Source organism: Eikenella halliae, assembly GCF_001648475.1.
Classification (GTDB): domain Bacteria; phylum Pseudomonadota; class Gammaproteobacteria; order Burkholderiales; family Neisseriaceae; genus Eikenella; species Eikenella halliae.
In genome coordinates, this window is sequence record NZ_LXSQ01000030.1 from 55,741 (window position 1) to 111,907 (window position 56,167).

Here is a 56,167-nt window from a genome sequence, read left to right on the forward strand (position 1 = left end):
CCTAATATGCTAAAATAGGCCGGATTTAAAACGTGAACACACCCATGACCAAGCAATACTCAGAAAGCAGCATCAAAGTCCTCAAAGGCCTGGAGCCGGTGAAAGAACGCCCCGGCATGTACACCCGCACCGACAGCCCCACCCACATCTGCCAGGAAGCCATCGACAATGCTGCCGACGAAGCCCTCGGCGGCTTCGCCAGCCGCATCGATGTGGAAATCCACGAAGACAGCTCGCTTTCCGTATCCGACAACGGGCGCGGCATCCCCGTGGGGCTGCATCCCGAAGAAAACGTGCCCGTGGTCGAGCTGGTGTTCACCCGCCTGCATGCCGGCGGCAAATTCAACAAAACCAGCGGCGACGGCGCTTACGCCTTCTCCGGCGGCCTGCACGGCGTGGGCGTATCCGTAACCAACGCCCTCTCCCGCCGCCTCGAAGTGGCCGTGCGCCGCGAAGGGCGCGAATACCGCATCGCCTTTGCCGGCGGCGACGTGGTTGAGCCTTTGGCCGAAACCGGCAAATGCCCCGCCAAAGACAGCGGCACCACCCTGCGCATCTGGCCAGATGCCCGCTACTTCGAAAGCCCCGACTACGACATCGCCGAAATCGAACGCCTTCTGCGCGCCAAAGCCGTGCTGCTGCCCGGCGTAACCGTTACCCTCACCCGCCGGCGCAACGGCCTGCCCGAAACCCAAACCTGGCACTACCCCGACGGCCTGGAAGGCTACCTGAAAACTCTGCTGGCCGGGCAGGAAAACACCCTGCCCCTACTTACGTTGCAAAACCACGTTTCAGGTAGTCACCATGGCGATTTTGCCGATGGCGAAGGCGTATCCTGCGCCCTCACCTGGCTGGAAGAAGGCCGCATCGCCACCGAAAGCTATGTCAACCTCATCCCCACCCCCGCCGGCGGCACCCACGAAGCCGGGCTCAAACAAGCCCTGTTCAACGCCGTATCCAACTTCATCACCCACCACAACCTTTTGCCGCGCGGCGTGAAAATCCAAAGCGACGATGTATTCAACCGCGTCGCCTTCGTGCTTTCCGTGCGCATGCTCGACCCGCAATTCCAAGGCCAAACCAAAGACAAACTCACCAACCGCGACGCGCTCAAACTCGTAGCCGCCCTCGCCGGCGACCCCGTCGAACTGTGGCTCAACCAAAACCTCGAAGCCGGCAAGAAAATTGCCGAGCTCGCCATCAAACAAGCCCAAGAACGCATGCGTTCGGTGAAGAAAATCGAAAAACGCAAAGGCAGCGGTATTTCCGTGCTGCCCGGCAAGCTCACCGACTGTGAAAGCGAAGACATCCGTGAAAACGAGCTTTTCCTTGTGGAAGGCGATTCCGCCGGCGGCTCCGCCAAACTCGCCCGCGACCGCAACACCCAAGCCATCCTGCCCCTGCGCGGCAAAGTGCTCAACAGCTTCGAAGTGCACCGCGACCAACTCTTCGCCAACACCGAAATCCACGACATTTCCGTGGCCATCGGCGTCGACCCGCACGGCGAAGGCGACGGCCCCGACCTCTCCGGCCTGCGCTACGGCAAAATCGCCATCCTCTCCGATGCCGACGTCGACGGCTCGCACATCCAAGTGCTGCTGCTCACCCTCTTCTACCGCCACTTCCCCGAACTCATCCGGCGCGGCCACATCTACGTTGCCCAACCGCCGCTGTTCCGCGTGGACGTAGCCGCCCAAGGCAGGAAAAAAACCGCCCGCAAATTCTACGCCCTCGACCAAGCCGAGCTTGAAGGCATTCTAGAAAAACTGCGCAAAGAAGGCCTGCGCGACAACCAATATTCCATCAGCCGCTTCAAAGGCCTGGGCGAAATGAACCCCGACCAGCTCAAAGACACCACCATGCACCCCGACACCCGCCGCCTGCTGCGCGTGCATATCCCCGAGCACAGCAGCGAACCCACCCGTGAAGTGTTCGTCAAACTCATGGGCAAAGGCGAATCCGCCCAGCGCCGCAGCTGGATGGAAGCCGAAGGCGACAAAGCCGAGCTGGATATTTAGGCTACTTTCATTGAATTGAATCAGTCAGCCGAAACTGCCTACTCCCTTTACTCCAGGAATTGCGCAATGAAAACAAATGAAAAACCGCCGGTTACACAGATATTGCTGCCTATTCTGATTTTTGCCGTCCTAGGTATGGGTTTGTGGTTTGCCTTTCCTGATCTGCGGGCATCATCCGGCGGGCATGCTCAAGAAAACAATCCTCCTATTACCACCTCCGATGCCTCTGGTATCAACTTAGAAAAAGAGCCTGAATCCATTTCCGCTATCCCGCCCTTGGAAACCGAACCACCCGCCCCACCCCAAGACGACAAACAGCAGCCTGCTGCGCTCAGCAGCTATCCGCTTGCCGATCATAGCTGGGGAGATATCTTCAATCCGCAGAAGTCTACGCCTTCGCAAGGCTATTTTGCCTGGTATATCAACACCAACCAGCCTAAACAGGTCATTGGCCGGGAAACAGTAAACAGCATTGCCATCAACTATCCTTTCGACCAATTCCTCAAGATTCCGTCTGAAGACTTCGGCGCCTACTGGGCTGGCCGACTACATGTTCCACAACGCGGTGCCTACCGCATTTCAGCAGACATCAGCTGGGCAAAAATGCGCGTGATGCTGAATCGCCACATCATTGCCGAATCAGAAAACTCAAGTGAAAACCAAATGGTATGGCTCGAACCTGGCGACTACCTGCTCGAAGTGGAATACATCAATAATTGGCACACCACCGGCTTCCAGCTTACCGTTGCCCCGGTAATCGAAGAGATGGATAGCTCCAACCTACCTGCCGCCGTGGCCACTAGACAGCTGCCAGCGCAAACCGTGGCCTATGCAGTCAGTGTAAATGAGAGCAGCAACAGGAATAACAGCCTCATCCTGCAGGCACCGGCCGACAACACCCCATACATCCTGATCCTAAGTAGTTCTAATGCCGTGCAATGGGACATCCAAGGCCGTGCCCCGGAACTGGTTATCTACAACAACGCAAGCAGCGGCAGCACCGTGCACACGGCCGGCCAGGTGCCGAAAATTGCCTGGAAAAACAGGATACCTTACGACATCACCAACCAAGAAGTCTCCTCTTGCCATTGCACGGTACATGACTTCCACTGCAACAACAGCAGAACCAGCTTGAAGGACCTTGCTGCCGACATCCGGCAACTGACCGGTTTCCCGCTGCAAGGCTTCAGCGGCGAATACAGAACCAACTACCTGCCCATCCCGCAAACCATAGTTAATTCCGCCAGCATCGCAAACAATGCCCACCAACTGCAAGAAATCGAACAGGCCCGCCAAGCTTGTGCCAAACGAAACAATGCCGGCTTTGAAGATATGATGCAGCGCTGACCCACCGCATCCTATAGTGAATTAACAAAAACCAGTACAGCGTTAGCTCGCCTTGCCGTAACGTGTGTACTGTCTGCGGCTCGCCGCCTTGTCCTGATTTTTGTTAATCCACTATACAACAAAGGCTACCTGAAACATTGCTTGCTTTTCAGGTAGCCTTTCCTTTCATCTCAAATTTAAATTAATCATATAAACATCATTGAGTTACACCGATTTTCTAGCCATAAAACCACCGGCAGGCTATAATACGCGGCATGGTATATGCCGGCAGACTTGCCAAGCCGGCGACACTGTTTAGTTAGGGAGAATACAGTTATGATGGTTTTATACTCAGGCATTACCTGCCCCTTCAGCCACCGCTGCCGCTTCGTGCTATACGAAAAAGGCATGGATTTCGAAATCAAAGACGTCGACATCTTCAACAAACCCGAAGACCTCTCCGTGATGAACCCCTACAACCAAGTGCCCGTATTGGTTGAACGCGACCTCATCCTGTTTGAGTCCAACATCATCAACGAATACATCGACGAACGCTTCCCGCACCCGCAGCTCATGCCCGGCGACCCCGTGATGCGCGGCCGCGGCCGCCTGGTTTTGTTCCGGATGGAAAAAGAGCTGTTCAGCCATGTGCAGAAACTCGAAAGCCACGAAACTTCCGCCAAAGAGCAGGCCAAAGCACGCGAAGCCATCGGCCAAGGCCTCACCTTGCTCGCCCCCGCCTTCTCCAAAAACAAATACGTGCTGGGCGACGACTTCTCCATGATCGACGTAGCCATCGCCCCCCTCCTGTGGCGGCTCGACCACTACGGCATCAAACTGGGCAAATCCGCCGCCCCCATCCTGAAATACGCCGAGCGTATCTTCCAACGCGAATCCTTCATCGCCGCGCTCACCGCCGCCGAAAAAGCCATGCGCCGCTAAGCATATAGGCCGTTTGTTTGTAAACCGCATCCGCGTTTTCTAACAAGCGGCCTTTAGCTGAAAGCATGATTTTTTCATTCCAGGCAGCCAGCCAACGTGTTAAGAAGTAAATTATAGTGAATTAACAGAAATCAGGACAAGGCGGCGAGCCGCAGACAGTACACACGTTACGGCAAGGCGAGCCAACGCTGTACTGGTTTTTGTTAATTCACTATATTCCAGCGATATGTTTTTCAGGTAGCCTTTCCCCCCACAGGAATCTTGCCCATGAACCCCACCCTCAAACCCTACCTCATCCGCGCCTTGCACGAATGGTGCAGCGACCAAGGCCACACGCCCTATATCCAGGTATGGGTAAACGAACATACCCGCGTACCCGTGCAGTTTGTGAAAGACAACCAAATCATCCTCAATATCGGCGCCACCGCCTGCGCCGGCCTGAACATCGATAACGACTGGGTTAACTTCACCGCCCGCTTCGGCGGCGTGGCGCACGACATTTGGATTCCGGTCGGCCACATCGGCGCCATCTATGCCCGCGAAACCGGCGAAGGCATGAACTTCGACATCACGCCCTACGAACCCGGTACTCCGCCCCAACCCGAAGCGGGCAGCAGCAGCAAAGACAGCAAACCCGCCGGCAAACACAAAGGCCTGAAACTGGTGAAATAACCCTTGGTACGGCAAAAACAAAGGCTACCTGAAAAGCAGTTTATATGCTTTCAGGTAGCCTCTTAATATCTCTTTAATTACACATTATATCCGTGTAAAAACTGTGCTGCGCTGCCATTCCATCTGACCAAGTGGTCGCCTTTGCTGGTTAAATACTCTGCTCCGCCTTCGCCTAGAATCATGCGCGAAGAGCCGGGTTTGACAACGCGCAATGCAATCCGACTAGGCAAATTGGCAAGCAGTTTGGACGAGAATGTTTGCGAATTGGGTTCTTGCGTTACCAAAATCATATGAATGCCGGTTTTTGCACCTTCTTGGAGCATTTGGATAATCGGTTTTTCGGCATTTTTGTCCGTATCCAACAAGGCCGCCAATTCCTCCAGTAAAACAATGAGGAGTTTTGGCCGATATTCTTCGGGCAGATGCTGTATTTTTTCAGCATCGTATTCGCGCAAAAGTGCCAACCGCCCGTTCATTTCATCTACAAGGCTTTCCAGCAAAGGCAAAAACCGACTGCGTTCCCCATGTATTCCGCCCTGCCACAGGTTGGGTGCAGTTTTGAATACGGAATAGTTGGCAGCAGGATCAAATATCGCCACTTCAAAACTATCCTGACGGTTGAGTTCAAACAGGCTTTTCATGATGGATGAAACCAGCACGGATTTGCCCATCCTTGTCGTGCCGCCCACCAATATATGTGGTGCTTCATATAAATCGGCAAAAACCGCCTTGCCGCCCTCATCCGCACCGATACAGCACGGTATCAGAAAATCACCGTGATATTGTTTCAGTGCCGATTCAAAATCATTCTTCTCCAGTTTGTGCCATGTATCTTCATGGCGGAGTATTTTGATTTCATGGGCATGCGGCAGTCCCGCATACTGTTCCGTGCGTACGGTGCTGCTGTCTTTGGGAATCCCCATTGCCGAACAAAATCTATCGTATAGTTTGTCCCAGTCGGCATAATCGGCAAATTGGACGAGGTAGCTGTCGTAGCGTACCCCCTGCCCCAAAAATGTTATGGCTTTCACCCCTTTGCCCATACCCTGCAATGCGGCAATGATTTTCTCACCCATTTCCCGATTGGCGGCGGGGGAGGATTTTAAATCGATGCCGTCTGAAACAGGATTTGGTGAGTGCAGACTGCCTGAAACAGCTGGGACAGCACCGTCCGATCCACCGTCCCTGTGTTGCGCCGCCAGATCGGCCAGTTCGTCAAAGAATATCTTTTTGGCTTCCACGATACTGCCGTCGCAGTATTCTAAGGCTTTCTGGTAACGCCCTTCCAGCAGTTTCGCGCCATTGTGCCATGCCAGTTGGATGTAGACAAATAGATGTTTTTTGGTGAATTTTCGTGTCGCTGCTTCATCAAACATACGCTGGCTGATGTAGGCGAGCCAAAATTTTTCTTCGCCTTTTTTGCCGTTTTGGTTAAAACAGGTGTTGAACGATGCGATCTCCAACCCGCCGTCCATGCCGGGTTTTTGCTCCCAATCTTTGATATTTTTGGTTTTGGCAAAGCAGAAGGCAATACACAGCCTTGCCCATTCGTGGTTCTGCATTTTGGGCAGCACACCGTCGCTTTCGAGCCGTTTCAGGATTTTGGCCGCTTCGCCGCTGGATTTGATGTGGGTGTTTTCAGTCAGCGTTACCCAGTATTTGTCATTGCAGATTTTGTCGTCATCCAATTCGTACATGGCGTTTCCTTTTATTCAAAATAGGCGTGCGGGGTAACGGTGGCGCGTTTCCCGCCGCCTTGCAGGCTTTGCGAACGGATAAGGTAGCTTTTACCAATGCGCCCCTGTGCGTTGAGCTTTTGATAGGCTTCGGAACCGATTTCGGCACTCTGCACCAGAATAATCACTTGACGGTTCAAATTCATCCAGTATTGCACTAGGTTGTTGCAATGGCGCGTATCCAAAGATGTGAGCGGGGTATCGACCACGAAGGGGACTTGGTAGTCGGTGATTTCGGCCAGCGCGGCAATCAGGGTCAGCACCAGTATTTTCTTTTCTCCGTGCGAAAGTGGCTGGAAGTCGATGGCCGTGCCGTTTTGGCTGTATAACGACAGGCTGCCGTCTTCGCCGATTTCGATGTCGCCGATTTGTTTGTCATGGGCGATTTTCTTGTGCAGGCTGCTTACGGTTTTGCGGAATGCGTCCAGTTTGCTGCGGCGCAGTTGCACGGCCAAGTCGTCTATCAGACGGCACACGGCTTCAGCACGTTCGGCCTTTTGCTGTTTGGGCAGGCTGTCTATCAATGCCTGTTGCAGGGTTTCCCAGTCGGTTTTCAAGCGGTTGGCTTCGGTTTGGCTGCGCTCGATGCTATTTTTCGCGCCGCCGAGTTTTTGGTTGGCTTCGGCCAACTCTTTCTGAACGCGCTCCAATTCTTCGCGCAGGCGGTCGGAATCGGCAAGGCTGTCTTCTTGCTGTTCGTAGCGGCGTTTCAGCTCAGCCAGTTTGGTTTCCTGACGGTTTTTCTCTTTGTTCAGGCTGCCGAGGTCGTTGTCGGGCGATGTGATGCGGGCGATGTTTTCGGAGGCCGCCTGAAAGCCTGCATCGTCCAAGTAATTGTGCTGCATGGGGTCGGACGCATCTGGCGGCAGTTTGTCGAACAGAACGTTCCATGATTCGTTCAGAGCACGTTTGAGCAGTTCGTCTTTCAGGATTTTCGGCGTCAGTAGTTCCAGCGTATTGGGATTGGTGGAAAACGCCTGCCAGAATTCTTCCAACCGGTGCGCGTTCTGCTCTTTGCCCTGCTCGTGCAGCAGGCGGCGGTAATCACCGTGAAGCTGCGTTTTCAGGGCGGCGATATCGCTTTCAGGTAACAGGGCAAGCGGCAAGGCCAACAAGGCTGCCTGAATGCTTTGGTTCAGTCGGGCGGTTTCGGCTTCACACTGTTCGATTTGGGCAATCAGCTCTTTGGAATGCTGCGTGCTGCCCGCGCCCCGCAACCGCGTCTGCAAATTGTCCTGCCTGGCTTCAGCTTCCTGCTTCTGCCGCTGCCACTGTTGCAGGGTTTCGGTGTGGCGCGCCAATTCTTCGGAGGCCGTCTGAAAACGGCGTTCGGCTTCGGCAAGCTGCTCTTTCTGCCGGCCACCCGCCTTTTCGCTGTATAGTTCCTGCCCGTATTTCTTCACGTCTGCCTGCAAGGCTTTAAGCAGGTCGATACCCAAAAGTTTGTTTAGCGCACCGCTCATCCAGCCGCCTGCGCCGAACTGTTTGGCGATATTGACTAGCTGTTCCCCGTCAAAAAAGAAAAACGTGGAATATTCGGACGGCAGGCCGTAATCTTCTAAATAATCTTGGATTTCTTCGCCCGAAACGGGTTGCAGGCTGCCTTTGTCGGACGAATACAGCATCAGTTCGTTATGTTCTTCCCGATAACGGCCGTGATGGTCGAAATGCCATTTGCGGACGATGCGGATGCCCTGTTCGTCAAATGCGCCGGTTTTCATCAAATCCATTTCCAGCACCATTTCGTAGGATCTGGCCATTTGGGTGGCGGCCTCCTTGTACAGCGACTGGCTGATGAAGTCATGGTATTTAAATTTGCTGTCACCCAGTCCGGCGCGTTGGAAATTGGCAATCGCGTCTTTGTCGTACAGGCACAGGTAAATCGCTTCCAGCAGCGTGGTTTTGCCGTGCCCGTTTTCCGCCCCGACCAAAATCAGGTTTCGCCCTTTTTCAGGCGGGGGAAATTCAAATTCGGCTTCGGCGTAGGATTTGAAATTTTTCAGTTTTATCCGTTTGATATACACCTTATTTCCCCCATAAATCCTGTTGTTCGAAGATTTTGTCCAGCTTCTGCTTCATGCCGCCGTGTTTGTCACCCTTGCGCCGCACCTGGCGCGCCCAAGCAAGAAGTTCCGCCGCCGCTTCTATTTTGATATTGTGTTTTTTGGCGGCCGCTTCCAGCAAATAGCGCGCGTCGGGGTCGCGCCACAGCAGCAGGTCGGCAATTTGTGCTTCGGTTTCCGGGTTCATCGTCTGTCTCCTTGTTTCAAAATATCTTCCGTCCAAATCTGCTTGATTAGGTCGATTTCTTCCTGCGAAATCAGTTCTTCGCCGAAAGCAGCCTGCACGTCCAGCAGCTTCGCCAGCATTTCCTGCCGCGCCGTGATGGTGAACGGGCCGGGGATGTGTTTTCCGCCTTTGAACGTGAGTTTTCCGTTGCGCCGTTCGGCCTGGCGGTATTCGGGTTTGTTGCGGATGTCCACCAGCCAGTCGCGGTATTCGATTAACGGTGTGAATTCAGTTTTCCCCGCATCCACAAAACCTTGCAGGCTTTTGTCCTTATTGACCACCGTGCACGTCCAGCAGCCGAAGCGGCTGGAATTGGTGCCGCAACCGGGGGCTTCTTCCTGTGACAGCACAATCGGGCATTCGCCGCCAGCGGCTTCGCGGTAGAGCTTGATTAAATCGCTGTGTGTGCCTCCCCAGGGCGGGTCGTTGGCAGCAAGGAATTCCCACACGTCGTCGGTACTCAAATCGGCAATCGGTCGGTACACCAACGCGTTTTTCAGATCACTGTGCAGGGTCAGATTGCTGTTTTCCAAGTTTTGGTGGCTTTTGATACTTGCCTTGCGGGTGGCAGATTCGTCTTTGCGCACGCCCAGTACAATGATGGCTTTGCCGTTTTCGTTTACTTTTTGCAGGATGTAGCCGCTAGTAGGCTGGATTTTCAGGCGGTCGGTGCACCAGCGCATTGAGCGGTTGGGCGTGGGGTAGCCTTTGCCGATGAGCAACGTCCAAAAGGTGTCCTGCAATTTCGGCACGGTGATTTCGCCGCTGACGGGCAGCCTGAAAATTTCGGCGGCGCGCAGGATTTCCGCCAAAGATTGGCGCATGTGTTTCACCACCAGCGGGCTTTCCACCAGCGTGTCGTTGGAAACGAAGAACACCTGCCGCGTCCGCAGCATCGGCGGCAGCGAAAGCAGCATGTCAAACACCAAATGGGCGACAAGGGTGCTGTCCTTGCCGCCTGAAAAGGTAACAATCCAAGGGTAGTGCTGTGTTTCGCTCAAATATTCTTCAGTAATGTTTTGGCGTATAGCATCAAACGGATCGGCTGTGTTTATGGGGATAACCTTCATAAATTTTCTCATTTGCACCTAAAACAGGTGCATCCATGATTGTACCTAAAATCGGTGCAATGAAGAACATCCGGCTGTCGGTTCATTCCAAGGAACATACGAAATTGCGACAGCTCCTTATCCGGCGACGCCTGGATTTGGGGTTGTCGCAACGTGCGTTGGCAGAACGGATGGATGTGGTGCATTCGTTCGTAGGAAAAGTGGAAACAGTTGACAGGCGGATGGATATATTTGAATTTATCGAATACTGTCGGGCTTTGGATTGAGATGCATCGGAGGTGGTGCGGGGTTTCAGGAGGGCTCGGTATGATGGATTTACCGGTGCTGTTGAAATATGCAGAACAATTCCGAGGTTTGCATACCAGTTTTACTTATGCGCAAAATCAGTCACCACACAAATTTATTTTGCTGTACAGCCTGTGCCTTCTATATGCTTCAGGTAGCTTGAAAACAGAGCAGATTAAATTTTCTGACGAATTGTTAATTGAATGGCAGATGGTGTTTCGGAAACAATGGCAGCTGTGGGTAGCGAATGACTACCATCAGGGAAAATTCGGTATGCCGCTTTACCATATGAAGACCGAGCCGTTTTGGCATTTCCACATCAAACCCGATATGGCGGACATGTTTGAACAAAAGAATCGCATGAAGACTCTATCCAGCCTGCGCCAAACCGTTTCAGGTGTAGAGCTTGATTTGCCGCTCGCGCGGCTGCTGTTACAACCCGAAACGCGCCTAGTACTTCAGGATGTATTATTGGCAAGGTTGTTTAAGATTCTGTAGTAACACAGTAGAACGATAAACAAAAGAAAACAAAGGCTACCTGAAAAGCAGTTTGCATACTTTCAGGTAGCCTTTGGCATATATCGCCTATTTTCCCTTACGCCGTTCGGCCTGCCGCTCGGCGCGTTTGGCTTGCAAGCGGGCTTCCTCTTCGAGGGCGGCGGCGAGCCAGGCTTGCCATTGATCGGGGGTTTCGAGGGTGATGCGGCCGATTTGGCCGTCGCGGAAATCGGTGAGGGTGTTTTCGGCGGCTTTTTGGTAGTTGATGCGGCCGCCGCCAAGCAGGGCGCCGCGCCGGCGGCCGATCCATTCGAGCCAGTCGGTATCTTGCCAGCTTTGACTCTCTTCCGGGTCGGCTTGGTAACGCGCTTGCAGCTGGGGCAGGTAGTGCTGGCGCAGATAGTTGAGCAGCTCAAGGGCGACGGTTTCTTCGTCCAGCGCATTGCGGCCTACGGCGCCGCTGGCGGCGAGGTTGTAGCCGCTTTGGGGAACGATGATTTTCGGCCACAGCATGCCGGGGGTGTCGTAGAGCCAGAAGTCGTCGGCAAGCAGCAGGCATTGTTCGGTTTTGGTGATGCCGGGTTCGTTGCCGGTTTTGGCGGATTTTTTGCCGATCATGCCGTTGATCAGGGTGGACTTGCCCACGTTGGGGATGCCGCAAATGAGCACGCGCAGGGGGCGGTCGATGCCTTGCCGGTGCGGAACCAGCGCACGGCAGGCGGCAGTGATTTTTTGGGCGGCCTGGCGTTCGGAAGCATCAAGGGCCAGGGCGCTGGTGTTGGGCCGGTTTTGCAGTTCGGCCAGCCACACACGGGTGAGCTCGGGGTCGGCAAGGTCTTGTTTGTTTAGCAGATAGAGCTTGGGCTTGCCGCGCGAGAGCTGGGCCAGCAGGGGGTTTTGGCTGGAGGCGGGCAGACGGGCATCCAGCATTTCGATGACCATATCGGTGCTTTTCAGCCGCTCGATGAGGGCTTTTTTGGTTTTGTGCATATGGCCGGGAAACCATTGGATGCTCATGATGTTTTCTTTCTGTTGGTTTCAGGTAGCCTTTGGCAGGGAAAGGCTACCTGAAAATGTTGGGGATACGGGTTGGCGGTGTTGAAACTGATCTTTTTATCGCTGCAGAACCCTGCCTTCCTTCGGAAGTCTGGTTTTAGCTTCGCAGAAATTCATCCTCCTGCAGAGACCTCGGTCCGCCTCGCAGAAATTCATCCTCCTGCAGAGACCTCGGTCCGCCTCGCAGAAACTCGCCCTCCTGCGGAGACTTCGTTTTAGCTTCGCAGAAACTCGCCCTCCTGCGGAGACTTCGTTTTAGCTTCGCAGAAACTCGTCCTCCTGCGGAGGCCTCGTTTTAGCTTCGCAGAAACTCGTCCTCCTGCGGAGGCCTCGTTTTCAGGTAGCCTGTGGTGTTGGGGCTACCTGAAACTCAAACTTCAACCAAAACCAATACACTTGACACTCACGCGCGGTGGGCGGTGGTGGCGGGAAGCTGGCGGTGGCGCACCCACATGGGGTAATCGCGCAGGCGTTCGGCCACGGCTTCGGCCACGAATACGGAGCGGTGCTGGCCGCCGGTGCAGCCGATGCCGACCACGAGCATGTGCACGCGGGTTTGGCGGGCGTATTCGGGCAACCAGCGGTTTAGGTAGCCGCTGATGTCGGCCACCATCTGCTGCACGACTTTGAATTGGGCGAAATAGGCGCGCACGGCTTCGTCGCGGCCGGTGAGTTCGCGCAAGTTTTCATCGTAATACGGGTTGGGCAAGGCACGGGTGTCGAAGAGGAAATCCAAATCCAGCGGCGCGCCGTATTTGAAGCCGAATGATTCGATCACCACCTGCAAACCGCCGTGGCTGAGAGCGAGCCACTCTTGGATACGGAATTTCAAATCACCGATGCTGTCGTGGGAGTTGTTGATGCAAAAGGCGAAACTCTGCCACGGTTGGAGCATTTGCCGCTCGGCGGAGATGCTTTCGGCCAGGGTAAGGGTGGTGGCTGCGAGGGGATGGCGGCGGCCGTGGCGGTCGAGCCGGCGGATGAGGGTGGCGGTGTCGGCATCGAGAAACAACAAGCGCAGGGGGTGGCCTTGGCGGCGGATGGCACGCAGGCAGTTTTGGATGGTGTCTTGGGGATAAGGCAGGCGGATATCGAGGCTGATGGCCAGCTTGCTGATTTGGCTGGCAGCAGATTGCGCCACCAATTGGGGCAGGAGCGCGGGCGGAATATTGTCCACGCACGTGAAGCCCATATCACCGAGCAGTTTTAAGGCAACTGTTTTTCCCGAGCCGGTCAGCCCGCTAATCAGCACTATCCTCATGGCTGCGTTCGTCTTCCCTCAGCATGGCGGTATGGCGTTCTAAAAATTCTTTGGTACTGTCTTTGCCGCGCGCCTGCAGAATATAGTTGCGCACCGCTGCTTCCACCAGCACGGCGAGGTTGCGGCCGACAGCCACCGGCAGCGTCACCGAGCGTACGGCCACGTTGAGGATGGTTTCAGTTTCGCTCTGGATGGAAAGGCGGTCGAGCGTTTTCATGTAGTTGTCGTCGGCCAGCGTCAGGTTGATGATGAGCTTGAGCTGCTTGGAAGGCAGCACGGCGGTTTCGCCGAAAATGGTGCGGATATTGAGCACGCCCAAGCCGCGCACTTCGAGAAAATCTCGCAATACGGCCGGGCAGCGGCCTTCCAGCGTTTCCGGGCCGGTGCGGTAGAGTTCCACCGCATCGTCGGCTACCAGGCCGTGCCCACGAGAAATCAGCTCCAAGGCCAGCTCGCTCTTGCCCAAGCCAGATTCGCCCATCAGCAACACGCCGATTTCAAACACGTCCAAAAACACGCCGTGCTTCACGGTGGAGGCGGCCAGCACGCGCTGCAAATAAATCCGCAGCACGTCCATCAAAAACGGGCTTTCGGTTTTGGAGGTGAGCAGCGGCACGTTGTGGGTGTGGCAATAATCGCGCAGCATGAAAGGCACCGGCAAATCGTTGGCCACAATCACCAAGGCAATGCTCAAATCGAAGAGTTCGTCCAGGCTCGCCTTCACTTCCCCGGCGGCCATCTTATCCAAATAGGCCACTTCGGCCACGCCCAACACCTGCACTTGGTTGGGATGGATAAAATTCAAATGCCCCACCAGCGCCAACACAGGTTTGTCGGCATCCACGCTGATGCGGTTGTCTGCGCCTGCCGTGCCGGCCGACCAAGCCAAACTCAGCTTGGCCTGGTTGTCTTGATAGAGCTTGCGCACGGAAATGCTGGGCATGGGTGTCCTGTTGGTTATGCGGTGAGGATGTGGTGGGCGGCTTCGGCGTTTTCGGCAAGCAAAAGCTGCTCGCGCACGGCTTTATCCGAAAGCTTGATGGCCAAGGCAGAGAGCACTTCCAAATGCTCGCCGGAAGCGTTTTCCGGCACCAGCAGCACAAACACCAGCGATACCGGCTCGCCATCGGGCGCATCGAAATCCACAGCTTCTTTCAGGCGGATAAACGCGCCGGTGGCCGCTTGCACTTCGGCATGCCGACCATGCGGGATGGCCACGCCGTGCCCCAGCGCGGTGGTGCCGAGCTTTTCGCGCGCAAACAAGCATTCAAACACAGCGGCGCGGCTCAGGCCGGATTCGCTTTCCAGCAGCAGGCCGGCTTCTTCAAACAGGCGTTTTTTGCTGCTCACTTCCAAATCCAGCACAATATGCGATACGGGCAGGATATTGCCGATCAGGCTCATGGTTACTTCTCTTGCGTAAAAATTCATTAAGGATAGGATTGTACCTGCGCCGCCGCCGAAGGGCAATTTTGTGCCCGGCGGCCAGCTTTCAGGTAGCCTAATCAGCCGCCGCTGTAATGCGCCAGCAAACCGAGCCATAAAACCCAGCCGATGCGGTTGTTGGATAAGAACACTTTAAAACAAGCTTCCCGGTTGCGGCTGCGGATGGCGCGGTATTGGCCGCATTGGTGCCACACCGCGTACACCAGCGCCAGACAATACGGCCAGCGGGCGTGAATGGTGCAGCCGGCAGCGGCCATCAGCAACACAAACAGTGCGTGGCACAACATGGCGGCTTCAGCATCGCGGCGGCCGAAGGTGATGGCCGAGGTTTGAATGCCGATTTTCAGGTCGTCTTCCTTATCGGCCATGGCGTAGATGGTGTCGTAGGCCAGCGTCCAGCAGGCATTGGCGGCAAACAGCAGCCAGGCCAGCGGCGGCACATGGTTTTGCACGGCGGCAAAGGCCATCGGAATGCCGAAGGAAAAAGCCAGCCCCAAATACAGCTGCGGCAGCGGGAAAAAGCGTTTGGTAAACGGATAGCTCAAGGCCAGAAACAGCGCGGGCAAGCTCATCAGCCAGGTTAGCCCGTTCAACGGCAGCAGGCACAGGCAGGCAGCGGCACACAAAACCAACAACAAAAGCATCGCCTCGCGCGTATTCACCTTGCCGGTGGCAAACGGGCGGCTTTTGGTGCGCGCCACCGCACCGTCGAAATTGCGGTCGGCAAAATCATTGATCACACAGCCGGCACTGCGCATCAGAAAGGTGCCGAGCACGAAGGCAAACAGAATGCCGAAATCGGGCAGCCCGTCGGCAGCCATCCACAGCGCCCACAGCGTGGGCCACAGCAACAGCAGCGTGCCGATGGGCTTGTCGGCGCGCATCAGTTGCAGGTACACAGCCAGACGATCGGCTTGCTTCGGGGAGAGAAAAGAAAGAAAAGGCACGGGAGTTCTCGGGGTGTGGTTTCAGGTAGCCTTGGGGCGTGAGAGAGAGGCTACCTGAAAAAGAGTTTTGCACAATATAGTGAATTAACAAAAATCAGGACAAGGCGACGAGCCGCAGACAGTACAGATAGTACGGCAAGGCGAGGCAACGCTGTACTGGTTTTTGTTAATTCACTATAAAACAGCCGGGTGGAAGCTGATGGTTTAGGCTACCTGAAAATTATCGCTTTCAGGTAGCCTGCATGTGGTGGCAAGAGGCTACCTGAAATACTGTCTGCTGCAAAATACCGCCCTATTCCTCCAAAAACCGCGCCAGCTCGGGCATAAACCCTTCGGTCAGCACCATCTTTTCGCCGTTCAAATCGAATATCGAGCGACGCAGGCAAACGGCTTGGACGGCTTGTTCTTGTTGCGCGGGCGGCACGGCGGCGAAGGCGAGCGGGCTGCGTTCGGCGGCCAGGCGGCCATCAAACAGGCGTTTGCCCAAAGGCTGCGTGCCGCAAGCCAGGATGCTTGCCCACACCCCCGCTAAAGGGCACACGCTGCGCGCCCACACCACCGGTGTATCATCCAGCAGCAGCCACACCTGGCGCACATGAAACGTGTTATCGGCCAACTCTTCACCCGGCCACCTTTGCGCCATTTTGCCCTGAAAGGCTACCTGAACACAGAAATCCGCGCCGGTGGCCTGCAAGGCCAGGGTGAGCGAGGGTGCCTGTATCAGGCGATGCAGGGCGGTGGAAACGGTGGGCGGCTCGGGCTGCCAAATCAGCGGCGGCAGGGTGTGTGGAAAAGCTGTCATTTGTTTGTGTTATGGAAACCATGTTTTTCAGGTAGCCTCTGCGGCTGCCAGGCATTAAGATACGAATTGTATCAGAGAATAAGGAGGGCAAGATGAACCTGATTTTATGGCGACACGCCGAAGCTGAAGATGGCGTACCCGATTTGGAACGCGGCCTCACCGACAAAGGCCTGCGACAGGCTGAGGCGGCTGCCCGGTGGCTGCGGCCGTATCTGAACGGCCAAGTAGAAGTGTGGGCTTCGCAAGCACTGCGCAGCCGGCAAACTGCCGAAGCGCTCGGCCTGCCCTATGCCGTGAAACCCGAGCTTAATCCGATTAACCATGTAGAAGAGCTCCCCGCGATGACTGCCGCGCATAAAGGGGCGGATTATTTGATACTGGTGGGGCATCAGCCCTGGCTGGGGCAGCTGTGCAGCTATCTGCTCAACGGCGGCTGGCTGGCCGGACAATATTGGACGGTGAAAAAATCCGGCATTTGGTGGTTTGGCGTGAAAAGCGGTGAAGACGGCAGGCTCTACGCCAAGCTGAAAGCCGCCATGACCCCGCAGCTGCTCTTGCCGGAAGATTAAAAGATGCTCAACAAAGCCGAGATTGAGGAAAAAATCTTCTCTATTGATAAAGAGATATGTACCCATGCCATTTTAGAGATGGTTTTTAACGCCGATCGCGAAGAAGTGGATTGGGTTTCCGACTATTTGGTAAAACTGAGCGAAAATACCAACCCGACCGTGAGCGGCCTGGCTTTAACCTGTTTCGGGCATTTGGCCAGGCTGCACGGATATATGGGTGACCATAGGCGGGTTGTTGCGCTATTGGAGGCTTTCCGAAACTCGCCCGTAAGCGAATTGCGGGGCAGGGCTGAAGATGCGTTAGAGGATATTGAAATTTTTTGTAGCAAGCCGCAAACGCATCGCACCGAACCGACACCGGAACATATAGTGGATTAACAAAAATCAGGACAAGGCGACGAGCCGCAGACAGTACAGATAGTACGGCAAGGCGAGGCAACGCTGTACTGGTTTTTGTTAATTCACTATAAATCCACTTGAAACCTGCCGCTGCCGCGCCCATTTTCGCCCTATCCAATGCAAGGAGTTTGCCATGAATCAAGACAACCCTGTCCGCCCCGAAGATTTCGTGCCGGAATTCCGCCGTCGCCGTTTCGAGCCGGACGGCTTTTTGCGCAAGCTGCGCCGTTTCGCGCTGCGGCTGGGGCGGCCGGTGGTGGAGCAGCTGTATGTGCTGTATTTCCTGTTTCAATCGCCCGCCGTGCCCAAACGCGCCAAGCTGATTATCGTGGGCGCACTGGTGTATTTCGTCAGCCCCATCGACAGCATCCCCGACCTGCTCGGCCCCTTGGGCTTCAGCGACGACATCGCCGTGATCACGCTGGTATACGCACAAATGAAGGATTATCTGACGGAAGAAATCAAAATCCGTGCCTGTGCCGCAGCGGAGCGGTTGGTGCGAAAGTAGGCTTACCTATACCCGGAAAGGCTACCTGAAAACCCTATTGAGTATTTTCAGGTAGCCTTTCCCATGCTCAGGCTACCTGAAATCTTGAAGCACATAAGCCGCATCACATCAATGCAAACAAGCCATCCACGCTCCATACCGCGATCTAACAGTGAAGGCTACCTGAAACCCCACCATCATGTTTTTCAGGTAGCCTCTCCCAGCATGGCGGAGTATACTGCGCCGCATTTTATTGATAGGGCAAACCCGCCATGAAAATTATCCATACCATTCAAGAACTGCGCGACTGGCGCCGCGAAACCGGCAGCGTGGCATTCGTGCCCACCATGGGCAACCTGCACGAAGGGCACCTGGCCTTGGTGCGCGAAGCGGCCAAACGGGCAGACCAGGTGGTGGTGAGCATTTTTGTCAACCGCCTGCAATTCGGCCAAGGCGAGGATTTCGACCACTACCCGCGCACACTGGAGCAGGATGCCGCCAAACTGGCCGGCGAAGGCGTGGCCGTGCTCTTCGCGCCGAGCGAGCAGGAGCTGTATCCGAATGTGGCCCAGCAATACAACGTCGAGCCGCCCAATCTGCAAAACGAGCTATGCGGCGCGTTCCGCCCGGGCCACTTCCGCGGCGTGGCTACCGTGGTGGCCAAACTGTTCAATATTGTTGAGCCCGATTACGCCTGCTTCGGCAAAAAAGACTACCAACAGCTGGTTATCCTGCAAGGCATGGCTGCCGATTTGAATTTCCGGGTAGAAATCGTGCCGGTGGACATCGGCCGCGCCGCCGACGGCCTGGCGCTCTCCAGCCGCAACCAATACCTGAGCGAAGCCGAGCGCAAACAAGCCCCGCAGCTCTACCGCGAATTGCAGGCCGTTGCCCGTGCAGTGGAAAACGGCAACCGCGACTATGCCGCGCTGGAACAACAGGCGGCAGCAAACCTGAAACAGGCCGGCTGGCAGGTGGACTATGTGGAAATCCGCCACGCGGGCAATCTTCAGGTAGCCCATGTCGGCGACAGCGAACTGGTGGTGTTGGCCGCCGCCCGTTTGGGCAATACGCGCCTCATCGACAACATCGAAATCCGCCTCTGATTGGTTCGCCCCTCCGCCCGCAATATGCGGGCGGAGATTTTTGTATAGCGAATTAAAACCAAACTAGGGCAAGGCGGCGAGCTGTAGACAGTATGGGCAATACGGCAATGCGAGCCAAGGTAATAGCATTCTGATTCAAATCCACTATAAACCCTTAGATTTAAATACCAATCAAAGCGGCAGCATCACAGAACGTGTAAACATATCATACAGATAGGCAGGCCAACGGGAAGCGTTGTCACACAAAAATGCGCCGAGGCCGAGGATTTTGCCCAGGCCGCCAGGTTTAATTTCGGCGGGAAACACGTTAAAATACCAGCCTTTGCGCCAAATTCGGGAGCCGCTGTTTATGTTTTTAGTTTTTCTGCTGATTTTGTTGTTGGCCGGCATTGCCGTGCTCTTGTGGTGGCGCGCGCGCGAAGAGCGCGAATGGCTGCTGGAGCTCACTTATCTCAACCGGCACCAAAACAACCAGCAATCCACTGATACCGAAGCAGAAAACACCCCGCAGCAGCAGCCCGCCCGCCCCAATGTGCTGCCGCAGCGCGCGCAAACCCAAGTGAAGCTGCACTATCAAAAGGTGCAAGACGAATTGCAACGCAAAATCGAGCTGCTTGCCGGCGGTGTGAAGAAAAAAGCGCGCCGCCGCAACGTGAGCGAAAACCAGGAAGAGCTGCCGATTTTCAGCCCCACCGAAGAAGAAACGGCCGCAGAAGAAGCAAGCGCCCTGCTGCCGGAAACTACTGCCGAGGCCACTGCCGAGCAGGTGGAACCTATTGAAAACACGAACGCTGCCGAAACCGAAGCCAACACTGCCGACGAGCCGGAAATCCACGATTTGTCCACCCCCGATGCCGATTTGCCCGTTATCACCGAAGCCGAAGCCACCCGCCACAGGCTACCTGAAAACTTCGAAGACGAAGAAAACCGCCCCGAGCCGAGCATCATTTCCCTTTCCGAAGCCACCCGTATGCTGCATAAAAACGAAGCAGCCGAAGCCAAGCCGCTGGAAACCGTGGTGCTGAACTGGCCGATTAAAGCCTCCTCCCCCGCCCCCGAGCCGCGTGAAGAAATCACCCCGGACGATCCCGCCGTGCAGTATGTGCGCGAAAAAATCCAAGCCCACCTGCCGCCCGCAGCCGAACCTGCGCCGGAAGAGCCTGCCGAAGAGCGCCACACCATCAGCCCCGACGACATTCGCAACAACCTCCTGCGCCAGCGCCTGCGTGCCCGCAGGCAGCCCCAGCCCACGCCCCAACCAACCATTGCCCCGCAGCAGCCCGATTTGCCGGTTATCAATGAAGACGAAATCTTGGCTAATCTGGCCAAAACCGATGCCCCGGCCAATCGCCAGCGCAGCCGCTTCAAACGCCAAACCGTGCGCGAGAGCGTGATTCCCGCCGCTGCGCGCGTGAACCACAGCCAGGGCGCACAAGTGCCGACGGCTATGCCGCCCCAGAAAGCCCAACCGCTGCCGATTTCCACCCGCTTTACCCCCTTCAATCATGGCACTGCGCCCGAGAGCCCCGACGCCCAGCCCACTGAGGAGGAGTCGGCGCTGTCCGCCGAACAGCCACCGATTCTTTTCCCGCAAAGCACCGTTGAAGACAGTCCACCTTGGAGCTTGGCTGAAACTGTGAGCGACGATACCGCTGAAACGTATTCAGACACCGCCGACCAAACCGCTACCCAACATCACTTCCGCCCCGACCTCTCGCTCACCGAGCAAGCATCGGCTGCCGAACCGGCCATCGAGTTCGACAACGGCAACGAATGGCAGCAGGCCTTGGAGCAAGGCGCAGCCGAAGCCCAAGCGCAAACCGCGTGGGCAAGCCCCGCGCCCGCTGCCGCGCCTGCCATCCCCTCCCTGCCCGACCTGCCGCCGCAGCCCGCGCCGGTTTCGGCCGTTTCCGCCGTATCGTATGCCGATTTCGGCCACTACCATGTGCCGATGAACGAGCTGCTCCTGCCGCCGCAATACGACAGCGAAGCCAACATCAGCGAAGAGCAGCTGCTGGACAACAGCATCAGAATCGAAGAAAAACTGGCCGAATTCCGCGTGAAAGTCAACGTGGTGGACGCCTATGCCGGCCCGGTGATTACCCGCTACGAAATCGAGCCCGATGTCGGCGTGCGCGGCAACTCGGTGATTAATCTGGAAAAAGACCTCGCCCGCTCGCTCGGCGTGGCCGCCATCCGCGTGGTGGAAACCATTCCGGGCAAAACCTGCATGGGATTGGAGCTGCCCAATCCCAAGCGGCAGATGATCCGCCTGAGCGAAGTGTTCAATTCGCCGGTGTTTGCCGAAAGCAAATCCAAGCTCACCCTCGCGCTGGGGCAGGACATCACCGGCCAGCCGGTGGTAACCGACCTGGCCAAAGCCCCGCACCTCTTGGTGGCCGGTACCACCGGCTCGGGCAAATCCGTGGGCGTGAACGCCATGATTTTGTCGCTGCTGTTCAAAGCCACGCCCGACGAAGTGCGCATGATCATGATCGATCCGAAAATGCTCGAGCTCTCCGTGTACGAAGGCATCCCGCACCTGCTCGCGCCGGTGGTAACCGACATGAAACTCGCCGCCAACGCACTCACCTGGTGCGTGAACGAAATGGAAAAACGCTACCGCCTGATGAGCCATGTGGGCGTGCGCAACCTCGCCGGTTACAACCAAAAAATCAAAGACGCCGCCGCCCGCGGCGAACGGCTGGCCAACCCCTTCAGCCTCACCCCCGACAACCCCGAGCCGCTTGTCCGCCTGCCGCATATCGTGGTAATCGTGGATGAATTTGCCGACCTGATGATGACTTCCGGCAAAAAAATCGAAGAGCTGATTGCCCGCCTCGCCCAAAAAGCCCGCGCCGCCGGCATCCACCTCATCCTTGCCACCCAGCGCCCCAGCGTGGACGTGATTACCGGCCTGATTAAAGCCAACATCCCCACCCGCATCGCTTTTCAGGTAGCCTCCAAAGTAGACAGCCGCACCATCATCGACCAGATGGGCGCGGAAAACCTGCTCGGCCAAGGCGATATGCTCTTCCTGCCGCCCGGCACCGGCTACCCGCAGCGCGTACACGGCGCCTTCGTGGCCGACAGCGAAGTGCAACGCGTGGCCGAATACCTCAAAGGCTTCGGTGCGCCCGATTACGTGGAAGACATCCTCACCTCCGGCGTGGGCAGCGACGATTTGTTCAGCAATGCCAACAGCGGCATCGGCGGCGGCAACAGCGGCCAAGACCCCCTGTTTGACGAAGCCGTCGCCATCGTTTTGCGCACGCAGAAAGCCACCATTTCCTCCATCCAGCGCCACCTGCGCATCGGCTACAACAAAGCCGCCACCCTGGTGGACCAAATGGAAGCCGAGGGCATCGTCTCCCCCGCCGACACCAATGGCAAACGCACCATCCTCGCCCGGCCGGATCATTTAGACGACGGCGCATAGGCCGGATAAACCGAAAAAGGCTACCTGAAAACGTTTTGCGCCCTGCAAAGCCAAAGTTTTCAGGTAGCCTTTTCCTTGCCCGATACCATCCTGTCAATAAATCGGCTAGACAAACGCGCCTTTCGTCCTTAATATCGCGCACTTTCCATCTTTTACCGTTTTTCACACACACATCATGAGTACCGAACACCATCTGCGCAACAACCCCTATAAAGTCGCCGTCGCCTCCATGGTGGGCACGGCCATCGAATTTTACGATTACTACATCTACGCCGCTGCCGCCGTACTGGTATTCAACAGCCAGTTTTTCGACAAAAGCGACCCCAAAGTAGCCACCATCCTTTCACTCTCCACGCTGGCACTGGCCTTTTTTGCCCGCCCTATCGGCTCGGCGCTGTTCGGCCATTTCGGCGACAAAATCGGCCGCAAGAAAACGCTGGTGGCCTCATTGATGACCATGGGGCTTTCCACCGTGTGCATCGGCCTCTTGCCCACCTATAAAGACATCGGCATCGCCGCGCCGCTGCTTTTGTGCCTGTGCCGCGTCGGCCAGGGTATCGGCTTGGGCGGCGAATGGGGCGGCGCGGCCTTGGTGGCCACCGAAAACGCGCCCGACGGCAAACGCGCCTGGTTCGGCACTTTCCCGCAGCTGGGCGCCCCCATCGGCCTGTTTATGGCCAACGGCGTATTCTTCCTCATCAGTTCCGTTATCGGCCATGAAGCCATGGTGGATTGGGGCTGGCGCATTCCCTTCGTCGCATCGATGATCCTGGTGTTTGTCGGCCTGTGGATGCGGCTGACCATGCACGAAAGCCATGTGTACCGCGAAGCCGAATCGGAAGGCAAAGTGAAGGCCGCGCCGGTGAAGGAAGTATTCGCCAATCATTGGAAACCGGTGTTGCAAGGCACATTTATCATGGTGGCCACCTATGTGCTGTTCTATATCATGACCGCCTTCGCCCAGGTGTATTCCAAATCGCCGGCCAAGCTTTCCGAATTCGGCCACCCCACCGGCCTGGGCATCCCCGCCAACACCTTCACCGGCTTTTTGATGATCAGCGCCGTGGTGTTCGGCATCTTCATCAGCCTCTCCGGCATCTATGCCGATAAAATCGGCCGCCGCCGCTTTTTAATCTGGGTGAGCGCCGCCATGCTCGTATTCGGCCTGGCCATGCCCTGGTTTCTCACCAACGGCACGCCGATGAGCGTATTTGCCTTCCTGATTATCGGCATGATTCTGATGGGGCTCACCTTCGGCCCGATGGCCGCTCTGCTGCCCGAATTGTTCCCCACCGAAGTGCGCTATTCCGGCGCATCGCTGGCCTACAACTTCTCCGCCATCATCGGCGCATCGCTGGCCACATTGGTGGCCATCGAGTTCAACGAACACTACGGCATCCTCGGCGTGGGCATCTACTTGGCGGTAAACTGCGCCCTCACCCTCGCGGCGCTCATCAGCACACACGAAACCAAAGATGTGGATTTAACTAACACCAAGTAATTGCCGTGCCGGGAAAAAAGGCTACCTGAAATTTTCAGGTAGCCTCTTTGTTCGCCCTGCCGCGTATCCGTTAAAACGAATAGCGGGCGTTGAAGAAGAAGCTGCGGCGGCGTTCGTTGTAGGTGTTGGCGGTGCCCGCGGTGCGCAGGATGGTTTTATCGAACAGGTTGTTCACCCCGGCGCGCAGGCTGACGGTGTCTTTCCAGTTGTAGCCGACGTTGAACCCGAATACGCCGTAGCTGCCCAATTCGTACTCTTGCAGCTTGCTGCCGCCGTCTTCGTAGTACACGTCGAGGAAACGGGTGGGGCGGGAGCCGGTTTTTTGGCGGCCGTAGCGGGTGTAGGTGGCGTTTAAGTCCCATTCGGGGGTGATTTGCCAGTTGAGCGTGCTGTTGATGGTGTATTTGGGCACGATCGATACGGGGTTGCCGTAGAACTTCTCTTCATTGCGGTGGAAATAGGTGAAGTTGGTGCTGAAGTTCAGTTTGTCGGCGATGAGAGGCAGGGTTACGTTGCCTTCAAAACCGGCGAGTACGGCCTTGCCGCGGTTACCCCAGCGGTATACGTTGGTGGCGGTGTAGTTGCGCCAAATATTGATGCCGGCGCGGTTGTTGCTGCGGCGCACGTCGCGATTGTAGCCGCCGGGCGGGGCGTCAATGGTGGTTACGAATTCGCCGTTATCCACGATGCGGTTGCGGTAGTCGTTGTGGAAATAGGCCAGCGAGGCGAGGTAGCCGTCTTTGTTGAACTCGAAACCGATTTCTTTGTTGATGCTGGTTTCGGGTTTGATGTCTTTATTGCCGACAAAGTAGCAGGCGCGGCCCCAGTCGAAGCCGCCCGGGCGGCTGTTGAGGTAGGGGTTGGTGGGACGCTGGTCGTTGCCCGCGCCGGTGCCGCCGGTGGCGCTGTTATTTTGCGCATTGGGGTTATCCCAGCGGTTGTGTTCGTCGATGGGACAGCCGTGGCTGGCGTTGGTCAGCATGTAGTTGGGCTGGGTTTGGTACAAATTGGGCGCTTTGAAGGCGCGGGCGATGCCGCCTTTAATCCGCCAGTTATCGTTCAGGGCGTGGGAGAAGTTGAACGAGGGGGAGAAGGTGGAACCGAAGGCAGTGTTGTAGTCCCAGCGCAGGCCGGGGGTGAGGAAGGTGCGGCCTTGGTTGAGGGAAATATTGTCTTCCACATAGATGGCAAAATCATTCTGGCTGCCTTTGCCGCTGCGGCCGGTGCTGGCCAGCCAGGGGATGTTGCCGTAGGTTTGCATGGTTTGCTTCATGGAAGCGGAATCGTCGAGCACGGAGCGGCCGCCTTCCGCGCCCACGGTGAGGGTGTGGCGGCCCAAAGGCAAATCGGCGCGGCTGCCGAAGCGGTAGTTTTTCAGGATGCTGTCGGAGAAGCCGGTGGTGCTGTTGTAGGCGCCTTCGGTGCTGCCGAGCAGGCCTTCGGGCAGGCGGCTGTTTACGGTTTTGTCGAAGCTGATGTAGCTTTCCAAGTCACCCCATTCCCAGTTGCCGCGGTGGGTGAGGGTGTAGCTTTGGCGGTAGAGGCGGGCGGTTTCTGTGCCGATAAGCGGGAAGGCAACGTTGCGCACGGCCGGAACGAGTACGTTGCTGCTTTGAGTGTCGCCGTTGTAGATATTGCCTTGGCGGCTGTAGGAGGCATCGAAGGTAAGGCGTTGGGTGGGGCTGATGTCCCATTGCAGGCGGCCGGCGATGTCGCGGTTGCGCACCCCTTCGCGGCCGGCGCTCAGAGCCGTGCCGGTATTTACGCTGTTGTTGATATCGAAATCATCGGGGCTGGTTTTGTTGAGGCTGCCGTAGAGGCGGAAGCCTAGGGTGTCTTGCACGATGGGGCCGGATACGATGAAGTTGGCACGGCGGGTAGCGCCTTGGCCGGTACCGCTCTGCGGCTGTTCGATATAGGTGCCTACGCTGCCGTGAAATTCGCGGGTGATGGATTTGGTGCGGATATTTACCACGCCGCCCATCGCGCCGGAGCCGTAGCGGGCAGCGGCAGGGCCGCGCAGCACTTCGATTTTTTCAATCATCTCGGGCGGTACCCAGTTGGAATCGCCGCGCGTGTTGCGTACGCCGCCCCGGCCGTAGCGCTCGGCGTTGCGGGAACGCACGGGTTTGCCGTCGATCAGAATCAGCGTGTTTTCCGGGCCCATGGCACGGATGTCGATTTGGCGTTTGTTGCCGCGCGCGCCGCCGGGCGAGTTGGTGCTGAGGGTAACGCCGGGCATTTTGCTGACGATTTCGGAAATGTCGTTGGTGACCGGCATACGCTGCAAGTCTTGCTTGGTGATTAGCGAGGAACCAAGCTGCTGTTTAACTTGGGCTTCGGCAGTGATGTAGATGGTTTCCAGCTCGGCACTGTCGGCAACAGGTTCGCTGGCAGCAGGTGCGGTTTCGGCAGCGGCAAAGCCGGAGAGAAGGAGTGCGTTGAGCACGGTGAGGCGGAACAGCTTGGTTTGCATTTGGCGTGAGTCCTTGTGAGCGGTTTGTTCAAAAGTAAGTAGAGAGATAGTTTTCAGGTAGCCTGCTGTGCATCAGAGGCTACCTGAAAATATTGTTTCGGCAGGCATGGTATGGTTGCCGAGTTTCGCGGGGGCGGATAATCGGTTTTTGGTGCGGTGCAAACCATCAGGCGGAAGGACTAGTCCTATCGGCTATGCGGCAGGCTGGGTGGCGGAGCGGAAATTGGCGGCCTGCAGCCATGCTGGCATTCGCACGCCGCATCCGCCGGAAGGGGAAGGCGGGGCATACTCCTTTCGTACGATAAAACGAGGTTTGCCTTGCAGATAGAATGCGGCAGTTTTCCCTGCCTGTTTCCGATGCCTTATGTCTGTGCCGCCGCCCAAACGTTCTGCCGGCTATCTGCTGCTGATGGCCGCCCTTACCTGCCTGTTGCTGCTGGCGGTGTTGTTTTCCCTGTCCTGGGGGCGCTATCCGGTGCCACCGGGCGGGGTGTGGCGCAGTTTGGTGCAGGGCGCGGTGCAACTGGCATCTGAGTGGCATTTGCCCTTTGCGGCAAGCCTGCCGCAGATTCAGGCCGACGAGGTGCAGGCCAATATTGTGTTGAATTTGCGCCTGCCGCGTATTTTGGCAGCGATGCTGGTGGGCGCGGCGCTGGCGGCTTCGGGCGCAGCTTATCAGGGAATTTTCCGCAACCCGCTGGTGTCGCCCGATTTACTTGGCGTGTCTTCTGGTGCCTGCGTAGGCGCGGCGTTGTCGATTCTGCTCGGCTGGAGCATTTGGGGCACGCAAGCAGCAGCCTTTGCCGGCGGACTGTTGGCTGTGTTGATGACTTTAGCGCTACCTCGGCTGATCGGGCGCGATTCGGCAGTGATTTTGGTGCTGGCGGGGATTGTGGTGTCGGGCTTTATGTCGGCCACGCTCGGGCTCATGAAATATCTGGCCGATCCGGAAACCGAGCTGGCGGAAATCGTGTATTGGCAGATGGGCAGCCTGGCCAAATCGGAATACGGCAATCTGGCGGCGCTGGTGCCGGTGATGCTGCTGGCCGCCGGGGTGCTGGTGGCGATGCGTTGGCGCATCAATGTGTTGTCGCTGGGCGATAGGGAAGCGCGGCTGGTGGGGGCGGAAATCCGGCGCGAACGCACGATTATGGTGGTGTGCGCCACGCTGCTGACTGCCTCGGCGGTGTGCCTGAGCGGCACCATCAGCTGGCTGGGCTTGGTGGTGCCGCACTTGGCGCGGCTGGCGGCGGGCGACAACAACCTGCGCACGCTGCCGCTCTCCATCTTGGCCGGCGCACTGTTTTTGCTGTGCACCGACACGCTGGCGCGCAATCTGTATGAGCAGGAAATCCCGCTGGGCATCATCACCGGCTTTATTGGCGCACCGTTTTTCGCTTGGGTGCTGGTACGGCAGAAAGTGTCAGATTAGCCGCAGCCAGCCAACCTTTTGGTTTGGGCAGCTGTACACAGGCTGCATTGCAGGCTACCTGAAAATCTGCCCGCTCGATTCTGGTAAGCCCGTTTTGTTTATTAACGCTGCCGTTTTTGTTTCGCAGAAACCCTGCTTTCAGTAGCCTCAAGCCCGAATTAGAAATACCAAAACCATGCTGAATATCGAAAAATTGCATTATGCCTACCGCGGCCACCCTGTGCTCAACGGCGTCAATCTGCACATCGGACGCGGCATGCTGCTCACGCTGCTCGGCCGCAACGGCGCGGGCAAATCCACCCTGCTCAACTGCATCGCCGGCCTGCTTAAGCCGCAGCAGGGGCAAGTGCTGCTGGACGGGCAAAACGTGCAGGCCATGCGGCCGCGCCAGATTGCGCGGCTGGTGGGCTATGTGTCGCAGGCCGCGCCGCAAACCTACCGCTACAGCGTGCTGGATTATGTGGTGCTGGGGCGCGCCGCCCGCCTGGGTTTGGCCGCCAAACCGAAAGACGAAGACTACGCCGCCGCCATGCAGGCTTTGGAAACGCTGAATATCGCCCATCTGGCCGGGCATATTTATATGGAAACCAGCGGCGGCGAAAAGCAGCTGGCCAATATCGCCAAAGTGCTGGTGCAGCAGCCCGAATTGATTTTGTTCGACGAGCCCACTTCCGCGCTCGATTACGGCAACGCCGTGCAAACCCTGCGGCTGGTGGCGGATTTGTCCGAACGCGGCTACACCATCATCATGACCACGCACAACCCCGAACACCCGCTGCTCCTGCACGGCCGCCTGCCGCACAGCCAAACCGCCATCCTCGGCCGCGACGGCACGCTGCAGGCCGGCAACACCGCCGATATTTTGAACAACGAAAGGCTGGAGCAGCTCTACGGCGTCGGCCTGCGCCTGCTCGACGTGCCCGATTGGCCGCGCCGCGTGTGCGCCGTGGCGCAATTGTGAACGGCCAAATTTCAGGCTATCTGAAACCGGGAAACTTGTTCCCACTCCGTTGAAACTAACGTTTTCAGGTAGCCTCCAATCTCACCCCAATCCCCCAAGCAAAAAAGGAAAAACCATGTTTTCAACACCAAGCAAACTCAGCGCCGCCCTGTTTGCCGGCCTGCTGCTCGCCCTTCAGCCCGTGCACGCCCGCACCGTGCGCGACATCAACAACCAAAGCGTGGAACTGCCGCAGCAGGTAAACCGTATTGCCGATTTGTGGCCGGCCAACAACCAAGTGGTGCTGATGCTGGGCGGTGCCGACAAACTGGTGGCCACCACCGAAGCCACCCGCAACTTGCCGTGGTTTGCCAAAGTGTATCCGCGTATTAAAAACGTGCCTGCCCTGAGCAACGGACAAACCGTGCAGAGCGAAGCCCTGCTCGGCGTGCGCCCCGACGCGGTGCTGCTTTCCCAGCCCGCCATGCAGCAGCAGGTGCGGCGTGCCGGGATGAAGCCCGTGCTGGTGCGCTTCCAAGACTTTAACGGCCTCAAGCAAACCGTGCGCATCACTGCCGACGTAATCGGCGGCAACGCCCCGCAAATCGCCCGCCGATACAATGCCGAATTAGACGGCAACCTGCGTTTTGTGCGCAGCCGGCTGGCCAACCTGAGCGACGCGCAGAAACCCAGTGTGCTGCACCTCACCGGCGGCGCCAACCTGCGCCGCATCGACGGCGGCCGCTCGATTATCGGCGAATGGATACGCATTGCCGGCGGCCGCCCCGCGCTGCCCGAACAGGCCAACTTGAGCGAAGTGTCGATGGAAGCCATCGTCCGCGCCAACCCCGACATCATCATCATAGGCGGGCGCAACGCCGCGCAGGCCATCGCCCGCATCAAACAAGACCCGGCCTGGCAAAGCATCAAAGCCGTGCAGAACAACCGCCTGTACGCCAACCCGATCAGCACGTTCGGCTGGGACCGCTACGGCACCGAAGCCGCCCTGCAGGTATTGTGGGCAGCCAAACTGCTGCACCCGCAGCGCTTCGCCGATGTGGACATGACCGCCAAAACCCAAGATTTCTACCGCCGCTATTATCATTACAACCTCAGCGTGGCCGAAGCACAGCGCATCCTGCAAGGCTTAGACCCGCAATAGGGACGCGCACGGCAAAAAGGCTACCTGAAAACGGCGGTGTGTTTTTAGGTAGCCTTTTACTTTCAGCTAGCCTGTTGCAGAGGCTACCTGAAAATTCTGCGCTATCTTGCTTGCTGTGTTACAGCCACAACCATACCCACACGCGGCGGCCTTCGCTTTGCAGTAAAAGATAGGTGCGCACGGCGGCGGCGGTGGGCATGCATTCCACGCCGATGCCGCTGGCCGCGGCGGCAATGCGCGGGTGTAAAAACTGTTGCCGCTCGCCGGTGCCGATGAGGATTACTTCGGGCTCGCTTGCGGCAGCGCGGGCAAGGTCTGCGGCTTGCAGTTCGGCTGCGGAGGCCAGGTTGACGGTTTGCACGCTGCCGCTGCCGTCAAGCAATACGGCTTGGCGGTAGGTATGGCCGTCGATTTCGATTTGGCCGCGTTGATAATGGCCGATGTGGCAGGCGGAGGCGGGCTGGTGTTCTTGAATCAGCATAATTTGTTTGTGTTTGAATAGGTTGGAGGCTACCTGAAAGCACAGGTTGCAAGACGATTGAAACGCTTGGCTTCGAGGCGGTGTGGTTAAATGGGTAAGTGTTTCTATTAAAAGGTGTAAAAAGCGGGGTTTTCAGCTAAGATAGCGGCTTTCTTTCCGCTTTCGGATTTTATTGTTTATCAGCTTGGCCGCCGGTATGGCAGGCCGGCATGTTCAGAGCAAAACGGCAAATCGGCGCTTGGCGCAGCCGTAATCATAACAAGGAGTCAGCATGCAACCAATCAGAATCGGCATCTTGGGGATGGGCACCGTCGGCGGCGGTACGGCCAAATTATTGTCGGAAAACGCGCAGGAAATCACGCGCCGCCTGGGGCGCGAGGTGCGCATCAGCATGGCTGCCAGCCACAATACCGACCGCATCCGCAAATTGTGCCCGAGCGACACGGTGGTGTCGGACGATGTGTTTCAGGTAGCCCGCAGCGCGGATGTGGATATCGTGGTGGAGCTGATCGGCGGTACGGATACGGCACGCGAAGTGGTGTTGTGCGCCATCGAAAACGGCAAACACGTGGTCACCGCCAACAAAAAACTCTTGGCCGAATACGGCAACGAAATTTTCGCGCGGGCAGCGGAAAAAAATGTGATGGTGATGTTTGAAGCGGCGGTGGCCGGCGGCATTCCGATTATCAAAGCCCTGCGCGAAGGCCTGGCCGCCAACCGCATTAAATCGGTGGCCGGCATCATCAACGGCACCAGCAACTTCATCCTGAGCAATATGCGCGAGCACGGCAGCCCGTTTGCCGAAGTGCTCAAGCAGGCGCAGGAGTTGGGCTATGCCGAAGCCGACCCGACTTTCGACATCGAAGGCCACGACGCGGCGCACAAGCTGAGCATTATGTCCGCCCTCGCCTTCGGCACGCCGATTAACTTCCAACACTGCTACCTGGAAGGCATCAGCAAGCTGGAAAGCCAAGACATCCGCTATGCCGAAGAGCTGGGCTACCGTATCAAACTGCTGGGCATCACCCGCCAAACCAGCGATGGCATCGAACTGCGCGTACACCCCACGCTCGTGCCGGAATGCCGCCTGCTGGCGCAGGTGGAAGGCGTGATGAACGCTGTGCTGGTGCAATCCAATATGGTGGGCGAAACCCTGTATTACGGTGCCGGCGCCGGTGCCGCCCCCACTGCCAGCGCCGTGGTGGCCGACATCATCGACACCGCCCGCCTGATGCACGCCGCCAGCGAGCAGCGCGTGCCGCCGTTGGCTTTCCGCCGCAATGAACAACTACCCGTGTTGCCGATCGACGAAATCACCAGCAGCTACTACCTGCGCGTATCGGCGCAAGACAAACCCGGCGTGGTGGCCGACATCGGCCACATCCTCGCCGAGCAGGGCATCTCCATCGAAGCCCTGCTGCAAAAAGGCGTGATTAACCACGAAAACGCCGAAATCGTGATTCTCACCCACCAGGCCAAAGAAAAGCACATCAAGGCCGCCATCGCCCAAATCGAAGCGCTGGAGCATGTTTTTGAGCCCGTGATGATGCTGCGCATGGAAAGCCTGCATGGCTGAGGTTCAAAGCGATGAAGCCGCCCGCCGCAAACGCCGCCGCACCCTCATCGGCTGGCTGGCGGTAACGGCGGCGCTGGCGCTCGCCTTTGCCCTCGTACCGCGCCTGTATGCACCGGATAAGGCCGACATCAGCCGCCGCATCGTGGAGGCCTGTATCCAAAACATGCCTGCCGTGCCGCAATGGCAGGCTGACTTGGCCAAACACGGCCTTGCCGGCCAAAGCGAGCGCGTGATCGAACCCTACTGCCGCTGCCTATGGGAAGAGCCGGTGCAAAAACTCAGCACGGAAGATCTCCGCAGCCTGCCAAAGCTTTCGCCGCAACAACAGCTGGACAAACTCGGCGGCAGCGAAGCCTTCCTGCAACGGCAAGAACAGTGCTTGGCCACACAGGCTAGGCATTAAGTATCAAGTGTTTGACCCAATTGAAGGCTACCTGAAAATACAGGTAGCCTTCTCACTAAAAAGCAGCCTGCACTTCCTCCAAACGAAGTGCAGGCTGCTTTTTCAATGAAGAATACTCAACCATATGAAACAACTGAAAATAATGCTAGCGACCATCCTGCCGCCAGCAATGGTTTTGCAGCTTTATCTATAGGCTGAGGCTTTTCCGGCTCAACGCGCGGATTTTGCCAGATAATCCCGGCCGAAGCGGTCGGCGGCGAGCAGTGCGGCATACACGTCGGCGGGCTGCACGTTGCCGGGCATATTGTCCATGGTGTCGCCTTCGGCGCAGGCGGCTTCGGCCACTTGGCGCATTTTGGCTTCAATGTTTTCGGTTACGCCGATTTGTGCCAGCGTAACAGGCAATCCGACATCCACGCACAAGCCGACAACCTGTTCCAGCTCGGCATTGTCTGCGTTTTCCAGCATGAGCTGGGTCAGCAGTCCGAAAGCGACTTTTTCGCCGTGCAGGTTGTGGTGGGTTTCGGGCAGCACGGTCAAACCGTTGTGCACCGAATGCGCGCCTGCCAAACCGCCGCTTTCAAAACCCACGCCGCTCAGATAGGTGTTCGCTTCCACCACGCGTTCCACGGCGGGGGTTACCACTTTGTCTTTTACCGCAGACACGGCTTTACGCCCGTTTTCCAGCAGCGTTTCGTAACAGAGTTTGGCCAGCGTGAGCGCGGTGGGCGACACTTTCGCCCCGGCCATGGTGTCCGAGCCGCTGTTGGCGCAGGCACGCGCTTCAAACCAGGTGGCCAGTGCGTCGCCGATGCCCGCGGCCAGCAGGCGCACCGGTGCGTTGGCCACTACTTCGGTGTCCACCAGCACGCGTTCGGGATTGTTGGGGAAGAACAGGTAGGATTCAAACGCGCCCGCATCGGTGTAAATCACGGACAGCGCGGAACACGGCGCATCGGTGGAGGCGATGGTGGGGCACACGACCACGGGCAGGCCCGCGTAATAGGCAACTGCTTTGGCCGCATCCAAGGTTTTGCCGCCGCCCACGCCGATAACGGCTTTGGCGCCGTTTTGTTCGGCAATGTTTTTTACGCGTTCGATTTCGGTGCGGCTGCATTCGCCGTTAAACGGCACAATCGTGTGCCGCACGCCGGACGCATTCAGGCTACCTGAAAGTTTGTCCTGCAAGATGGACAGGACGAACTTGTCTGCCAACACGGCCACGTTGTCGGCCAACGGCGAAACGTGTGCGCCGATTTGCCCGAACAGGCCTGCGCCTTGGATGTATTTGCCGGGAGATTGGATGGCGATGGTTTGCATGGTATTTCCTTTCATCAGGTTGGATAAGGTCGGATGGTATAGTGGATTAACAAAAATCAGGACAAGGCGGCAAGCCGCAGACAGTACAAATAGTACGGCAAGGCGAGCCAACGCCGTACTGGTTTTTGTTAATTCACTATATTGTCTGTTTACTCAACCGAAGAATAAACCATAGTGCCTACCCCGATGCAAGGCGTGAAGGCGATGTTGTTGTTTTAAATCAAAGGATATTGCCTTCCAAGCCGCCCTACCCTTCACGAAAATCCGTGTCTGACTGTTGGCGCAGTAAAATTTTAACTTCGTTGAAGCTGACGCTTTCAGGTAGCCTTTCAGCTGTTTGTGGCTACCTGAAAGCGTCAGCTTCAACGAAGTTAAAATGAAAAAGCAGCCTGCACCTTCCCCAAACGGGGTGCAGGCTGCTTTTCTGTTCGGCAGGCCTAACCGCAACCGCCGCATTTGCCGCAGCCGCTGCTGCAATCGCGTTTTTTCGGTTTAAATACGAATTTCCGCAAGAGGAAGAATACGCAGGCGAGCATAATCAAGCCGACGATAATATATTGAGTCATGACGATAGTATCCTTGAAGAAATTTGGTAAACCACGAATGCGGCAAAATAAGCCATCAGGAACAAATAGCCGGTAATCATCACCATATTTTTTGTGGATTTGATTTCGCGTTTAATCACAGTCAATGTCGCGGCGCACATGGGGGCGTACACATACCAAGCCAAGAAGGCGAAGGCGGTCGGCAGGCCCCAGTTGTTGTGCACAATCGGAATCAGTGCGTTTTGTACGGCGTCTTCAGACGACGCGCTGACGGCATAGACCGTACCCAGCGCGGCCACGACGACTTCACGCGCGGCGATGCCCGGAATCATGGCGATACACATTTCCCAAGTGAAGCCCAGCGGGGCGAACAATGGTTGGATAGCGTGGCCGAGCATACCCGCGAGGCTGTAATCGATTGCTGCGCCTGTTGCGCCTGCGGGCGGTTGCGGCCAGCTGACCAAGCCCCACAAAACCACGGTCAGCGCGAAGATAATCGTACCGGCGCGTTTGAGGAAGGCTTTTACCCTGTCCCACAGGCTGGTCATGATGTGTTTGAAGTTGGGTGTGCGGAAAGTCGGCAGCTCCATCAAGAGCGGGAATTGCTGCACGTTGCCTTTCATACGCGCCAAGCGTTTCATGATATACGCTGCCAAGGCGGCAGACAGGATGCCTGCGAGATAGAGGATGAACAGCGTTAGTCCTTGCAGGTTGAAAATCCCGCCTACGGTGCGATTAGGAATGACGGCGGCGATAATCAGCGCGTAAACGGGCAGCCGCGCGGAACAGGTCAGCAGCGGGGCGACGGCGATGGTAACGAGGCGTTCGCGCGGGTCATTAATCGTACGCGCCGACATCACGGCGGGGACGGCGCAGGCGAAACTCGACAGGAGCGGGATGAACGAGCGTCCGGACAGGCCGCTTTTCGCCATCACGTTATCCAGCAGGAACGCTGCGCGCGGCAGGTAGCCGGAGTCTTCCAAAAGCAGGATGAAGGCGAACAGAATCGTAATCTGCGGCAGGAATACCAATACGCTGCCCATACCGGCAAGTACGCCGTTGACGAGCAAATCGCTGAGGATGCCCGGCTCCATGTTGGCAGCCACCCATTCGCCCAGCCAGCCGAAACCGCCCTCGATGGCTTCCATAATCGGTGCCGCCCAAGTGTAAACCGCTTGGAACACCATAAACAGGATGAACAGCAGCAGAATCATGCCCCAGACGGGGTGCAGCACGATGTCGTCGAGTTTTTTGTGCCATGCGGGCAGCGTCATCTGCGTGCGCACTACTTGTGCCAAAATCGATTCGACTTCTTGATAAAGCTTGTCGCTATCCAGCGCATCGAGCGTGCGTTCGGCAGAAGCGGGATTGGCGGGGAAAGAGCGTTTGCGCGGCAACTTCGCCACGGCTTCGCGCACGGCCTGTACGCCCGACGCGCTCACTGCAACTATTTCCAAAACAGGTGCGTCCAACAACTCGCTCAGTTTGGCCGCATCGATATTCAAGCCCCTTCTGCGGGCAACGTCGCTCATGTTCAGCGACACCACCATCGGCAGTTTCAGCGTTTTCAGTTCCAAAATCATGCGCAGGGTCATACGCAGGTTGGTCGCGTCGGCAACGGCAATAATGGCATCGGGCGGAATGCCCATCTTGCCCACCATTACATCTTTTGCCACTGCTTCGTCGGGGCTGGTCGTGCGCAGGCTGTATGTGCCCGGCAGGTCCATAATGCGGACCGCCTCGTCGTCGAGGAAGGCACCCTCGCGCTTATCGACCGTTACGCCCGGATAATTGGCAACCTTGGCATGTGAGCCGGTCAAACCGTTGAACAAAACGGTTTTGCCGCAGTTTGGCGCGCCGATCAGGGCGAAATAGCTCAATTCCATCATATTTCCTTTTTGATTTTCATAGGTTTTTTCCGTTTTCCACATGCAGGCTGCTTTCGGGCGGCGCAGCACGGGTTCCAGGCAGCCTGCATTTTGGTCGGCAGGGTTGCAGGCTGCTTTTTCATTTTAACTTCGTTGAAGCAGACGCTTTCAGGTAGCCTTTAAGGTGCAGGCTGCTTTTGTTCCGCATCGACCAAATGGCACATAATCTTCCCCGCCTCTTCCTGCCGCAACGAAAACTGCGACTGGTTGCCCAAGCGCACCGCAAACGGCCCGCGCCCGAAGCCCCCGCGGCAATCACCTGCAAAGGCATGCCGCTGGAAAAGCCCAAATCCGCCAAACGGCGCGACACCAAGGCATCGAGTTCGCCGAACACGGGATTGGGGACAATGGAATCGATATGCGCAACTGCGCCCTTGCGCAGCTGGGAGAGTGGGATGGTGGACATGGTGGGGCTTTCTGAGGGAACGGGTGCGAAAGAATGGCACACCGAAATGGTTTTGATATTTCTTAGTCAGTTTATTACGATAATAAATCTTATTAACATAAAACGCAAACTGAAATCCCCGTTATTCCGCCTTTTCAAACAAACCATTGCGACAAATCAAAAAAGAATGATTTTTAGATGAAGCCGAATTCCTGGTGCATAAAAGGCTACCTGAAACTCCGGCTTCGCAGAAACTTCTCTGCGCCGCGTTTCAGGTAGCCTTCTTTAAAATCGGGTCTGGCTGATGCGGACCAATCTTTCTTGCGCCGCGCTGTCAGCCGCCCGGCACTCGGGCTTAAGCCAAATCCAATTTGCCCAAAACGAAGTCGATATCTTTGTCGCCGCGGCCGGAAAGATTGACCAACAAGCGTTTGCTGCCGTCGAGTTCGGCCGCGCGGCGTAAGGCATAGGCCACGGCATGGGCGGATTCGAGCGCGGGAATAATGCCTTCTTCGCGTGAGAGTGCTAGGAAGGCGTTGAGGCATTCGGCATCGGTGGCGGTTTCGTAGCGGCCGCGGCCGATATCTTTCAGGTGGCAATGCTGCGGGCCAACACCGGGGTAGTCCAGGCCGGAGGCGATGGAATGCACGGCGGCGGGGGTGCCGTCTTCATTTTGCAGGTAGTAGCAGTTGAAGCCTTGGATATTGCCGAATTTGCCTTTGGTCATGGTGGCGGCGTGGCGGCCGGGCTTGTCGAGGCCTTCGCCGGCCGGCTCTACGCCCACCAAGGCTACGGATGGGTCGTCCATAAAGGCGTTGAACAGGCCGATGGCGTTGGAGCCGCCACCCACACAGGCGATGACTTCATCCGGCAAGCCGCCCTGCTCGCGCTGGAATTGTTCGCGTGCTTCGTGGCCGACAATGCTTTGGAAATAGGCCACCATTTCGGGATACGGTGCGGGGCCGACCACGGAGCCGATGGCGAATATGCTGCTGTCTATTTGTTCCAGATAGGCGGCAAAAGCGCTATCAACGGCTTCTTTGAGCGTGCCTGCCCCGGCGGATACGGGCACGAGTTTGGCGCCGAGGATTTTCATGCGCGACACATTGGGGTGCTCTTTGGCAATATCGACCACGCCCATATGGATTTCGCATTCGAGCCCGAGCAAGGCGGCGGCGGTGGCCAGCGCTACGCCGTGTTGACCTGCACCGGTTTCGGCAATCACTTTTTTCTTGCCGAGTTTTTTGGCCAGCAGCACTTCGCCGATGCAGTGGTTGATTTTGTGGGCACCGGTGTGGTTGAGGTCTTCGCGTTTGAGGAAGATTTGCGCGCCGCGTTTGGAGAGGGTGCGGGCGTGGTAGATGGGGCTGGGGCGGCCGACATAGGTGGCTTGCAGGCGTTTCATTTCGCTGATGAAGTCGGCATCGCGGATGATGCTGTGAAAGCCGGTTTCCAATTCGGTGAGGGCTTGGGCAAGGGCGGGATGGCCGATGCGGCCGCCGTGCTGGCCGAAGTTGCCGTTTTGATCGGGAAGGATGAGGGGGTTAAGCTGCTCTTGAATCATGTTTTCTCCTGTTGGGTGTGAGAAGGGATGGTTTTCAGGTAGCCCTTTGGGGATGGGAGGCTACCTGAAAAATGAAAATGGCCGCCCGTCCTGTTTTCAGGTAGCCTCTGCCCGGGTGAGCAGCATGGCGTCGCCGTAGCTGAAAAAGCGGTATTGCTGCTCGATGGCATGGCGGTAGGCGGTGCGGATGTGTTCGATGCCGGAAAAGGCGCTCACCAGCATCAGCAGGGTGGACTTGGGCAGGTGGAAATTGGTAATTAGGCCGTCGGCTACCTGAAAACGGTAGCCCGGGGTGATGAAAATATCGGTATCGCCCTCGCCCGCTTGCAGGCGGCCGCTTTGGGCGGCGGCTTCCAGACTGCGCATGGAAGTGGTGCCGACCGCCCATACGCGCTTGCCGTTTGCTTTGGTTTCCGCAATGGCTTCAACGGTTTCGGCAGGAATGCTGTACCATTCTTTGTGCATTTTGTGTTCGGCAATGTTTTCGCTGCGCACGGGCTGGAAGGTGCCGGCGCCCACGTGCAGGGTTACTTCGGCGCGGCGGATGCCGTTTGCCTGCAGTTGGTCCAATAATTCGGGGGTGAAGTGCAGACCGGCGGTGGGGGCGGCAACGGCGCCTTGGTGCTTGGCGTAAACGGTTTGGTAGCGTTCATCGTCGGCTGCGTCGGCGGCGCGCTCGATATAGGGCGGCAGCGGCAGGCGGCCGGTTTGTTCGAGGATTTGGTATACGTTGAGGCTACCTGAAAACCGCAGCTTAAAAAGCTCGCCTTCGCGTTCTTCCATTTGCGCCCGAATGCCGCCGTCAAATTCCAGCAGACTGCCGGGCTTGGGCGACTTGGAAGAGCGGATGTGCGCCAGGGCGCAGTGTTCGTCCAATACGCGTTCAATCAGGGCTTCGATGCGCCCGCCGCTGGCTTTGCGCCCGAACAGGCGGGCTTTCATCACTTTGGTGTTGTTGAACACGAGCAGGTCGCCGGCTTCGATCAGGTTTGGCAGCTCGGCAAACAGGCGGTCGCATAGGGGGCGGCTGGGGCGGGCGTCGAGCAGGCGGCTGCTGCCGCGCCGTTCGGGCGGCTGCTGGGCAATCAGGTGTTCGGGCAGGTGGAAATCGAAATCGGCAAGCTGCATAGCGCGGTAGACAGGCGGAGGAAAGCGGGCATTATATAACCATTTTGCTTGAATGGCTGGGGTTTGCATTTTCAGGTAGCCTCCCATATCGGCCAAGGCTACCTGAAAAATCGGCAAGCGTTTTCAACCGATATTGTCAGATTGCCTGCTCCCGCCCACCCTGCCTAGCCCTCCCTCATTCCCCGCAGCTCTGAAAAAATCGGCTAAAACCCTTGCCAGACGGGCATAAAGCCGCTACCTTTCGCCTGGTTTCACTTTCCCACGGTGTTTTAATGAGCAAACTGCCCTACCACGGCCCGAACTGGCGCAAACTCTGGCTGAAAACGTTGCTTTTTGGCTTGGTTTTGTTGGCATTGTGGCTGGGCGCATCATTCGGTTTGAGCCGATTGCTCAGTGAAGCCCGCATCCGCCAAACCGCCAACCAAATGCTTGCCGCACAAGGCCAGCAGCTGAATTTCGACGGACACCAAATCGAACGCGGCTGGTTTCCCTATCCTTACATAGTGCTGCACCAAGTGGGCTTGAGCCGCACCCAGGGCGGCAGCCAAACCATGAATGCCGAATCCGCAAAGCTCTCCTTCGGCTGGCCATCCCTGTGGGGCGACGTCTCCCTCCACAGCCTGCACCTGCAACGCGCCAACATCAGCGCACAACGGCTGGAAAACGGGCAGTGGGAAGTGGCCGGGTTCACCGCCAATCAAGCCGAAAACAGCACCCTGCCCCACCGCATCGAACTGGAAGACAGCACCCTGCGCCTGCAATACGGCGGGCAGAAACAAATCCTGCGCCAAGTGGCCGGCTTCATCGACCGCGCAGACGGAAACTTCAGCCTCTCCGCCAGCCTGTTTGCCCCGCAGGAATACCGGATGCAGGCCACCGGCAGCTACAGCGGCAGCCATTTCGAGCAGCTCCAAACCACCCTTTCCGGCTTCCTGCCCGACGGCCAGCCCTTCACCGCCGCCTGGCAAGGCAATGCCGACTACACCCCCGGCCAAAGCCGCCTCAACACCAAAGAAGGCCGCCTCAGCATCCAAATCCCCGATTGGCAGCTCAACATCGAAGGCAACACCCGCAACTGGCAACTCACCCCCGACAGCGCCGTATTACCCGAAACCCACATCATCTTCAGCAACGCCGACCCCGCAAACGGCCAGCCCCCCGCCGATGCCGTGCGCCACAGCGGCAGCGGCAGCATCAACAAAGTCTCCTATCAAAACCGTACCCTGGAAATCGGCGGCTTCCAAATCAGCGGTACCGCCGAATACGGCCGGGGCAGCAGCGGCTACAGCGCCAACGGCCGCCTCCAGGCCGGCCCCGGCCATTTCCAAATCGACAGCCTCTATCTCAGCACCCGCCACAACGCCGCCCCCGGCAGCATGCCCTACCTCTCCGGCCAATGGCACGGCCAAGCCGCCGGCAACGGCCAAAGCTGGAACGCCGAGCTGCAAGGCAGCCTCGACAACAACGAAGGCTACCTGAAAATTTCCGGCAGCCTCAGCGAACAAGGCCACAACATCCAAGCCGCCCTCAACCTGAGCAAACTATCCCTCAGCGGCTACCTCGAAGCCGAGCGCCCCCCCGCCGCCGAAAACACCCCGCCCCTATGGCTCCAATATTGGCCGCAGGCCCTGCGCCGCCGCCAAATCAGCCTCACCCTCGACATTGGCACACTCGAAAGCTCCGGCCTGCAAATCCAAAACTTCCACAGCACCCTGCACCTTGATGCCGACAAGCTCGAAGCCCAAACCATCAAAATGCAGATGTACGAAGGCAGCGCCGAAGGCAGCGCCGTGCTGCACCAAGGCAGCCGCCCCAAATGGGAAGCCGCCCTCCAATTCAACAACATCCAAATCAAACCCCTGCTGCAAGACGCCTTCCGCTTCAACCACCTCAGCGGTCGCGGCAACGCATCCTTCCGCCTCGGCGCAGAAGGCCTCAACCGCAGCGAATGGCACACCACCCTGGCCGGGCAAGGCAAAATCGTGCTCGACAACGGCGCCTGGCAAGGCATCAACCTCGGCAAACTCCTCAACAAACCCGATAATCTGCCCGTCCGAAACCTCATCCGCTACAACGCCGAAAGCAGCACCCCCTTCCGCCACTTCAGCATCGAAGCCACCGTAGAAAACGGCATCGGCACCACCCCGCGCCTCAGTCTGCAAAGCGACAGCCTTAACCTCAGCGGCCAAGGCAGCTTTGACATCCGCACCGCTACCCTCAACTACGCCGTGCTCGCCAGCGCCGGCCAAGACCTCTGGCTGCCGCTCAAAATCAACGGCAGCATCAACCGCCCCAACTTCGCCCTCGACTACCAACGCATCACCGGCAATCTGCAAAGCCCCGAGCAGAAACAACGCGCCCTGCAAGACGTGCTGCAACAGCAATGGCAGTGGATACAGAAACTGCCCGAAAACCAACAGCCCTAGCCGTCGCACGCATACCTGGCCGCCTGCTTTCCAGCAACCATTTTCAGGTAGCCTCAGCCGGCCAAACAAAGGCTACCTGAAAACCTCGGCAACAGGATTTTCAGGTAGCCTTTTTGATTAAACATCAAAGGAGGGATAATTATGTCCGGCTTGGTTGTTTTACCTGCTCGGCCTGTAGCTGGTTGTGATTATGTTGTCCATATGGCTGCCCTACCGGCTGCTGCGCGGGCGGGGTATCGCCATAGCAGGCGCATTGTTCGGTTTTACGCTGAGCTTTGCCAGATGGGTGGCGAAATGGCGGATAGAGCATTGGCTGGTGCAAAGGGATTTAACCAAGGCCCGCAAACAGGATGGGGGTTTGTGTATGTCGAACTGAAGCAGTGGAAACAGATGATGGGCGGAGAAGAGGCTTGGAGGAAGGTGGGGCATAAGGCTACCTGAAAATGCTTTTTAAGCCTTAACCCCGTTGAAGCCGATGTTTTCAGGTAGCCTTCTTGTTAAAACGGAGATCGACTCCGCAAAAAAACAGCCTGCCGCTGAAGCGTACAGGCTGTTGCTATTTGGAATGGGCTTTGCCGGGTTTGGCGGTGGTTTGGTGTTTTTAGTCCTCTTGCGCCCCGTGTTGCAGATAGTTCTGCAAGCCCATGCTTTCCACCAGCTCGAGCTGGGTTTCCAACCAATCGGTGCGTTCTTCGTTTTCGTCTTTCTGTTTTTCCAACAGCTGGCGGGAAACGTAGTCCTGCTTTTCTTCGCACACGACAATGGCTTCCACCAGTGCTTGGTGTTTGTCTTGCTCTTTTTGCAGGTCGCAGCGGATGATTTCTTCGGTATTTTCGCCGATCAGCAGTTTGCCAAGCTCTTGCAGATTGGGCAGGCCTTCCAACAGGAGGATGCGCTCGATCAGGGCATCGGCTGCTTTCATCTCGGTGATGGATTGTTTGTAGAAATAACCGCCCAGCTCTTCCAAGCCCCAGTTTTTCAGGATGCGGGCATGCAGGAAATACTGGTTGATGGTAATGAGCAGGATGCCCAAATTTTTATTGAGCTGGCGGATAACTTCGCGATCGCCTTTCATGCGTTTTCCTTTCTGTATTACAGCTGGCTTTGCAGATAATTCTGCTCGCCAACGAGGTCGATAAGGCGCAGCTGTTGTTCGAGCCAGTGGGCGTGATCTTCTTCAGTGTCTTTGAGCTGATTGATCAGCAAATCGCGGGTTACATAGTCTTGTTTTTCTTCGCACAGTTTGATGCCGCGTTTGAGGTTTTCGCGCACTTCGTATTCGGTATCCAAATCGAATTGCAGCATTTCGCGCACGTTGCGGCCGATGCGCACGGAAGCGGGCACCATCTGCGGGGTGCCGCCGAGCATCAGGATGCGGCGGATGAAATCGGCGGCATGGCCGGTTTCGTCTTCCATTTCGTGGTCGATGCGTTCGAAGAGCTTGGTGTAGCCCCATTCGTCGTACATGCGGGAATGGATGAAATATTGGTCGCGGGCGGCGAGTTCGCCAGCCAAGAGTTGGTTCATGTAGTCGATAACTTCTTTATTGCCTTGCATTGTTTCGCTCCTATTTGTGAAAGGGTTTTGATGATGTGTCATCACGGCAGCAACCGTGCCGCTGTTTCGATGGGGGCGAATTATACTCAGATCATTGAGAAAATTCTCATATCGGACATATTAATGCGAACAATTATCCTGAAAAGTAAGCTATTTTGCCTTAATCTACCAAATAAAAAATTATATAGATTAAATGGTTATATAAAATAACTTATCCAAATGAACCTGCCAATGATTATCACTGGGCAAAATATTTACTTTTCTTTGCATTGGATGTGTATTTTTTTAGAATTTCAGTGAAAACATTGGCTTGTGCATGATAATTATTGCTGTTCATGGTTTGCCGAACGATAAACAGGCAACGCCGGATCAACACATTCCCGGCATATCGCCACCCAATCAACTTGCGCACAACCTTCGAAAAAGCGAGCCAACGCAATACTGGTTGTGTTTACCCTGCTATAAAAGGCTACCTGAAAACTTCAGGTAGCCTTTTCCCATTCCAATTCTGGCTATGTTTACACCGGTGTTTTCTTCCGATAATAGCGCCGATACACCATCCAGCCATACCCCGCCAGCACCGGCAGCGCGGCGAAGATCAGCTTAAACGTCCAGCCCGCATACCAAGGCAGGGCTGAAACAGCAGCTGCGGCATCCTGCTGCAACAAACCCACCGGCAGCGATTGCTCGCCGCGAGCATCGAAATACGGCCACCAGCAAGCGGCCAGCAGGCCGAGCAGGCAGGGCCACAGCCAGGCTGCGCGGTTGCGTTGCCACAGCAAAAACGCCGGTAGCAGCACAATCAACGTGAGCGCCGCCACCAGCAGCGCGGTTTGCCCCTGCGCGCCGAAATAGGATGCTGCTGCATAAGTCAGCACCACAAACAGCGCGCCCAGCACCGCCATAATCACTTCTTCCGGCCTTTTTAATATCGACATAGTGTGTTCTCCGTAACAAAATCAATTTAGGCAAAATATACTGCAAAGCGGGTGCAGCCGCCAGTTTCTTGCGGTATCAATACCGTTTTTTCAATCATCGCACGGCATTTTCGCTTTATTCAAGCTTGGCATTCAGAGCCGTATCGGCTTAATCAAAGGCTACCTGAAAATTGATGCCGAACCTCTTTCAGGCAGCCCGTCGCCCTATTCTTCCCCTTCTTTGGCCGCCAGATGCCAGCGCACGCCTGCGTCGTCCAGTTTTTTGCACAGGCCGGCGCTGGGCGGCTCGTCGGTAAACAGGGCATGAAATTCGGTTACGTCGCCTATGCGCACCAGGGCGTTGCGGCCGAATTTGCTGTGGTCCACGGCCAGGTAGCAGTGGCGGGCGTTGGCCATCATGGCCTGCATCACGCTCACTTCTTTGTAGTCGAAATCGAGCAGCGAGCCGTCGGCTTCGATGCCGGAAGCGCCGAGGATGGCGTAATCCACTTTGAATTGGTTGATGAAATCGATGGTGGCCACGCCGGTGATGCCGCCGTCCACCGGCCGCACCATGCCGGAGGTGATGATGACGGTGTAGTCCGGCCGGCCGGACACGATGGAGGCAACGTGGATATTGTTGGTGATGATGCAGAGGTTTTTATGGTTTTTCACCAGCGCGAGCGACACGGCTTCGATGGTGGTACCGATGCTCATAAACAGGGAAACGTTGTCGGGGATGTGCTCGGCAATCAAGTCGGCAATGTGGGCTTTTTCGCTTTGCAGCTTGTTTTTGCGCGTGTCGTAGTCTTCGTTTTGCACGCTGCTGCCGGGCGCGGCACCACCGTGGTAGCGGCGCAGGATATTGTGTTCGCACAAAACGTTGATGTCGCGGCGGATGGTTTGCGGGGTCACGTTTAGGCTGCGTGCCAGCTCTTCCACCGACATAAAGCCGTGGTCGTGCACAAGCCGGGCGATTTTCTGCCGGCGGGGGGTGCGGTACGGCATGGTTGTTCTATCTTTGTTGTTGATTGGTTGTGGGAATGGTTTGGCTAAGGTTTTCAGGTAGCCTCATTGATCAGCCTGCCTCAAGCTGCAAAGGTATGCTCCGGCGCGGGATAGGTTTTCTCCTTCACTTCGCGCACATAAGCCGCTACCGCCGCCTGAATGCTATCTTGCCCCTGCATAAAGTTTTTCACAAACTTCGCCGTTTGGCCGGGGAACACGCCGAGCATATCGTGCATCACCAGCACCTGCCCGTCGCAGTCCACGCCCGCGCCGATGCCGATGGTGGGGCAGGCCAGCGTTTCGGTAATCTGTTTGCCCAGAGCGGCAGGCACGCATTCCATCAGCACTACTGCCGCGCCGGCCTTCTCGTGCGCCAGCGCATCATTCAGCAATGCCTGCGCCGCCACATCGCCCTTGCCCTGCACCTTATAGCCGCCGAACACATGCACCGACTGCGGCGTGAGCCCGATGTGCGCGCACACCGGAATGCCGCGCAACTGCAGAAACTCGGTGGTTTCCGCCATCCAGGCGCCGCCTTCCAGCTTCACCATATGCGCCCCTGCCGCCATCAGTTCGGCTGCAGCGGCAAAGGCCTGCTCCTTGCTCTGCTGGTAGGCGCCGAACGGCAAATCGCTCACGATCAGCGCATTGCTGCTGCCGCGCGCCACCGCCGCCGTGTGGTAGCACATATCGGCCAGGCTCACCGGCAGGGTGGATTTCTGCCCCTGCACCGTCATGCCCAGCGAATCGCCCACCAGAAGCATATCCACCCCCGCCGCATCCATCAGCGCGGCAAAGCTGGCTTCGTAGCAGGTGAGCATGGCGATTTTCTCGCCCTCGCGCTTCATTTTGCGCAAAGTGTTCACAGTAATCACGGCATTTCCTTATTCACGATCAGATGGCGCGCAAGGCTACCTGAAAACCCGAGCGCAGGCAAACCCGAAGTGTTTTCAGGTAGCCTGCAATTAAGCTCCCCCATATAATCGCGCTTATACCCCAAGCAACTGGAAAACGCTTATGAAAACAACTGCCCTCCTCCTGCCCGCGCTGCTGGCCGGCCTCAGCCTGGCTCCCGCGATAGCCGAACCGCTCAACTACAACCTGCTCAAATTCAGCGAAACCGCCAGCCGCACCGTGCCCAACAACTGGATGACCGTGCGCCTGAAAGTTTCCAACACCCACGACAATCCCGCCCAGGCCGCCGCCGAAACCACGCGCCGCTTAAACATCCTGCAAAGCCGCGCCCGCCGCCTCTCCGGCGCAGAAGTGGAGCTGGAAAGCCGCCACGCCTACCAAAGCTACCGCAACGGCTCACGCCCTTGGGAAGACATCGCCGTCTTGCGCGTTTCCGGCAGCGATTTCCAAGCCATCGGCAAGCTGATTGCCGAAAGCAGCGGCGAAGCCACCATCAACGACATCGGCTTCTCGCTCAAGCCGGAAAGCCGCCGCCAAATTGAAGAAAGCCTCGCCATCGAAGCCCTGCAAAACTTCCGCAAACGCGCCGACACCCTCAGCCGCAGCATGGGCGGCAGTGGCTACCGCGTGGTGGAAGTATCGTTGCAGCAAAACGAACAAACCTTGGCCGTTCCCGCAATGGCACGCGCCGCCGCCTATGAAAAAGCAGGCAGCCCTGAGCCCGTGTTCGACAGCCCGGGCAGCAGCACCGTGCAGCAAACCGCCAACGGCACAATCCAGTATTGAATACAGAAAACCCTGCCCAGCCTTTTCCTAAAGCAATCAGGCTACCTGAAAAGCAAACCGCACCGTATTGCCACGGTGCGGTTTGCTCTATCCGGCTCGGTTTCACAACGGCCACTGCAAGCCGCCGTGTTGCTCAACCAGGATTTTGAACTGCGCCTGAATCCGCGCCAGCGCGGCCTGGTTGTCGCCCTCGAAGCGCAACACCAGCACCGGCGTGGTATTGGAAGCGCGCAGCAGGCCGAAGCCGTCGGCGAATTCGGCGCGCAGGCCGTCGATGGTAATCAGCTCTTGCAGGCCGTCGAACCGAGCGGCCTGAGCCAAATCGGCAATCAATACGTGGCCATCAGCGCCTTCGGGCAGGGCGATATTCAATTCGGGGGTAGACACGCCTTCCGGCAAGGCTTCCAGCACGGCGCTGGGGTTGGGGCTGGCTGAAAGGATTTCCAGCAGGCGCGCACCGGCGTAGAGGCCGTCGTCGAAGCCGAACCAGCGTTCTTTGAAAAACACATGCCCGCTCATTTCGCCCGCCAAAAGCGCGCCGTGCTGCTTGATGGCGGCTTTGATGAAGCTGTGGCCGGTTTTGCTCATCACCGGCTCGCCGCCGTGCCGCTTAATCCACGGCGCCAGCAGGCGGGTGGATTTCACGTCGTAAATCACTTTCGCGCCCGGGTTGCGCCTGAGCACGTCTTGCGCAAACAGCATCAGCTGGCGGTCGGGATAAATGATGCTGCCGCTGCGGATAACCACGCCGAGGCGGTCGCCGTCGCCGTCGAAAGCCAGGCCGACTTCGGCCGCGCCAGCCTGCACGGCACGGATAAGGTCTTGCAGATTGGCGGGCTTGGCGGGGTCGGGATGGTGGTTGGGGAAATGGCCGTCCACTTCGCAAAACAGCTCCTCCACTTCGCAGGCCAGCGCACGATACAGCCGCCCGGCAAACGCTCCGGCCACGCCGTTGCCGGCATCGACGGCAATTTTCAGCGGCCGTTGCAGGCGGATATGGCCGGCGATGTGTTGAACATATTCGTCTGCCACATCCAAACCGCGCACGCTGCCTTGCGGGCTACCTGAAACAAAATCCTGCGCTTGAATGATGCCGCGCAACTCTTGGATGCTGTCCCCGGCCAGGGTATTGCCGCCGAGCATCATTTTGAAGCCGTTGTAATCGGGCGGGTTGTGGCTGCCGGTAATCATCACGCCGCTGCCGGAACAATGCCGCACGGCGGCGAAATACAGCATGGGCGTGGCCACCATGCCTACATCGACCACCTCCAGCCCGCCTGCGGTGAGCCCGCGCATCAGCGCCGCTTGCAATGCCGGGCCGCTGAGCCGGCCGTCGCGCCCCACGGCAATCTGCCGCAGGCCTTGCCGGGCGGCACACGTGGCGATGGCGCGGCCGATTTGCTCGGCAGCCTCTTCGGTGAGGGTTTGGCCGACGATACCGCGGATATCGTAGGCTTTGAAAATGCTGGAGGAAATGGGCATGGGAGTTCCTTTGTTTTTTTGGGATAGAGGCTACCTGAAAACGAAGTTTCCGAAGGAAGCTGAGTTTCTGCGAAGCTAAAACGGTGTTTTGCGAAGCCAAGGCTAAGTTTCTGCTTAACCAAAATCTGAGCCGGGCTTCAGGGCAGTCTTTGGTTTGCCGTAGCAGGCTACCTGAAAATCTGTTTCGTGCCGGAATTAAACGATTGCGGCTTTGTTTTCTTTATCAGTATAAATTTCGGTATTCCAAATCATAGGTTGAAATATTGTCAGCATCCCCTTCTGAATAAAATTTAATCAAATCAAACTTAATATTCTTCACGCCACCATGTCTTTCAACCGGAATGCCTTGTGATGAAACAATCAATTTATCACCAACCAATCTTTTTGAAATCAATGCGTGCGTCTCAAGGGGAAGCTCGATGTACCCTTTCGTTTCCAGCTGGAATCTAAACAATATCCTGTCTTGATAGATTCTGATATAGACATCTCCGCCGGAAACCACCGGCTTATATTGTTTAACAACCGAAATGCATTGCGTACCCACGCAATAGCGGGATACTTCTTTGGGATTTAGCTTGCAATAGATGGCATACGTTATTGCGGCAAATACGATTAGGGTGGTTTTCCACATTATCTTTTTATTCGCGGCGTGCTTGCCGGGGATGAATGCCCGGCCTGCGGATTTCGGGGTGTTCTGAATTTCAGGTAGCCTTTAAGGCCAAGGCGGATAAAGGCTACCTGAAACCTTATTCCCGAAACCTTATTGCGGTTTGCTGCTGAGCTGTTGCGCTTTTTCAATCAGCTGCACAAACTGGCGGCGCAGGCCGTGGCGGTCGGGGGATTGGGCGCTGCGGGCCAGTTCGAGAGTTTGCGGCCAGCCGAAGTTGCTGCTGTATTTGCCGCCGCGCAAGAGTTCGCCGAAGGCGGCTGCGGCCACGGCTTGGCGGGTGGCGTTGCTGCCTTGGGCGAGCGGTTTGCTGCCCACGGCCACGGGGCGGCTGATGAGGATGCTGCTGCTTTGGCCGGGCAGTTTGTAGCGCAGCTTGATGAAGGCGTATTCGCTGTCGGCTGCTTGATCGTTGGCAGCGGGGGCGGCCTGGTAGCGGCTTTCGGGCAGCCAGCCGGTTTGCCCGGCGGGAATGATTTCATACAGCGCGGTAACGTTGTGACCGGCGCCGATGTCGCCTGCGTCCACTTGGTCGTTGTTGAAATCTTCGCGGGCAAGCATGCGGTTTTCATAGCCGATCAGGCGGTATTCCTTCACGGCGGCGGGGTTGAACTCTACTTGGATTTTCACGTCTTGCGCCACGGTGGCGAGCGTGGAGGAGAGCTGGCGGTGCAGCACTTTCTGCGCTTCTTCGGGGCTGTCGATGTAGCTGTAGTTGCCGTCGCCGGCATCGGCCAGCTGCTCCATCAGCCGTTCGTTGTAGTTGCCGCTGCCGAAGCCGAGCGTGGTGAGCGAAATGCCGCTTTTGCGTTTTTCGGCCACCATGCTGCGCAGGGTGTTGAAATCGGTGATGCCCACGTTGAAATCGCCGTCGGTGGCGAGCAGGATGCGGTTGATGCCGTTGCGGATATAGGCGCGCTGGGCGGCTTGGTAGGCCTGCTGGATGGCGTTTTCGCCTGCGGTGGAGCCGCCTGCCCTCAGGCTGTCGAGCGCGGCGAGGATTTTCTGCCGCTGGTTGCCCGGGGTGGGCGGTAGCACGACTTTATTGCCGTCGGCATAGGTAATGAGGGTGATGCGGTCTTGGGCGCGGGTTTGGTGCGCGAGGGTGCAGAGGGTGTATTTCACCATCGGCAGTTTGTCGCGGCTATACATGGAGCCGGACACGTCCACCAGGAACACGAGGTTGGCCGGCGGCAGCGCGGCCTGGCTCACCTCTTTGGCCTGGATGCCGATGCGGATCAGCTTGGCGCCGCTGCGGAAGGGGGAATCCACGGTTTCGGTGTGCACGGCGAAGGGTTTGCCGTCGGTAGGCTTGGCGTAGCCGTAGTCGAAATAGTTGATGATTTCTTCAATGCGCACGGCATCGGCGGGCGGCAGGCGGCCGCTTTGGGTGAGGAAGCGGCGGATATTGGCATAGCTACCGGTGTCCACATCAATGCTGAAGGTGGAAACGGGCTGCTCGGCCACGGCGTGCACGGGGTTGGGCTCATAATGGCCGTAGCGCTCGGTGTTTTGGCGCGATGGGACGGCCGCGCCCTCATTCACCATCCTTCTCATCTCGAGGGCCGGGCCATATTCAGCTCCGGCATCTTTGGCGGCCTCTACCTGCGCTGCGGGCGCAGCTGAAGGCGCTGCTTCATATGAAGTCACAGAATGGTTCTTCACCGCTGCCTGCGGCATGGTGCGTAAGCTGAAGCGGGCACTGCGGGATTCATAATAATCCGACCGTTCGTCCAAATAACGCGAACAGGCCTGATGAACGCGCTGGGTATTATCTGCCAGCGCGGGCAGGGCGGATACAGACAATAAAGCCAGCAAAACAGTGCGGGCAAATGGCGGTTTATGCATAGCGGGCTCCTTAGTAAGCAGACATGGGAAATAGCCGCCATTATATAGCCGCCCACGCCGCCTGCAAACCAAATGCCGCGCCCTGCCACCGCTCTATTTTCAGGTAGCCTCTAAGCCGTTTGAGTCCAGCATTCGGGCGTGGAATTTGGTATCATTCCCCTGCGGGCAAAAGGCTACCTGAAACCGGCCTGCCTAAACTATAGTGAATTAAATTTAAACCAGTACAGCGTTGTCTCGCCTTGCCGTACTATCTGTACTGTCTGCGGCTCGTCGCCTTGTCCTGATTTAAATTTAATTCACTATAAACAGAGGAGAAAATCATGTCTTTCAGAGAAATGAAACACGCAAACCAGCAGCTGTCTAATGAAGAAGCCATCGCCATTTTGCAGCGCGGCAAATCCGGCGTACTCGCCCTGCACGGCGACAACGGTTATCCCTACGCCGTGCCGATCAGCTATGTTTACCACGAAGGCAAAATTATCCTGCACGGCGCGCCCGCAGGCCATAAACACGAACTGCTCGCGCGCGACAACCACGTTTCCTTCTGCGTGGTGGATCTCAACGACATCGTGCCGCAGGAATTCACCACTTATTTCCGCAGCGCCATCGTGTTCGGCACGGTACGCACCGTTACCGACCCCGCCGAAAAACAGGCCGCGCTCGAAGCCGTGGGGCACAAATACTCCCCCAACCAAAACGACCTCCTGCCCTATATCGGCAAACATTTTGATTATGTAAAAGTGATGGTTTTAGAAATCGACCACCTCACTGCCAAAGAATCCATCGAGCTCGTTCGAGCCAAAACCACCCACTCATAAACCAAGGAAAATTATGTCAAACCAAGCCCCCTTCCCCACCCTTGCCCCCGGCCTGTTTGTTTCGCCGCAAATCAGCCGCCAAGACATTCTCGCCGCCGCCGCTGCCGGCGTGCAAACCATCATCTGCAACCGCCCCGACGGCGAAGAGCCCGGCCAGCCCAGCTTCGAGCAAATCCGCCACTGGGCGGCCGAAGCCGGTATCCGGCACGTTATCCACCAGCCCATGCTGATGCCGCAAATCGATGCCGCCGCTGCCGCACAGTTTGCCCAACACCTGGCCGACCACCCCGCGCCCGCCCTCGCCTACTGCCGCAGCGGCACCCGCAGCAGCTTCTTGTGGGCCATGGGGCAGGCCGCCCAAGGCGCAGACCCGCGCCAACTGGTGCAAACCGCCGCCGCTGCCGGCATCGACCTTACCGCCGCCCTGCCGCGCCTGCTGGAAGCGCAGGCCTAGCCAGCAGAATTTACCTGCACGTATTTTTCAGGTAGCCTCATCTCATCACTCATTCAAAGGCTACCTGAAAAATAAAGGAAGGGGTATTAATTACTTCCTGATGGTATCCCACCGAATTTAACTCCTCCGAATAGAAGGTTAAAATAAAAATGGCTGTTGCTGCCATTCTATTCAGCAACCGAAATGAATGTTTTTTAACAAGAATTTAAAGTTTTTGTGCCTTATCTGTTAGGATCTTTTATTGAAAAATATAGGAAGGCATTATGTCCTCAAATTTGACTGAACAAACCCGTATTCGCATGATCATTGAAGATCAGATCAGGCGATTGGATGCTATCTATAAGGTAACTTGCTCATCAAAAGATTATTTAGGTTGGAAGAAACAAGGGCTGTCGGAAAAAGAGTTGCTCTTACTTGAACAGCGATTGGGAAAAAATATTCCTGATGCGCAACGCATTGCCCTTAACTTATTTGAATTCCGCATATCCCCGCAATACGCCTTAGATATCGGATTTTCAGATGGCGATGTCCCAATAAACAACATAAATCTGGCTGCTGATTTTATCGTTGGTGATAGTAACATTGGAAATGAAATGCAGTATGTCTACAATTTATTGCCGAATATGCCAAAATATTCTGGGGCATTGCATCATGTGGTTTGGCATAAGGACTTGATGATGATAGGTGCAGAAGATACATTTTATTGGTTTGTAGATTTAAATCCTCCTGAAAACGGTGTTTATGGACAAATTATTTGCGCAGGATTTGAGGAAATAAAAGTAGTAGCAAATAATTATATGGAGTTTCTTGAAATTATAATTAAATCATTTCCAAAAAATGATTTCTCATAAACCGCCTGTGCAAAGCCAAACTTAGATGTTGTTGGAAACCTTCCCCACCTACCCCAAGATAAGGAGCCGCCCATGCACTATTGGTATTGGTTTATCGCCGCAGCCGCCCTGTTCGTTCTCGAAATGTTCAGCGGCACGTTCTACCTGCTGGTGGCCAGCATCGCCCTGCTCGGTGCAGGCATAGCCGCCTGGCTCGGCGCGGGCGGCGGCGTATCGCTGCTGGTGGCCGTGCTGCTTTCCGCAGCCGGTATCGCCGCCGTATACCGCATCCGGCGCAACCGCCGCGCCCAAACCGCCGATGCCGAAGGCGATTTGGACATCGGCAACACCGTGCTGCTGCACCAGCCCCAATCCGGCAGCCTGTGGCTCGTGCAATACCGCGGCACCTATTGGCAGGCCGAAGCCCCCTTCCCCGCGCAGGCCGGGCAAGCCGCGCGCATCGCCGGGAAATCCGGCAACATCTTGATTTTGCAACCTCTGGAGGAAAACTGATGGATATCGTTACCCTGGCAATCCTATTTGCCGTTATCATTGTTTTCGGCTTTAAAGCCTTCACCGTCGTGCCGCAGCAGGAAGCCTATGTGGTGGAACGGCTCGGCCGCTTCCACGCCGTGCTCAACCCCGGCCTCAACTTCCTCATCCCCTTCCTCGACCGCGTGGCCTACAAGCACCTGCTCAAAGAAATCCCGCTCGATGTGCCCAGCCAGGTGTGTATCACCCGCGACAACACCCAGCTCACCGTAGACGGCATTATCTACTTCCAAGTAACCGATGCCAAACTCGCCTCCTACGGCTCCAGCAACTACATCACCGCCATCACCCAGCTCGCGCAAACCACCCTGCGTTCCGTCATCGGCCGCATGGAGCTGGACAAAACCTTCGAAGAGCGCGACGACATCAACCGCACCGTGGTCGCTTCGCTCGATGAAGCCGCCGTATCCTGGGGCGTGAAAGTATTGCGCTACGAAATCAAAGACCTCGTGCCGCCGCAAGAAATCCTGCGCGCCATGCAGGCGCAAATCACCGCCGAACGTGAAAAACGCGCCCGCATCGCCCAATCCGAAGGCCTGAAAATCGAGCAAATCAACCTTGCCTCCGGCGAGCGCGAAGCCGAAATCAAAAAATCCGAAGGTGAAGCCCAAGCCGCCGTCAACGCCTCGCAAGGCGAAAAAGTGGCCCGCATCAACCGTGCCCAAGGCGAAGCCGAAGCCCTGAAACTGGTGGCGCAAGCCAGCGCCGACGCCATCCGCTTGGTGGCCGACGCCATCAACCAGCCCGGCGGCAACGAAGCCGTTAATCTGAAAGTGGCCGAGCAATACGTGGACGCCTTCGCCAAACTGGCCAAAGAAGGCAACACACTGATTATGCCCGCCAACGTGGCCGACATCGGCAGCCTCGTCTCCGCAGGCATGAGCATCATCAAAGGCCAGCAAGGCAAAACGCCTACGGCTTGATTGCGATTACTAGGGAATGTGCAAAGGCTACCTGAAATGGTTTCAGGTAGCCTTTGTTTGCAGATTAAAGCTGCTCGGTATTGGCATTGGCAAGCCTCCAAACCATCCAGGCATAGTTTCAGGTAGCCTGTATTCACTTCTGCGCAGGCAATACCTTATTCAAACCACACGCGACCTAAAATCCAAAAGGCTACCTGAAATCCAAAAGGCTACCTGAAATCCAAAAGGCTACCTGAAATCCAAAAGGCTACCTGAAATCCAAAAGGCTACCTGAAATCCAAAAGGCTACCTGAAATCCAAAAGGCTACCTGAAAAACGGCTGTTGCCGGCGGTGGGTTTTCCATCCGCCGGCAACAGCCGTTATGGGCTTTGGCCTGTCTTCTTAGTTCAGCTGGTCGATTTTCAGCTGTATAAACTCGCGCCCTTGGTCGTCTTGGGGCAGTTTGTCCATCGCCTGTTTGTAGGCTGCGGCGGCTTCGCTGCGTTTGCCTTGTGCGGCGTAAACGTCGCCTTTGGTTTCCAGCAGGATGCCGGAATAGGCTTCATCGGTGTTCATGCCGAGGGTGGCGATGGCTGCGTCGTATTTCTGCTGTTGCAGCTGCACGGTGGCCAGGCGTTGGATGGCCATGGCGCGGATGAGCGGTTCTTGGTGGTATTTGAGTACCCAGTTCAGGTGGCCGATGGCTTCGTCGTATTTACCTTGATCGAAGGCGGCACCAGCCTGCATCAGGGTGGCTTGGGCGGCGGAGATGCTGGTCGGATATTGGCTTTGCAGTTGGGTGAGCAGTTTGGCGGCTTCGGCGGGCTTGTTGGCCTGCTGGTTTTCCGCCCACTGGTCGAACACGGCCACGGCTTCGTTGTTCACGCTGCGCTGGTGGCTGCTGTACATCACCCAGCCGAAGTAGCCGATGGCGGCCACCACGAGCAGGGCAAACAGCCAACGCCCCCAGCTGCGCCAGAAATATTTGAAGTTTTCAATTTCTTCTTGGTCTTTTAAATCATAAACAGCCATTTAGCGTATCCATTCGTTTAATTGTTGAAGCAAATCGGCAGCAGGCACGCTCACTTGGCCGCGCCCTTGCTGCATATCTTTGAGGCTGGCTTTGCCTTCGGCCAGCTCGCCTTCGCCCACGATCAGCGCCACTTTGGCGCCGGAGGCGTCGGCTTTTTTCATTTGGGCGGCCAGTTTCTGGCTGCCGGAATGCTGCAGCACGCTGAAACCGGCAGCGCGGGCGGCGGCGGCATATTGCATGCTGGGCAGCAGGGTATCGCCGCCTTGGTGTATCACGTAAATATCGGGTGCGGCATCGGCTTGCAGATTGCCGTATTCGTGCACCAGCAGCAGCAGCCGCTCCACGCCCATGGCAAAGCCGATGGAGGGGGCGGGTTTGCCGCCGAGTTCTTCAATCAGGCCGTCGTAGCGGCCACCGCCGCACACGGTGGCTTGGGCGCCGAGTTTGTCGGTGGTCCATTCAAACACGGTTTGGTTGTAGTAGTCCAACCCGCGCACGAGCCGGTGGTTTTCCACATAGGCAATGCCCAAACCGTCGAGCAGGGCTTTGAAACCGGCGTAGTGGGCGCGGGAGGCTTCGCCGAGGTAATCGGCCAGGCGCGGGGCGCCGTTGCAAATTTCCTGCAAATCGGGGTTTTTGCTGTCCAGCACGCGCAACGGATTGGTGTACATACGGCGGCGGCTGTCTTCATCCAGCGCGGCTTCGTGCTGTTTCAGGTAGCCTACCAAGGCGGCGCGGTGGGCGGCGCGTTCTTCGCGGTTGCCCAGGCTGTTGATTTCCAA

52 protein-coding genes and 1 pseudogene (1 of these 53 cut by a window edge) are annotated in these 56,167 nt (G+C 57.0%); 25 read left to right on the forward strand and 28 right to left on the reverse strand.

Translation table 11 applies throughout. The annotated features are described in order from the left end of the window. Window positions 1-44 precede the first annotated feature (44 nt). From parE to A7Q00_RS11945, 4 genes are all read left to right on the forward strand, one after another. Window positions 45-2,018 carry a DNA topoisomerase IV subunit B gene (gene parE, locus A7Q00_RS11930; protein ID WP_064090753.1) on the forward strand — a complete coding sequence of 658 codons (1,974 nt, stop codon included), beginning with the start codon at window positions 45-47 and terminating at the stop codon, window positions 2,016-2,018. Window positions 2,019-2,084: 66 nt separating this feature from the next. Then, window positions 2,085-3,365: a hypothetical protein gene (locus tag A7Q00_RS11935; RefSeq protein ID WP_064090754.1), complete on the forward strand. Its 1,281-nt coding sequence runs from the start codon at window positions 2,085-2,087 to the stop codon at window positions 3,363-3,365. Between the two features lie 315 nt (window positions 3,366-3,680). Then, entirely contained in the window at window positions 3,681-4,286 is a 606-nt protein-coding gene (locus A7Q00_RS11940) for a glutathione S-transferase N-terminal domain-containing protein (protein ID WP_064090755.1), read from the forward strand. 267 nt (window positions 4,287-4,553) lie between these two features. Continuing rightward, window positions 4,554-4,958, forward strand: coding sequence for a ClpXP protease specificity-enhancing factor (locus tag A7Q00_RS11945; RefSeq protein ID WP_064090756.1), 405 nt, complete (start codon window positions 4,554-4,556; stop codon window positions 4,956-4,958). A 77-nt stretch (window positions 4,959-5,035) separates the two neighbouring features. Here the strand turns inward: A7Q00_RS11945 and A7Q00_RS11950 are convergent, their stop codons facing one another. The 4 genes from A7Q00_RS11950 to dndC form a co-directional block, all read right to left on the reverse strand. Continuing rightward, the gene (locus tag A7Q00_RS11950; RefSeq protein WP_245637581.1) at window positions 5,036-6,520 is read right to left on the reverse strand and encodes an FtsK/SpoIIIE domain-containing protein; all 1,485 of its coding nucleotides are present in this window, start codon (window positions 6,518-6,520) and stop codon (window positions 5,036-5,038) included. Between the two features lie 146 nt (window positions 6,521-6,666). Beyond that, complete coding sequence (locus A7Q00_RS11955) at window positions 6,667-8,718, reverse strand: AAA family ATPase (protein ID WP_064090758.1); 2,052 nt, start codon at window positions 8,716-8,718, stop codon at window positions 6,667-6,669. Window position 8,719: 1 nt separating this feature from the next. After that, window positions 8,720-8,944: a DNA modification system-associated small protein gene (locus A7Q00_RS11960; RefSeq protein WP_064090759.1), complete on the reverse strand. Its 225-nt coding sequence runs from the start codon at window positions 8,942-8,944 to the stop codon at window positions 8,720-8,722. After that, window positions 8,941-10,053, reverse strand: coding sequence for a DNA phosphorothioation system sulfurtransferase DndC (gene dndC, locus A7Q00_RS11965; RefSeq protein ID WP_064090760.1), 1,113 nt, complete (start codon window positions 10,051-10,053; stop codon window positions 8,941-8,943). The genes A7Q00_RS11960 and dndC overlap by 4 nt, the downstream gene beginning before the upstream one ends. A gap of 59 nt (window positions 10,054-10,112) precedes the next feature. Between dndC and A7Q00_RS11970 the strand changes: the two genes are divergently transcribed. Both A7Q00_RS11970 and A7Q00_RS11975 read left to right on the forward strand, forming a co-directional pair. Beyond that, window positions 10,113-10,319: a hypothetical protein gene (locus A7Q00_RS11970; RefSeq protein ID WP_064090825.1), complete on the forward strand. Its 207-nt coding sequence runs from the start codon at window positions 10,113-10,115 to the stop codon at window positions 10,317-10,319. Between the two features lie 40 nt (window positions 10,320-10,359). Further along, window positions 10,360-10,836 carry a hypothetical protein gene (locus tag A7Q00_RS11975; RefSeq protein ID WP_082887855.1) on the forward strand — a complete coding sequence of 159 codons (477 nt, stop codon included), beginning with the start codon at window positions 10,360-10,362 and terminating at the stop codon, window positions 10,834-10,836. A gap of 87 nt (window positions 10,837-10,923) precedes the next feature. On the opposite strand, the gene ylqF is transcribed toward A7Q00_RS11975, so the two are convergent. From ylqF to A7Q00_RS12005, 6 genes are all read right to left on the reverse strand, one after another. Then, window positions 10,924-11,853: a ribosome biogenesis GTPase YlqF gene (gene ylqF, locus A7Q00_RS11980; protein ID WP_064090761.1), complete on the reverse strand. Its 930-nt coding sequence runs from the start codon at window positions 11,851-11,853 to the stop codon at window positions 10,924-10,926. A gap of 442 nt (window positions 11,854-12,295) precedes the next feature. After that, complete coding sequence (gene rapZ / locus A7Q00_RS11985; RefSeq protein WP_064090762.1) at window positions 12,296-13,153, reverse strand: RNase adapter RapZ; 858 nt, start codon at window positions 13,151-13,153, stop codon at window positions 12,296-12,298. After that, window positions 13,134-14,096, reverse strand: a complete 963-nt coding sequence (gene hprK, locus A7Q00_RS11990) for an HPr(Ser) kinase/phosphatase (RefSeq protein ID WP_064090763.1) — start codon at window positions 14,094-14,096, stop codon at window positions 13,134-13,136. Before hprK ends, rapZ begins: the two co-directional genes overlap by 20 nt. A 14-nt stretch (window positions 14,097-14,110) precedes the next feature. Next, window positions 14,111-14,557, reverse strand: a complete 447-nt coding sequence (ptsN, locus tag A7Q00_RS11995) for a PTS IIA-like nitrogen regulatory protein PtsN (RefSeq protein ID WP_064090764.1) — start codon at window positions 14,555-14,557, stop codon at window positions 14,111-14,113. Window positions 14,558-14,658: 101 nt separating this feature from the next. Beyond that, window positions 14,659-15,483 carry a 4-hydroxybenzoate octaprenyltransferase gene (gene ubiA / locus A7Q00_RS12000; protein WP_245637583.1) on the reverse strand — a complete coding sequence of 275 codons (825 nt, stop codon included), beginning with the start codon at window positions 15,481-15,483 and terminating at the stop codon, window positions 14,659-14,661. A gap of 355 nt (window positions 15,484-15,838) precedes the next feature. After that, window positions 15,839-16,348: a chorismate--pyruvate lyase family protein gene (locus tag A7Q00_RS12005; protein ID WP_064090766.1), complete on the reverse strand. Its 510-nt coding sequence runs from the start codon at window positions 16,346-16,348 to the stop codon at window positions 15,839-15,841. 92 nt (window positions 16,349-16,440) lie between these two features. Between A7Q00_RS12005 and A7Q00_RS12010 the strand changes: the two genes are divergently transcribed. The 6 genes from A7Q00_RS12010 to A7Q00_RS12035 all read left to right on the forward strand — a co-directional run bounded on the left by A7Q00_RS12010 (window position 16,441) and on the right by A7Q00_RS12035 (window position 23,849). Next, the gene (locus A7Q00_RS12010; protein ID WP_064090767.1) at window positions 16,441-16,917 is read left to right on the forward strand and encodes a SixA phosphatase family protein; all 477 of its coding nucleotides are present in this window, start codon (window positions 16,441-16,443) and stop codon (window positions 16,915-16,917) included. Between the two features lie 3 nt (window positions 16,918-16,920). After that, window positions 16,921-17,295 carry a hypothetical protein gene (locus A7Q00_RS12015; protein ID WP_064090768.1) on the forward strand — a complete coding sequence of 125 codons (375 nt, stop codon included), beginning with the start codon at window positions 16,921-16,923 and terminating at the stop codon, window positions 17,293-17,295. 154 nt (window positions 17,296-17,449) lie between these two features. Next, a complete protein-coding gene (locus A7Q00_RS12020; RefSeq protein ID WP_064090769.1) occupies window positions 17,450-17,824 on the forward strand; it encodes a YkvA family protein in 375 nt (124 codons plus the stop codon). A gap of 251 nt (window positions 17,825-18,075) precedes the next feature. Next, complete coding sequence (gene panC, locus A7Q00_RS12025) at window positions 18,076-18,909, forward strand: pantoate--beta-alanine ligase (RefSeq protein WP_064090770.1); 834 nt, start codon at window positions 18,076-18,078, stop codon at window positions 18,907-18,909. 349 nt (window positions 18,910-19,258) lie between these two features. Continuing rightward, complete coding sequence (locus A7Q00_RS12030; RefSeq protein WP_082887858.1) at window positions 19,259-22,348, forward strand: DNA translocase FtsK; 3,090 nt, start codon at window positions 19,259-19,261, stop codon at window positions 22,346-22,348. A gap of 175 nt (window positions 22,349-22,523) precedes the next feature. Then, a complete protein-coding gene (locus A7Q00_RS12035) occupies window positions 22,524-23,849 on the forward strand; it encodes an MFS transporter (protein WP_064090772.1) in 1,326 nt (441 codons plus the stop codon). Between the two features lie 70 nt (window positions 23,850-23,919). Here the strand turns inward: A7Q00_RS12035 and A7Q00_RS12040 are convergent, their stop codons facing one another. Further along, window positions 23,920-26,325 carry a FepA family TonB-dependent siderophore receptor gene (locus A7Q00_RS12040; RefSeq protein ID WP_082887859.1) on the reverse strand — a complete coding sequence of 802 codons (2,406 nt, stop codon included), beginning with the start codon at window positions 26,323-26,325 and terminating at the stop codon, window positions 23,920-23,922. Window positions 26,326-26,689: 364 nt separating this feature from the next. Here A7Q00_RS12040 and A7Q00_RS12045 point away from each other — a divergent pair, with 364 nt between their 5' ends. The 3 genes from A7Q00_RS12045 to A7Q00_RS12055 all read left to right on the forward strand — a co-directional run bounded on the left by A7Q00_RS12045 (window position 26,690) and on the right by A7Q00_RS12055 (window position 29,859). Then, a complete protein-coding gene (locus tag A7Q00_RS12045) occupies window positions 26,690-27,757 on the forward strand; it encodes a FecCD family ABC transporter permease (protein WP_064090773.1) in 1,068 nt (355 codons plus the stop codon). Between the two features lie 175 nt (window positions 27,758-27,932). Next, entirely contained in the window at window positions 27,933-28,718 is a 786-nt protein-coding gene (locus A7Q00_RS12050; RefSeq protein ID WP_064090774.1) for an ABC transporter ATP-binding protein, read from the forward strand. Between the two features lie 115 nt (window positions 28,719-28,833). Continuing rightward, window positions 28,834-29,859 carry an ABC transporter substrate-binding protein gene (locus A7Q00_RS12055; RefSeq protein ID WP_064090775.1) on the forward strand — a complete coding sequence of 342 codons (1,026 nt, stop codon included), beginning with the start codon at window positions 28,834-28,836 and terminating at the stop codon, window positions 29,857-29,859. 118 nt (window positions 29,860-29,977) lie between these two features. Here A7Q00_RS12055 and A7Q00_RS12060 read toward each other — a convergent pair whose 3' ends face one another. Further along, window positions 29,978-30,340 (reverse strand): Mth938-like domain-containing protein, encoded by a 363-nt coding sequence (locus tag A7Q00_RS12060; protein ID WP_064090776.1) that lies wholly within the window; start codon window positions 30,338-30,340, stop codon window positions 29,978-29,980. A 271-nt stretch (window positions 30,341-30,611) separates the two neighbouring features. Here A7Q00_RS12060 and A7Q00_RS12065 point away from each other — a divergent pair, with 271 nt between their 5' ends. Next, on the forward strand, window positions 30,612-31,916 hold the full coding sequence (locus A7Q00_RS12065; RefSeq protein ID WP_064090777.1) for a homoserine dehydrogenase: 1,305 nt from the start codon (window positions 30,612-30,614) through the stop codon (window positions 31,914-31,916). Beyond that, window positions 31,909-32,319 (forward strand): hypothetical protein, encoded by a 411-nt coding sequence (locus tag A7Q00_RS12070; RefSeq protein WP_064090778.1) that lies wholly within the window; start codon window positions 31,909-31,911, stop codon window positions 32,317-32,319. Before A7Q00_RS12065 ends, A7Q00_RS12070 begins: the two co-directional genes overlap by 8 nt. Before the next feature lie 210 nt (window positions 32,320-32,529). On the opposite strand, the gene A7Q00_RS12075 is transcribed toward A7Q00_RS12070, so the two are convergent. From A7Q00_RS12075 to queA, 6 genes and pseudogenes are all read right to left on the reverse strand, one after another. Next, window positions 32,530-33,639, reverse strand: a complete 1,110-nt coding sequence (locus A7Q00_RS12075; protein WP_064090779.1) for a glycerol dehydrogenase — start codon at window positions 33,637-33,639, stop codon at window positions 32,530-32,532. Window positions 33,640-34,076: 437 nt separating this feature from the next. Next, window positions 34,077-34,205: a FeoB-associated Cys-rich membrane protein gene (locus A7Q00_RS13105; RefSeq protein ID WP_003683546.1), complete on the reverse strand. Its 129-nt coding sequence runs from the start codon at window positions 34,203-34,205 to the stop codon at window positions 34,077-34,079. Beyond that, complete coding sequence (gene feoB, locus A7Q00_RS12080; protein WP_064090828.1) at window positions 34,202-36,070, reverse strand: ferrous iron transporter B; 1,869 nt, start codon at window positions 36,068-36,070, stop codon at window positions 34,202-34,204. Before feoB ends, A7Q00_RS13105 begins: the two co-directional genes overlap by 4 nt. A 161-nt stretch (window positions 36,071-36,231) precedes the next feature. Beyond that, a pseudogene (locus A7Q00_RS13110) lies at window positions 36,232-36,518 on the reverse strand (FeoA family protein). A 334-nt stretch (window positions 36,519-36,852) separates the two neighbouring features. Beyond that, a complete protein-coding gene (gene trpB / locus A7Q00_RS12090; protein WP_064090781.1) occupies window positions 36,853-38,061 on the reverse strand; it encodes a tryptophan synthase subunit beta in 1,209 nt (402 codons plus the stop codon). A gap of 96 nt (window positions 38,062-38,157) precedes the next feature. Continuing rightward, window positions 38,158-39,189, reverse strand: coding sequence for a tRNA preQ1(34) S-adenosylmethionine ribosyltransferase-isomerase QueA (gene queA, locus A7Q00_RS12095; protein WP_064090829.1), 1,032 nt, complete (start codon window positions 39,187-39,189; stop codon window positions 38,158-38,160). Between the two features lie 272 nt (window positions 39,190-39,461). On the opposite strand from queA, the gene A7Q00_RS12100 reads away from it, so the two are divergent. Both A7Q00_RS12100 and A7Q00_RS12105 read left to right on the forward strand, forming a co-directional pair. Then, window positions 39,462-41,615 carry an AsmA family protein gene (locus A7Q00_RS12100; RefSeq protein ID WP_064090782.1) on the forward strand — a complete coding sequence of 718 codons (2,154 nt, stop codon included), beginning with the start codon at window positions 39,462-39,464 and terminating at the stop codon, window positions 41,613-41,615. A 141-nt stretch (window positions 41,616-41,756) separates the two neighbouring features. Further along, a complete protein-coding gene (locus A7Q00_RS12105; RefSeq protein WP_064090783.1) occupies window positions 41,757-42,056 on the forward strand; it encodes a hypothetical protein in 300 nt (99 codons plus the stop codon). A 160-nt stretch (window positions 42,057-42,216) separates the two neighbouring features. Here A7Q00_RS12105 and bfr (A7Q00_RS12110) read toward each other — a convergent pair whose 3' ends face one another. The 5 genes from bfr (A7Q00_RS12110) to panB all read right to left on the reverse strand — a co-directional run bounded on the left by bfr (A7Q00_RS12110) (window position 42,217) and on the right by panB (window position 45,972). Then, window positions 42,217-42,690: a bacterioferritin gene (gene bfr / locus A7Q00_RS12110; protein WP_064090784.1), complete on the reverse strand. Its 474-nt coding sequence runs from the start codon at window positions 42,688-42,690 to the stop codon at window positions 42,217-42,219. A gap of 17 nt (window positions 42,691-42,707) precedes the next feature. After that, complete coding sequence (bfr, locus tag A7Q00_RS12115; RefSeq protein WP_064090785.1) at window positions 42,708-43,172, reverse strand: bacterioferritin; 465 nt, start codon at window positions 43,170-43,172, stop codon at window positions 42,708-42,710. Window positions 43,173-43,690: 518 nt separating this feature from the next. Then, on the reverse strand, window positions 43,691-44,110 hold the full coding sequence (locus A7Q00_RS12120; RefSeq protein ID WP_081253450.1) for a hypothetical protein: 420 nt from the start codon (window positions 44,108-44,110) through the stop codon (window positions 43,691-43,693). Window positions 44,111-44,314: 204 nt separating this feature from the next. Beyond that, window positions 44,315-45,097, reverse strand: coding sequence for a DeoR/GlpR family DNA-binding transcription regulator (locus A7Q00_RS12125; RefSeq protein WP_064090786.1), 783 nt, complete (start codon window positions 45,095-45,097; stop codon window positions 44,315-44,317). An 80-nt stretch (window positions 45,098-45,177) separates the two neighbouring features. Next, on the reverse strand, window positions 45,178-45,972 hold the full coding sequence (gene panB / locus A7Q00_RS12130; RefSeq protein ID WP_023886692.1) for a 3-methyl-2-oxobutanoate hydroxymethyltransferase: 795 nt from the start codon (window positions 45,970-45,972) through the stop codon (window positions 45,178-45,180). Window positions 45,973-46,114: 142 nt separating this feature from the next. Here panB and A7Q00_RS12135 point away from each other — a divergent pair, with 142 nt between their 5' ends. Further along, window positions 46,115-46,798, forward strand: coding sequence for an SIMPL domain-containing protein (locus tag A7Q00_RS12135; protein WP_064090787.1), 684 nt, complete (start codon window positions 46,115-46,117; stop codon window positions 46,796-46,798). A gap of 102 nt (window positions 46,799-46,900) precedes the next feature. Here the strand turns inward: A7Q00_RS12135 and A7Q00_RS12140 are convergent, their stop codons facing one another. From A7Q00_RS12140 to A7Q00_RS12150, 3 genes are all read right to left on the reverse strand, one after another. Continuing rightward, window positions 46,901-48,280: a phosphomannomutase/phosphoglucomutase gene (locus tag A7Q00_RS12140; protein WP_064090788.1), complete on the reverse strand. Its 1,380-nt coding sequence runs from the start codon at window positions 48,278-48,280 to the stop codon at window positions 46,901-46,903. Window positions 48,281-48,503: 223 nt separating this feature from the next. Then, window positions 48,504-48,911: a hypothetical protein gene (locus A7Q00_RS12145; protein WP_064090789.1), complete on the reverse strand. Its 408-nt coding sequence runs from the start codon at window positions 48,909-48,911 to the stop codon at window positions 48,504-48,506. A 129-nt stretch (window positions 48,912-49,040) separates the two neighbouring features. Further along, window positions 49,041-50,627 carry a vWA domain-containing protein gene (locus A7Q00_RS12150; protein ID WP_245637584.1) on the reverse strand — a complete coding sequence of 529 codons (1,587 nt, stop codon included), beginning with the start codon at window positions 50,625-50,627 and terminating at the stop codon, window positions 49,041-49,043. 488 nt (window positions 50,628-51,115) lie between these two features. Here A7Q00_RS12150 and A7Q00_RS12155 point away from each other — a divergent pair, with 488 nt between their 5' ends. The 5 genes from A7Q00_RS12155 (at window position 51,116) to A7Q00_RS12175 (ending at window position 54,372) form a co-directional block, all read left to right on the forward strand. Beyond that, window positions 51,116-51,613: a pyridoxamine 5'-phosphate oxidase family protein gene (locus tag A7Q00_RS12155; RefSeq protein ID WP_064090790.1), complete on the forward strand. Its 498-nt coding sequence runs from the start codon at window positions 51,116-51,118 to the stop codon at window positions 51,611-51,613. A 13-nt stretch (window positions 51,614-51,626) separates the two neighbouring features. After that, window positions 51,627-52,067, forward strand: coding sequence for a TIGR01244 family sulfur transferase (locus tag A7Q00_RS12160; RefSeq protein ID WP_064090791.1), 441 nt, complete (start codon window positions 51,627-51,629; stop codon window positions 52,065-52,067). Window positions 52,068-52,330: 263 nt separating this feature from the next. Continuing rightward, window positions 52,331-52,918, forward strand: a complete 588-nt coding sequence (locus A7Q00_RS12165) for an SMI1/KNR4 family protein (RefSeq protein WP_064090792.1) — start codon at window positions 52,331-52,333, stop codon at window positions 52,916-52,918. 72 nt (window positions 52,919-52,990) lie between these two features. Continuing rightward, window positions 52,991-53,410, forward strand: a complete 420-nt coding sequence (locus tag A7Q00_RS12170) for an NfeD family protein (protein WP_064090793.1) — start codon at window positions 52,991-52,993, stop codon at window positions 53,408-53,410. Next, window positions 53,410-54,372 (forward strand): SPFH domain-containing protein, encoded by a 963-nt coding sequence (locus A7Q00_RS12175; protein ID WP_064090794.1) that lies wholly within the window; start codon window positions 53,410-53,412, stop codon window positions 54,370-54,372. The genes A7Q00_RS12170 and A7Q00_RS12175 overlap by 1 nt, the downstream gene beginning before the upstream one ends. Window positions 54,373-54,754: 382 nt before the next feature. On the opposite strand, the gene A7Q00_RS12180 is transcribed toward A7Q00_RS12175, so the two are convergent. Then, window positions 54,755-55,384 carry a YfgM family protein gene (locus tag A7Q00_RS12180; protein ID WP_064090795.1) on the reverse strand — a complete coding sequence of 210 codons (630 nt, stop codon included), beginning with the start codon at window positions 55,382-55,384 and terminating at the stop codon, window positions 54,755-54,757. Continuing rightward, window positions 55,385-56,167, reverse strand: the 3' portion of a protein-coding gene (hisS, locus tag A7Q00_RS12185) for a histidine--tRNA ligase (RefSeq protein WP_064090796.1). The gene runs 510 nt beyond the window's last position; the window shows 783 of its 1,293 coding nt (coding positions 511-1,293); its start codon lies beyond the right edge, outside the window — the gene reads right to left on this strand; the stop codon is at window positions 55,385-55,387.

What these genes read in the sequence shown, in the direction of transcription:
- dndC (WP_064090760.1), bottom strand. Translation starts at nt 10,053, where the DNA reads ATGAAGGTTATCCCCATAAACACAGCCGATCCGTTTGATGCTATACGC.
- bfr (WP_064090785.1), bottom strand. Translation starts at nt 43,172, where the DNA reads ATGCAAGGCAATAAAGAAGTTATCGACTACATGAACCAACTCTTGGCT.
- A7Q00_RS12055 (WP_064090775.1), top strand. Translation starts at nt 28,834, where the DNA reads ATGTTTTCAACACCAAGCAAACTCAGCGCCGCCCTGTTTGCCGGCCTG.
- A7Q00_RS12005 (WP_064090766.1), bottom strand. Translation starts at nt 16,348, where the DNA reads ATGACAGCTTTTCCACACACCCTGCCGCCGCTGATTTGGCAGCCCGAG.
- A7Q00_RS12015 (WP_064090768.1), top strand. Translation starts at nt 16,921, where the DNA reads ATGCTCAACAAAGCCGAGATTGAGGAAAAAATCTTCTCTATTGATAAA.
- bfr (WP_064090784.1), bottom strand. Translation starts at nt 42,690, where the DNA reads ATGAAAGGCGATCGCGAAGTTATCCGCCAGCTCAATAAAAATTTGGGC.
- A7Q00_RS12135 (WP_064090787.1), top strand. Translation starts at nt 46,115, where the DNA reads ATGAAAACAACTGCCCTCCTCCTGCCCGCGCTGCTGGCCGGCCTCAGC.
- A7Q00_RS12010 (WP_064090767.1), top strand. Translation starts at nt 16,441, where the DNA reads ATGAACCTGATTTTATGGCGACACGCCGAAGCTGAAGATGGCGTACCC.
- A7Q00_RS13105 (WP_003683546.1), bottom strand. Translation starts at nt 34,205, where the DNA reads ATGACTCAATATATTATCGTCGGCTTGATTATGCTCGCCTGCGTATTC.
- A7Q00_RS12140 (WP_064090788.1), bottom strand. Translation starts at nt 48,280, where the DNA reads ATGCCCATTTCCTCCAGCATTTTCAAAGCCTACGATATCCGCGGTATC.
- A7Q00_RS12170 (WP_064090793.1), top strand. Translation starts at nt 52,991, where the DNA reads ATGCACTATTGGTATTGGTTTATCGCCGCAGCCGCCCTGTTCGTTCTC.
- trpB (WP_064090781.1), bottom strand. Translation starts at nt 38,061, where the DNA reads ATGATTCAAGAGCAGCTTAACCCCCTCATCCTTCCCGATCAAAACGGC.
- A7Q00_RS11950 (WP_245637581.1), bottom strand. Translation starts at nt 6,520, where the DNA reads ATGCAGAACCACGAATGGGCAAGGCTGTGTATTGCCTTCTGCTTTGCC.
- A7Q00_RS12165 (WP_064090792.1), top strand. Translation starts at nt 52,331, where the DNA reads ATGTCCTCAAATTTGACTGAACAAACCCGTATTCGCATGATCATTGAA.
- A7Q00_RS12030 (WP_082887858.1), top strand. Translation starts at nt 19,259, where the DNA reads ATGTTTTTAGTTTTTCTGCTGATTTTGTTGTTGGCCGGCATTGCCGTG.
- queA (WP_064090829.1), bottom strand. Translation starts at nt 39,189, where the DNA reads ATGCAGCTTGCCGATTTCGATTTCCACCTGCCCGAACACCTGATTGCC.
- A7Q00_RS11970 (WP_064090825.1), top strand. Translation starts at nt 10,113, where the DNA reads ATGAAGAACATCCGGCTGTCGGTTCATTCCAAGGAACATACGAAATTG.
- A7Q00_RS12145 (WP_064090789.1), bottom strand. Translation starts at nt 48,911, where the DNA reads ATGTGGAAAACCACCCTAATCGTATTTGCCGCAATAACGTATGCCATC.
- A7Q00_RS12020 (WP_064090769.1), top strand. Translation starts at nt 17,450, where the DNA reads ATGAATCAAGACAACCCTGTCCGCCCCGAAGATTTCGTGCCGGAATTC.
- ubiA (WP_245637583.1), bottom strand. Translation starts at nt 15,483, where the DNA reads ATGCGCGCCGACAAGCCCATCGGCACGCTGCTGTTGCTGTGGCCCACG.
- A7Q00_RS12155 (WP_064090790.1), top strand. Translation starts at nt 51,116, where the DNA reads ATGTCTTTCAGAGAAATGAAACACGCAAACCAGCAGCTGTCTAATGAA.
- A7Q00_RS12160 (WP_064090791.1), top strand. Translation starts at nt 51,627, where the DNA reads ATGTCAAACCAAGCCCCCTTCCCCACCCTTGCCCCCGGCCTGTTTGTT.
- ptsN (WP_064090764.1), bottom strand. Translation starts at nt 14,557, where the DNA reads ATGAGCCTGATCGGCAATATCCTGCCCGTATCGCATATTGTGCTGGAT.
- A7Q00_RS12180 (WP_064090795.1), bottom strand. Translation starts at nt 55,384, where the DNA reads ATGGCTGTTTATGATTTAAAAGACCAAGAAGAAATTGAAAACTTCAAA.
- hprK (WP_064090763.1), bottom strand. Translation starts at nt 14,096, where the DNA reads ATGCCCAGCATTTCCGTGCGCAAGCTCTATCAAGACAACCAGGCCAAG.
- rapZ (WP_064090762.1), bottom strand. Translation starts at nt 13,153, where the DNA reads ATGAGGATAGTGCTGATTAGCGGGCTGACCGGCTCGGGAAAAACAGTT.
- A7Q00_RS12060 (WP_064090776.1), bottom strand. Translation starts at nt 30,340, where the DNA reads ATGCTGATTCAAGAACACCAGCCCGCCTCCGCCTGCCACATCGGCCAT.
- A7Q00_RS11940 (WP_064090755.1), top strand. Translation starts at nt 3,681, where the DNA reads ATGATGGTTTTATACTCAGGCATTACCTGCCCCTTCAGCCACCGCTGC.
- parE (WP_064090753.1), top strand. Translation starts at nt 45, where the DNA reads ATGACCAAGCAATACTCAGAAAGCAGCATCAAAGTCCTCAAAGGCCTG.
- A7Q00_RS11975 (WP_082887855.1), top strand. Translation starts at nt 10,360, where the DNA reads ATGATGGATTTACCGGTGCTGTTGAAATATGCAGAACAATTCCGAGGT.
- A7Q00_RS12045 (WP_064090773.1), top strand. Translation starts at nt 26,690, where the DNA reads ATGTCTGTGCCGCCGCCCAAACGTTCTGCCGGCTATCTGCTGCTGATG.
- A7Q00_RS12065 (WP_064090777.1), top strand. Translation starts at nt 30,612, where the DNA reads ATGCAACCAATCAGAATCGGCATCTTGGGGATGGGCACCGTCGGCGGC.
- A7Q00_RS12050 (WP_064090774.1), top strand. Translation starts at nt 27,933, where the DNA reads ATGCTGAATATCGAAAAATTGCATTATGCCTACCGCGGCCACCCTGTG.
- A7Q00_RS12070 (WP_064090778.1), top strand. Translation starts at nt 31,909, where the DNA reads ATGGCTGAGGTTCAAAGCGATGAAGCCGCCCGCCGCAAACGCCGCCGC.
- A7Q00_RS11960 (WP_064090759.1), bottom strand. Translation starts at nt 8,944, where the DNA reads ATGAACCCGGAAACCGAAGCACAAATTGCCGACCTGCTGCTGTGGCGC.
- ylqF (WP_064090761.1), bottom strand. Translation starts at nt 11,853, where the DNA reads ATGAGCATCCAATGGTTTCCCGGCCATATGCACAAAACCAAAAAAGCC.
- feoB (WP_064090828.1), bottom strand. Translation starts at nt 36,070, where the DNA reads ATGGAATTGAGCTATTTCGCCCTGATCGGCGCGCCAAACTGCGGCAAA.
- A7Q00_RS12040 (WP_082887859.1), bottom strand. Translation starts at nt 26,325, where the DNA reads ATGCAAACCAAGCTGTTCCGCCTCACCGTGCTCAACGCACTCCTTCTC.
- A7Q00_RS11935 (WP_064090754.1), top strand. Translation starts at nt 2,085, where the DNA reads ATGAAAACAAATGAAAAACCGCCGGTTACACAGATATTGCTGCCTATT.
- panC (WP_064090770.1), top strand. Translation starts at nt 18,076, where the DNA reads ATGAAAATTATCCATACCATTCAAGAACTGCGCGACTGGCGCCGCGAA.
- A7Q00_RS12120 (WP_081253450.1), bottom strand. Translation starts at nt 44,110, where the DNA reads ATGTCGATATTAAAAAGGCCGGAAGAAGTGATTATGGCGGTGCTGGGC.
- A7Q00_RS12175 (WP_064090794.1), top strand. Translation starts at nt 53,410, where the DNA reads ATGGATATCGTTACCCTGGCAATCCTATTTGCCGTTATCATTGTTTTC.
- A7Q00_RS12150 (WP_245637584.1), bottom strand. Translation starts at nt 50,627, where the DNA reads ATGCCGCAGGCAGCGGTGAAGAACCATTCTGTGACTTCATATGAAGCA.
- A7Q00_RS12075 (WP_064090779.1), bottom strand. Translation starts at nt 33,639, where the DNA reads ATGCAAACCATCGCCATCCAATCTCCCGGCAAATACATCCAAGGCGCA.
- A7Q00_RS12105 (WP_064090783.1), top strand. Translation starts at nt 41,757, where the DNA reads ATGTCCGGCTTGGTTGTTTTACCTGCTCGGCCTGTAGCTGGTTGTGAT.
- A7Q00_RS12100 (WP_064090782.1), top strand. Translation starts at nt 39,462, where the DNA reads ATGAGCAAACTGCCCTACCACGGCCCGAACTGGCGCAAACTCTGGCTG.
- A7Q00_RS12125 (WP_064090786.1), bottom strand. Translation starts at nt 45,097, where the DNA reads ATGCCGTACCGCACCCCCCGCCGGCAGAAAATCGCCCGGCTTGTGCAC.
- A7Q00_RS12035 (WP_064090772.1), top strand. Translation starts at nt 22,524, where the DNA reads ATGAGTACCGAACACCATCTGCGCAACAACCCCTATAAAGTCGCCGTC.
- A7Q00_RS11945 (WP_064090756.1), top strand. Translation starts at nt 4,554, where the DNA reads ATGAACCCCACCCTCAAACCCTACCTCATCCGCGCCTTGCACGAATGG.